Source organism: Paenibacillus sp. OSY-SE, assembly GCF_000283315.1.
Classification (GTDB): Bacteria; Bacillota; Bacilli; order Paenibacillales; family Paenibacillaceae; genus Paenibacillus_B; species Paenibacillus_B profundus.
Map to the genome: position 1 here is coordinate 57,672 of NZ_ALKF01000205.1, position 57,671 is coordinate 115,342.

Here is a 57,671-nt window from a genome sequence, read left to right on the forward strand (position 1 = left end):
TCGATCGCCAAGGCATCCTTCAATTGACAGAGGATCATACGCTCGTGAATGAGCTGGTGAAGAACGGTCAGATTGAACCGGAGGAAGCGATGCGGCATCCACGCCGGAATGTGCTCATCCGTGCGCTCGGAACAGACGCGCAGGTTGAGGTGGATATGAAGCCGATTACGCTCGGCAGCGGACAGTATCTCCTGCTGTGCAGCGACGGCTTGACCAATATGATGAATTCCGATCAAATATGGAGCGCCGTCATCGATCCTTCTCTTCCGCTCGAAGCGAAAGCAGACCGTTTGCTAGGGCAGTCACTCGATGCTGGCGGAGACGACAATATCACGATCGTTCTGTTGGAGCAGGCCGAGTCCGGCACCATGGAAGAGGGGTGGAACTCGTGATTGGAACTACATTAGCCGGGCGCTATGAAATTATTGCACGTGTTGGCGGAGGCGGAATGGCGCTTGTCTATAAAGCGCTCGACAATTTGCTTAACCGTTATGTTGCGGTCAAAGTGTTGCGTCAGCAATTCGTGCATGATGAGGAATTCATCCGCCGTTTTCGACGGGAAGCCCAATCTGCTGCTTCCTTATCCCATCCGAATGTGGTCAGCATTTATGATGTGGGACAAGAAGAGGATACGCATTTTATCGTCATGGAATATATCGAAGGTCATAACTTAAACGAAATTATTCAGGAACGGGCGCCGCTGCAGACGGAAGAGGCAGTGCGTATTTCCATTCAAATCTGCGATGCGCTGGAGCATGCCCACCAGAACCGAATCATTCACCGTGACATTAAACCCCATAACATTCTTATCGGGAAAAATGGCCGTGTAAAGGTGACGGATTTCGGAATCGCGCGCGCGGTCACCTCCTCGACGATTACACAAACAGGTTCCGTCGTAGGCTCGGTGCACTATTTTTCACCCGAACACGCCAAAGGAGTGTTGACCGGAGAAAAATCCGACTTATATTCTCTTGGCATCGTACTGTATCAAATGCTTACGGGCAAACTTCCGTTTTTAGGGGAAAGCCCGATTAGTGTCGCGCTCAAGCATTTGCAGGAACCGTTTGATGAGCCGCGGCTCGTCAACCCTCATATTCCGCAAAGCGTAGAGAACATTATTTTAAAGTCGATGCGCAAAAATCCAGCAGAGCGTTATCAGTCGGCTGCGGAAATGATGCGAGACTTGGAAACGTGTTTGTCTGCTGAACGGGCACACGAGCAGAAGCTGACATTTGTTTCGCGCGTACCCTTTGACGATGAACAGGAAACGAGAGTGATGCCTGCGATTCGCCCGATGGAGAAAAGCGCACCCAAGGAGTATGACACCTATGCCGCTTCTTCCAACTCTGGTGCGGCAGGTTCGCCGGCCCCTTCGCCTGCTGTGGCAGAAGCGAAGACGCGCAAGTCTTGGGTAAAGCCAGCCATTTGGGCTGGGGTGACGCTGCTCTTTCTCGCAATTATGGTCGGTGTCGTATTTTATGTGAAGAGCCTGCTTGTCGTTAAAGATGTGAGCATGCCGAATCTCATTAATTTGACGGAGCAAGCGGCGAAAGACAAGTTGAAGGAATATAAACTCGAAGTGGAGGATCCTATCGTTTACGAGCATAAAGAAGGATTCGAAAAAGGGATCGTCTTTGACCAAAGCAAGTCGGAAGGCACCAGGGTCAAAGAAGGATCGACCATACGTCTGTATGTCAGTGAGGGGACACCCCTTGTCTCGCTGCAGGATTATGCGGGCAAGCCGTTCGAGACGGCGGTGCAGCAGTTGGTCGAGCTCGGGTTCGAGAGTACGCGTATAACGAAGGATGAAGTATATCACGATGATGCTGAACCGGGTGTCGTCGTCGGAATGTCGCCGCAGCCGAATTCTCAGGTCGATCCGAAGACAGCTTCGATTAAGTTTACCGTCAGCAAAGGAAAAGAATCGTTCGGTATGCCAAGTTTGGTTGGCTTGACGAAAGATGAGGCGGTAGCGAAGATTGAAGCGAACGAATTGAAGCTGGCGAAAGACGGCATTGTCGAAGAGCCGAGTTACGAGCCGCAAGGGCAAGTATTTATGCAAAAGCCATTCGAACCGAACGATCCCGTGTCTAAAGGGTCGGAAGTGAGAATTTATGTAAGCTCCGGTTTCCCTCCGGAAGCGCTGAATTATACTTTACCTCTCCCGGTAGCTCCGAAGGAAGAAGGAAAGAACAGTACGATACGAATTGTGTATACTGATGCGCGTGGAGAGAACATGGAATGGGGCACTGAGAAGATTAAATCCTCCCAAGTACTCAACGTAGAGCTTGTGCTAGCACCAAATAAAGATGGGGTCGTCCTTGTTTACCGTGACGGCACATTCCTTGATACGTATCCGATATCCTACATCGATGCGAAGCAGGGTAATGTACCGATACCTGAGATTGACGACCCCTTGGCCAGGCGAGTTGAAGGTGAGGGGGAAGGGCAAGAACAAGGACAAGAACAAGGACAAGAATCCGTGGAAGGACAGACACAATCGTCAGAACCCGGACAATGAAGATGATGAAAATGAATAATCGGATTGGGGTAGATAAGACCTTGGAGGATATTGCATGCCAAAAGGCTTGATCGTAAAGGCGCTGAGCGGTTACTATTACATTCAACCGGAAGAAGGATCTATCGAACAGACGATCCAATGCCGTGCCCGAGGAATATTTAAGAAGAAAGGCGTGTCCCCACTCGTTGGGGACCGCGTTATCTTCACTATGACAGAGAACGGGGAAGGGACGGTAGACGAAATCGAACCGCGTGTAACGGAGTTGATTCGTCCACCGATCTCCAATGTGGGGCTTGCCGCACTCGTGTTCTCTGTGGTAGAGCCGGTCTTGAACCGTCAACTGCTGGATAAGTTTCTCGTACATATTGAACATGCCGGTTTAGATGCCGTTATCGTGCTGACGAAATGGGATATTATCGAGACGCTTCCGCCAGCGGAAGCTGCTGCGGTCGGCAAGGATATGGAGCATATCATAGAAGTGTATGCCCGTATCGGCTATGATGTCATACCGACAAGCGCCGCAGGCGGTTACGGCTATGAACGGTTAGCGGACAAGCTGACTGAAGACATTAGCGTCTTCGCGGGTCAATCCGGCGTAGGGAAGTCTTCCTTATTGAATGCCATGATTCCGGGCATCCAGCTCGAAACGAATCAAATCAGCCAGCGTTTGGGGCGCGGAAAGCACACGACGCGTCATGTCGAACTGCTGCAGTTGCCCCACGGCGGTTATATCGCTGATACGCCGGGATTCAGCCAGCTTGATTTTCTCGAACTTGGCGTGGAGCAGTTGGGAACGTGCTTCCGTGAATTTCATTCCTATGCGGAAAACTGCAAATTCCGTGGCTGCACCCATATTCATGAGCCTAGCTGCCAGGTGAAGGAAGCGGTAGCGAATGGTCAGATTGACAAGACACGCTACGAGCATTACGTACTATTTTTTGAAGAAATGAAAGACAAAAAACGGAGGTACTAGCATGAAACAGATTGAGAACGTTCAGATCGCCCCCTCCATTTTATCAGCCGATTTTGCCAAGCTGGGTGAAGAAGTCCGCGATGTGGAGCAAGGCGGTGCTGATTGGATTCATGTTGATGCTATGGACGGCCGCTTCGTGCCGAATTTGACGCTCGGGCCCATCATTGTGGAAGCGATCCGCCCGCATACGAAGCTGCCGCTCGACGTTCATCTCATGATTGTGGAACCGGAAAAATACGTGCCTGCCTTCGCCAAGGCGGGTGCAGATTTCATTACGGTGCATGCGGAGGTATGCCCCCATTTGCATCGGGTTGTACACCAGATTAAAGAAAGCGGTGCCAAGGCGGGAGTTGCTTTAAATCCGGCAACGTCTTTGTCTTGCATCGAAGAAATTCTCGATGACGTGGATCTCATCCTGATTATGACGGTCAATCCTGGCTTTGGGGGACAGCGCTTCATCGAATCGATGACGGATAAAATCAGCCGCTTGCGTGAGCAACTGAACGCGCGGGGACGCCGCGATGTGTTTATTGAAGTGGACGGAGGCATTACGGCGGATACCGCTCCGCTTGCCGTGAAGGCGGGGGCTAACGTGCTCGTGGCCGGCAGTGCGGTATATGGCGCACATGATCGCGCTGCTGCGATTCAAGCGATACGACGAGCAGCTGCGGTAAAATAGAGATCCTCATTGAACGATAGGCAGGGCCGGACGGAAAAGGGGAGATGAACGATGTGGAGAACGAGACTGATGCTCGTGCTGTACAGTTTTGTGTGCGGATCATTGGTAGGCATGTATGCGTTTTTGAAGCTGCCGCTTAACTTGGTTTGCTCGTTAGGCGCTTTGTTTTTAGGTATTCGTTTCTTCAAACGCTATGAAACGAAAGGAATGCGTATCGGTTTTATCTTGCTGGCGATTTTGTTTTACTTCGTCTTTGTCTTTGTGATGTCCATGGCCATTTACATGCAGCAAATGCCTGCGCCTGCTGCATAAACTAAAGATGGAAACGGGCTTGTTCGCTTTGCATAGATGATACGGCTGCGGCATATGATGGTTACATGAGCACAGATCTCTCATGTAGCCTTTTTTATTTCTATGGTTCACAAAAAAGGGCCGGCTATTGATTCCGGGCGGGGTAGGATGAGAACGACGAGGAGGGTGGAAGATGAAGTTTTATACATTTAAGCTGCCGAAATTTTTAGGAGGTTTCGTCAAGGCGATATTAAATACGTTTCAAAAAAACTGACACTCCCGGCGGCCATTCTGCTGAATCCGTAATCATCCATCCTAACGATATAGCACCCGAGCGGGAGCGGGACATAGCTTAGCAGAAGAAATGCTTATGACGGGTTCCGGTCGCGAGTAGAAACGGCCCGGCCGTCCTTGTTGAAAGGACGGACCGTTTCTGCAAGATGAATCAGCGCAAGCATCTTGTCATTTTCAGCGCCTGCTTCTGCAAGAAGCTTGCTGAAGTGATAAGACAACTCCTCATCAGAGCAGCAACTGTACTTTCTCCCACGATCAAAAAAGCACCTGATACCGTTCAGGTGCTCTTTCTATATAATCCATGGGATTAGACGCGAGTCACTTTACCTGCTTTCAATGCGCGCGTGCTCACGTAGACGCGTTTTGGTTTACCATCAACCAAAATGCGAACTTTTTGCACGTTTACACCCCAAGAGCGGCGGTTTTTGTTGTTCGCGTGCGATACGTGGTTACCTGAGCCACGTTTCTTCCCCGTTACAAAACATTTGCGAGCCATGCCTAACACCTCCTTATCCCAAAGCAACACTACTGCATACAATTAAATACTTAAATATGATATCATATTCTAAAATCCCCCGTCAACTGAATCAAAAACTTTGTTTATTTATGTTTTCTATTATAGTACAATATTGATTAGTCCATAATACTCAAAAAAAAGGAGTGGAACGAACCATGACCATCCAATTGGATACCGATTTCGGAAAAGTGAGTATTTCCGAAGAAGTCATAGCGGTCATCGCCGGATCTGCGGCAATGGAATGTTATGGACTTGTGGGCATGGCTTCGCGCAAGCAATTAAAGGACGGCATTGCCGAACTGCTTGGACGTGAAAATTTGTCGCGTGGTGTCGAAGTACGCCAGGAACAGGATGCGCTACATATAGATTTATATATTATCCTTAGTTACGGGACGAAGATCTCCGAAGTGGCGCACAACATTCAAGTGAAGGTGAAATACGTGCTGAATGAAGTAGTCGGTCTCACCGTGAACGAAGTGAACATCTTTGTGCAGGACGTGCGTGTATCAAGCTAGGAAGGGGAATATTCGTTGAACAAGCGTTCTTTAAATGGAACACAATTTTCCAATATCGTGCTGGGCGGTGCTGATTCGCTCCATCGCCATGCTGAATACGTCAATTCGTTGAATGTTTTTCCGGTACCGGATGGGGACACGGGAACGAACATGAACTTGACGATGACCGCTGGCATTACGGAAATGAAAGCAAAAATATCAACGTCTATCGCCAAAACGGCGGAGGTGTTGTCTAAAGGGCTGCTTATGGGTGCTCGGGGGAACTCGGGTGTTATTTTGTCCCAATTATTCCGCGGCTTCAGCCGAGGAGTAGCCGGCCATGACGAAGTGAATTCAGTCCAATTCGCGCATGCTATGCAGAGCGGCGTGGATACGGCATATAAGGCGGTCGTCAAGCCTGTCGAGGGCACGATTCTGACCGTCGCGAAAGAAACGGCCAAGCATGCGGTTCATATAGCCCGCCGGACGCCGGACCTGGTCGGTTTCATGCGTGAAGTGGTAGCTAAAGCGAATGAAACGCTAAGCAAGACACAAGATATGCTGCCCGTATTGAAGCAAGTCGGGGTGGTTGATTCGGGTGGACAAGGCTTAGTATACATTTACGAAGGCTTCTTAAGCGTGCTTGAATCGGAAGACGGCGTATTTGACGAGACGGCGGCTCCTGCTCCGGTAACCGTTCAGGTGAAGAAGCCGGCTGCGGTCGCGCCTGCGCATGAAGCTCCAATTTCTGCACAGGCCAAGCTGCATACGGAAGATATCGAGTTTTTATATGATATGGAATTTTTTATTGACCGTTCTCGCAACGGTTCCAACGCTAAGCCATTTAATGAAGATTTTTTCAGGAAAGCGCTTGCGAAAAATGGAGACTCCATTATCGTCATTCCGGATGACGACATTGTTAAAGTTCACGTCCATTCCCGCAAGCCGGGTGAAGTGCTGGACCTGGCGCTCGGATACGGGGAACTGATACAAATTTGTATATTAAATATGCGCGAGCAGCATCGGGAAATCATTCAAGGCGAGCACGGGGAAGTGTCTGCTATGCCAGAGGTATTTGCTGACATTCCTGCGCCTGAAGTTTCCGCGGAGACGCTGCTTGTCGATCCACCGGCCGATGAGCTTGCGCCTTACGGTTTTATTGCTGTAGCGATGGGTCAAGGCATTGGTGATATTTTTAAAAGTCTGGGCGTGGACGTCGTCTTGTCAGGTGGACAGACGATGAATCCGAGTACGCAAGATTTCATCGATGCGATAGAGACGATTTCGGCACAGCATATTTATATTTTGCCGAACAATTCCAATATTGTGATGGCAGCGAAGCAAGCGGCCGAGATTGTGGAGCGTGATGTAACGGTCATTCCAAGCAAGACGATTCCGCAAGGCATAGCCGCGGCTTTTGCGTTCCAGGAAGATGAGGGCTTGGAAGTAAACACGACGGCAATGGAGGCTGCCATCAGCCATATTATCTCTGGACAAGTGACATATGCCGTTCGGGATACGACGCTTGACGGCTTGGACATTAAAGCTGGTCATTATATGGGCATTGCGAACGGCAAAATCATAACGACGACCGAATCCGTAAACGATACGCTGCAGCAGCTGATGACGAAGATGCTGGCTGACGGAGGAGAAGTTGTTACATTGCTTACCGGGGAAGAAGCGCGTGAAGAAGATACGGAAGCATTGATCGCGTGGCTGAATGAGCAATACCCGGATGCCGAAGTGGAAGTGCATCAAGGGGGACAACCGATTTATTCCTATATTATTTCCGTCGAATAAGGACAATGTGAAGGGGGGATTTTCTGTATGGCCCATATCCGTATTGTAACGGACAGCACCGCGGATATTCCGCATGAAGTGCGAGCACGTTACGGAATTGAAATGGTTCCTCTCAAAGTGCATTTCGGTCATGAAATGTATAAGGATGCAGTAACTATCAATGCGGAAGAGTTCTATGAGAAGTTGGCGAAAGCGAAGCAATTGCCGACAACGTCCCAACCTTCGCCAGTTGAGTTCATGGATGTGTTCAAACGGTTGAATGACGAACAGCCGGACACTCAAATTATTTCGATTCACTTGTCAGCTGCCTTAAGTGGAACGTACCAGTCCGCTGTACTCGCCAAAAATATGATGGAGGAAGCAGCGGATATTACGATTGTTGATTCCAAATCTGCCTCCTACGGCTTCGGGCTCATTGCCGTCGAAGCGGCGCGCATGGCTGAAGCCGGTCATTCCAAAGAAGAAATATTGGCGATGATTGAACGTTATCAGCAGGAGCGCAAACTTTATTTTCTGGTGGATACGCTAGAATACTTGCAAAAGGGCGGACGCATCGGGAAAGCCGCCGCTCTGTTCGGTACACTGCTCAACATTAAACCGATACTATCTGTGGATAGTGAAGGCGAAGTATGCGCGTTGGACAAGGTGCGCGGCCATAGAAAGGCCTTGGGGCGCGTGCTGGAATTTCTTCGGCGCGACTTCGCGGGGAAGCCGGTGCACGCAGTCATCGGATATACGAGCGATAAATCAGCAACAGACGAATTGAAGGAAGCGGTTCGGACTGCGTTCGACTTACGTTCCTTAGAGTATGCGATCATTGGATCCGTCATCGGAACGCATGTAGGAACCGGCGTCGGCGCTGTCTTCATGTGGCCTGCAGATGAAGGGCACGCTTGAGGAAAGTGAACGGAATGTCATCATGATTCATCTTCAACAATGTCCGGTAACGATGATTAAAGGCGTGAGCGCTTCGAAAGAACAAGAGCTTCACGCCTTTGGCATCTTTACTGTTGCTGATTTGCTCGATTATTTCCCGTTTCGGTATGAAGATTTTCGTCTTCGCCATTTGAGCGAAGTGAAGGATGGAGACAAGGTTACCGTTGAAGGACGTATTATGAGCGTCCCTGTCCTGCAGCGATTTGGCCGCAAATCACGCCTGACGTGCAAGGTGATGATCGATGAATGGCTTGTCACTGCAACTTGGTTCAACCGTCATTATTTGCGTGAGGAGCTTACGCAAGGACGTGATATCGTATTAACCGGCAAGTGGGACGGGCGCCGCATGCAGCTTACCGTATCGGCATCGGAATTCCCGGACCGTGGCGGCGGGCGCAAGGATACGCTGCAGCCGGTGTATTCTGTGGGCGGCAAGATTACACAGACATGGATGCGCAAGACGATTGCACAGGCACTGCAGCAGTTCGGGGAGGCGGTTCCGGAGCTGCTGCCGGCCGAGCTCATGCGGCGCTATCGGTTAATGCCGCGTAAGCAGGCCGTACGGGCGATGCATGTGCCGCACGATGTCGAGGAGGGCAAGCAGGCCCGCAGACGAATGGTATACGAGGAACTGCTCTTATTCCAATTGAAGCTGCACGCCTTTCGGGCGGTAACACGCGAGCGTGCAGACGGTGTGCCGCACGAAGTCGACAATGCGACCGTCCGGCAGTTTGTGCGCAGTTTGCCGTTTGAACTGACCGAAGGCCAGAAGCAGGCGGTTACTGATATATTGCATGATATGCGCTCGCCATCCTGCATGAATCGCTTGCTGCAGGGCGATGTAGGCTCCGGCAAGACGGTCGTGGCGGCCGTCGCTCTGTACGCCGCGGTTCGGGCGGGATACCAAGGTGCGCTGATGGTACCGACCGAAATCTTGGCAGAGCAGCATCTTCGTTCGCTGAAGAAGCTGTTCGAGCCGCATGACATCGAAGTAGGACTGCTCACGGGCAGCCTGACCGAACGCAAGCGGCGGGATGTGCTTGGCGCGCTGCAGATGGGGATGACTAACATCCTTGTCGGCACCCAAGCGCTGATTCAGGACGACGTGCATTATCGCAAGCTCGGACTCGTCGTTACCGACGAGCAGCATCGCTTCGGCGTGAATCAGCGCAGCATTTTGCGGCGCAAAGGACTGAATCCCGATGTGCTGACGATGACAGCTACGCCGATTCCGAGGACGCTCGCGATTACGGCGTTCGGCGATATGGATGTGTCCTCCATTCGTGAGCGGCCGGCTGGGCGGAAAGCGATTAAGACGTATTGGGTAAAGCACGATATGCTCGATCGGGTGCTTGGCTTCATACGTCGTGAAGTATCCGCAGGCCGCCAGGCTTATATCATCTGTCCGCTCATCGAAGAGTCGGACAAGCTGGACGTGCAAAATGCGATCGATGTGCATGTGCAGATGCAGCAAGCTCTTCCCGACCTTCGCGTCGGCCTGCTTCACGGACGCATGTCCACGGCAGAGAAGGATGAAGCGATGCGTTCGTTCAGCTCCGCTGAGACGCATGTGCTCGTATCGACGACCGTCATCGAGGTTGGCGTCGATGTGCCGAACTCTACGCTCATGATCGTCATGGACGCAGAGCGCTTCGGTCTGTCGCAGCTGCATCAGCTGCGCGGGCGCGTCGGACGCGGCGGCCATCAATCGTATTGTATTCTGATTGCCGATCCAAAATCGGAAGTGGGGCAAGAGCGGATGCGAATCATGACGGAGACCGACGACGGCTTTGAGCTGTCGCAGCGCGATTTGGAACTGCGTGGACCGGGTGATTTCTTCGGTACGAAGCAGAGCGGACTGCCTGAATTTAAGCTGGCGGACATGACGAATGATTTCGCTGTGCTGGAGCAAGCGCGAGATGATGCGGCGGCGTTTATCCGCTCGGAAGCGTTCTGGACTTCGCCTGAGTATGGGCCGCTGCGTGATGTGCTGCAGCAAGAGCAGCTGTTTCAGGGAGAACTTCTGGATTAATCCCGTTTCCGGCAAATCTAAAAACGGGCGGATAGTAGACAAGCGGGCGGGCATATATTGGAACTAATGCAGCTTGTGTCCCAAGGACAAGGGCAGCTTATGTTCCGGAGGTGTTACACCGCATGAGTTATGTGAAATACGGCATTAGTCCGCAGTTAGTTGAGCGAATAAAGCAAAAGCTAAAAAATCCGGCAGCAAAAGAGCGCGTTAAGCTTATTTTGGATGGAGTCACGAAGGCGGACTTGCAAAATCGCCCAGCAGTGCGCAGCCTGCTGCGTAAAATCACACAGGCATTGAACGAATCGTTGAATACACAGCAGGAAGAGCAGATCATTCAGTTCGTTATCGCGCAGAAGATTGACCCGAACAACACGTTTCATCTCCTGAAGCTGTGGGGGATGTTCCGGTAAATGCAATTATCGTGAAGGAAAGCTCGGTTCTACAATGAACCGGGCTTTTTGACCTTTTCTATGGCCCTGTAGTTTCTTTCCCCTTCCTGAAGAAGAGTATGTCCGTTCGCTCCTTTGCCACACTCTCCCCACCGTTCAGAACAGCAGCAACCCATTCCCCTGCAAACGAGTTCCCTCATCGCATTAAAAAACGAATCGAAAATATAATTTTTTGTTCATAGCCAGAGAACATGATGCGGTGCTTCCGTCTATGGTGCTTAGCTCTATTCTCCCATACAGTCAGAAAGGGTAATGTCGAGGATAAGCCTCATGCCGTTTAAGTATGGATATTATGCTATAGAGCGTCGGTTCATGCTCTGGCAGTTAAGCGGACAGCATCTAAAGTCATGATCGGACGTACCGCTCCCTGATGAAAGGGGAGAATGAAGCAAGGGCAGGATGAAGTGATCCCCTTTAGTCTGAATGAGCCATTGCACGAACGGAACATTTCGTTATTGATGAAGAGTGGATGCTTTGCTATTCGATAGATGTTACGCCTTTAGGCGAAAAAGTAACTTTTATCCAAAATGAGGTAAAGGGGACGTTCATATGGCGGAGCAGCCGTATCCTCATTCGCGCACAGGCCAACGAATGATTCCCGCTGCCGGTCATGTTGACATAAAAGGTCCCATTGGTGGTGGAGGAATAATGAAGTGATTTAGGAAATAAGCAGGTGGGGGTATCCGACTTAGAGCTGTTGAATCCAAGTCATTGGGATGAGACTGTGTAGGGGATGACTCGCTTCAAAGAAGAATGCCAGTTCTCCCAGCGGATACCCTCTCCCCGTATTTGTTTCGTGTTTAATCTTAATAGGCTGTTACAGCGTCTGGATGCAGGTTGGGTCATCTACTCGCGTATTGCCTACCTTCGCATCCACCGGGTAAGCTTCCATTTCTGCCGCAGAATAAGGGCGGAGGACGGATTGAAGCTGTCCCGTGTCGGTGATGCGGCGGTCAAGCCAGAACGACAGCTGCTCCTCCGGAACGATGACGGGCATCCGATCATGGATGGAGGCCATCAGTTCATTCGGCTCCGTCGTAATGATGGTGCACGTGCTTACCTTTTCCCCTTCGGCGTTCAGCCACGTATCATATAATCCTGCCATGCTGAACAGCTTTCCGTCCTTGCGGACGATGCGCATCGGCTGCTTCGTGCCGTCCGCGTGGCGCTTCCACTCATAGAAGCCGTCTGCCGGAATGATGCAGCGCTTGCGTTCGAACGGCAGACGGAATGCCGGCTTCTCTTGCAGCGTCTCCGCCCGTGCGTTGATGGTGCGCCATGCTATTTTATCGTCCTTGGCCCAAGCGGGAACCAAGCCCCACTTCAGCGGGCCGAGCCGCAGCTTCGTTCCGTCATGAATAAGGGCCAGCACTGCTTGGCTTGGGGCAATATTGTAGCGTGGTGTATGAAAAGGGATGGCCGCTCTCGAATCGATTGAATAATAAGCCATAAGCTGTTCCACTGTAACTGTTAACGTAAATCTTCCACACATGACAGCTGCGCATCCTTTCTTCTTGTGCCGGGATCGTATTGAATAGGATTATGATGCCGGATAGGCTCCTCTCCATATTATCACAATCCGATGTTGGTAGTGGAATACAAAGGCTGCATAGTCTGCCCAAGGGGGGGATATATGCGGGCACCCTCATATGTAATATATCCCGGTTGAAACGGGAATATATGTTCGGTATTCTGTATATATATAAGAACAGACGTTCTTTGCAGGGGTGATGTTGTGGTGCGGGATGTAATACAGGATGTAATGTGGGACGTAAGAGCAACTATATGAGCAAACCATCCGAACGGATTATTATGCTGGCAGACTGTCAATCTTTTTATGCAAGTGTTGAAAAAGCAGCTCACCCTGAATACAAGAACAAACCGCTCGTCGTAGCGGGAGATCCTGCGCGGCGGTCAGGAATCGTCCTTGCCGCATGTCCGCTTGCGAAGCAGCACGGAATTACGACGGCAGAACGCCTTGGCGAAGCTGTGGGCAAATGTCCGGAGCTCGTTGTCGTTCGGCCCCATATGGAGGAATACATTCGGGTATCGCTACACATTACCGAAATATTGCAGTCGTATACTGAATTGGTCGAACCGTACAGCATTGACGAGCAGCATCTGGACGTGACAGGCAGCCTGTCGTTATTTGGTGATCCAGAAACGATTGCAAAGCGCATTCAACAACAGGTTCAAATGGAAACCGGCGTGTACACAAGAATTGGCATCAGCTGCAACAAGGTCATCAGCAAGATGGCGTGCGATAACTTTGCGAAGAAGAACGCCAACGGAATCTTCACCCTTTCGCGGCAAAAACTTCCTGACGTGCTGTGGCCGCTTCCTGTGCATCAAATGTTCATGATCGGTTCAAGGATGACCGGCCATTTGCACCGGATGGGCATCCGCACGATCGGAGATTTGGCGCAAACGCCGTTATCCAAGCTGAGGCAGCGGTGGGGGATTAACGGCGAGGTCATCTGGCGGATTGCCAACGGCATCGATTCGTCGCCCGTCACGCCGGGCACGCACGATCGGCAGAAGGGAATCGGCCATCAGATGACACTCCCGCGGGACTATGTCATGCAGGAAGAGATCGAGATCGTCATCCTGGAGCTGTGCGAGCTGGTCTGCCAGCGCTGCCGGACGAAGGGATATATGGGGCAGGTCGTGAACGTTGGCTGTCAAGGAGCGGACTTCGACCGCCCGACCGGATTTTCCCGGCAAATGAAAATCGAAGATCCCACGAACATTACGGACGAGGTGTATCGTGCGGCATGTATGCTGTTCCGTCGGCACTGGAACGGACTCCCGGTGCGCAAGATCGGTGTGTCGCTGACAGGCTTGACCAGCAGCGAAGAATACCAACTGACTCTGTTCGACGACCGTGAACGAAAGATGGCATTGGAACGCACGACAGATTGGATTAAACAAAAATATGGCGATACGGCGATAATGCGAGCGACTTCTTTGAAGGAGGCTGGCCAAGCGAAAGACCGTTCCCGAAAAATTGGAGGGCACTACAAATGAGTAAAAAGCTGAAAGCTAATGGTTTATTTGAATCTTCGCGGATGATGCTTCCCGAGCATAAGGAGGCATACGTCCGTCATCAGCAGAGCTTGGAGCGAAAGCGGCGGCCTGTGTTAGATGCGCAGGAAGTAGAGCAAATCGCTCGTGCCATTGCCGAATCCATATGGAATGGTACATCGATTAGGTTGACGGTATACAGTGAATGGGAAGACCGGGAGCTTATCGGTAAAGTAGTCCAGTTCGATAAACAACAAGAACAGATTAAATTGCAGGGGACTGTAGAGTGGGAATGGATTAAGTTCTGCGACATTGTAGGCGCCAGCTTCGCTCTATAGTCTATAAGAGGTTGTTCAAAAAGCCGGCTCCCGAACGAAGGAGTCGGCTTTTTAGTGCCAGCATGCACGATGACACAATGACACGATGATTCGGGATTGGGTATTGTAATCCATCGTTCGCCAGCTTCGAGTGCGGAATAGCATGAATTAGCAGCAGAGCATGCGACAATGGCGAATACAGGCGGCTTCTGCGGGCATGTCACGGATGTGTGAGCGCAACTGCCACAAAGCCCAATTACGTGGCAGACACGTGTAAATACTTTTGCATTAAGCTCCTCACCTCTGCTCGAATCAGCCCACGAAGCATATAGAACGAGTGATGGTACCCACGGCAGACGTACTGGACGCGCACGCCATGCTCCTGACGCTCCTCCTCGTATACTTTGATGCCGCGCTGACGGAACTGCCGCCGGAGACGGAACAGGTCGGTTGAGGCGTCGTCTTGTGCCTGACGCAGCCGCTGAACGTAAATGTCAGCCAACTTCAACCCTGAAGCGGCAAGACGTTTAATATCACGCTCCAGCACATCGAGAATGAGCGTCTGGATGACGTATTGCTTAACAATGAAGGCATCTTCCCCATCGTGTGGAGGAGAGCCATTCGCAGCGGAAAGAGAACCCATTCCTATCTCTTCCTCCTTCATTTTTATTTGGCCAAGGGTAAATAACAAATCCAAAAATACGAACTTGTGTTCTTATTATATTTATAATACCGAACAAATATTCGTATTTCAATAGGCGTTCGTGGTCAAAAGACGTAAAAATGATTACAATAGAGACAAAAGTCTCGTCAATACTCCGTCATTCGCAGAGATGTTGGCAGCAGGAAAGGAGAGGTAGGAATGCACATTACGCTGCACCGCGGGGAGATATTGTTTCGCCAAGGAGATCCAGGCACTTACTTATATCGCATCGCGAGCGGCCTGTTCAAGGTTACGCGTCTGCATGAAAACGGCAATATCGTGCTGTTTAACATTTTGTATCCGGGGGAGATTGTGCCTCACCATTCGCTTATTTCGCCCAAGGATTGCCACGGCACGTCCATTGCTATGGTGACAAGCGAGGTGGAGCGTATTCCGGCAGAGGAATGGTATGAGGAGCTTCGTCTCTATCCGGACAAAGCGCTGAGTATCGCTAAGCTGCTCCAAGAGAAGCTCAGATTCATGCAGCAGCGCATCGATCATTTGACAATCGGTGCGCCGGGGGAACGACTGCAGCTCTTGAAGAAGTGGCTTGACAGTTATACGAAAGAGGCGCCGTTAACGGAACTGCTGACGCAAGAAGAGATTGGTCAGCTTATCGGTGTGCGCCGCGAGACCGTCAACCGGTTAATTCGGCAAGGCGGTTCATAACAGAAGAAGACAAAGACGAGGCCAAGGTAACCGGATGTGCACAAGCATGCCGCACCTTGGCTTTTTTGTGAAACGGATAGAACGTACCGCTAGAACGAGCGCCTCGTCTGGAAAATCCGCTAGGGAGTTATTCTTATTCTCTTGCTCATCTTATCATGGGACATTCTTCTCTCTTCATATGTGTATTAAAGACGGATGTATAGTGCAGTGATACGAAGGAGGTAATAAAGCGTCATGGGGAACGAGTTTGAAGCGCAAAGTCTGCCTGAAGAAGGGGTGCCACCCGAGTTCAGGGCAGGTTGCCATCCGGCAGGCAGATCACAGGAACGGATACATGTGCCGTACCGAAGCCCGTGCGATCCTTGTCCGCCGCTGCCATTTAAAACGTATGTCGTACCGCCGAACCAATTCATTGTTTTCCAGCCGCCGAATTGGCCCCAGTATCCGCCTGAACAAGCTCTGCGCTGCGGGACGCTCTGGCCGGCGCTACACAGCCCATATCGGCCTAGAAGGGGACGGGAGGGAGAGGCAACATGAACGCGCATCCTTTTCATACCGAGGAGTATAGGCAAGCGTTGGAGCAGCTGCAGGTCGTTGATTTTGTGCTGTTGGAGTTGAATTTGTACTTGGATACGCATCCTTGGGATGTGCAGGCCATTCAGCAATTTAATCATTATACGCATGAGCGGATGAAGATAGCCAATCAATTTCAGGAAAAATACGGCCCGCTGCAAAACTATGGGCATGCGTATTCAGGCTGTCCTTGGTCGTGGATAGAGACGCCGTGGCCGTGGCAGGTGTGACATTGTGACGGGAACGTTAGACTGCGAAGACGCCATGGATAATCGATGAATGTTAAACAGCAATGGATAAAATGGAGAACATCCAAAGGAGGGGACGCTTGATTGTGGGTGTATGAGAAGAAATTACAATATCCCGTCAGGGTTAGCAAATGCGACCCGCGTATGGCAAAGCTCTTGCTGGAACAGTACGGCGGCGCGGACGGCGAACTGGCCGCAGCGCTTCGTTACTTGAATCAGCGTTACTCGATACCGGATAAAGTGATCGGCCTGTTGACCGATATCGGGACAGAGGAATTCGCCCACTTGGAAATGATTGCCACCATGGTCTATAAACTGACCAAAGACGCAACCCCGCAGCAGTTGGATGCGGCCGGTCTGGGACCTCATTATGTGGCGCACGATAGTGCGCTGTTCTATAGCAACGCCGCGGGCGTGCCTTGGACCGCCGCCTACATTCAAGCGAAAGGGGACCCGATTGCTGACTTGTACGAGGATATTGCCGCAGAGGAGAAGGCGCGCGCCACGTACCAGTGGCTCATCGATATGACGGATGACGTTGACTTGCAGGACGGGTTGAAATTTTTGCGGGAGCGGGAAATCGTGCATTCACTGCGGTTCCGGGAAGCTGTCGAAATTTTGAAGGAGGAGAGGGAAGTGAGAAAGGTATTTTAGAAATGCTAGAGTGAGAGCCGGCGTGTTAAGGGCGCCGGCTTTTGGGCTGTAGAGAGAAATATATATCCATATAAATAATGTTACATATAACGTAATTTTGAATAAAATGTGTTAATCATAGGAATGGCAAGAAGGGTTGTGAAAAAACTGTTAAAAATTCCAACACATATTGACAACAATATACACCTATGGGAATATTGTTAGAGTAACTTACAGGAAATACGAATAATGACTAATCGAAGAAAATTGTATTATGTTTCATGATTTTACATAATATCTCTATCAAAAAAGAAGAGGTGGATATCGTTTTGGGTGTCAAGGAATTGGAGTTGGTCATTCCACCGATTGTCGGATATCAATATGTTGCCTATCCTCTTTGTACGGCGCTCACCCGCAAAGAGGCGCTGCCGTGGTTTTACAGCAATTTCATTCACCTTTATTGCCATCACGACCTTGACGAAGAACGCACTTCAGGCTCTGTGCCGTTCAGTTTTTATGGAGAAGATTTCATTCGCTGTCCGTGGCTGATTACGCAAAAATTGGAGCGGGAAATCGTGCTCGACTCACCACCAGGAATTGTCGAATTTCTGGTAAATGGTATCAATTCAGGCTATACGATCTCTCTCAATGTCGATGAGTACTATATCCCTCACAGACGAGTCTATCGTCAAACTCATTATGCTCATGATATTTTGGTGTACGGTTACGATGCTGCGAAGCGGACGTTCCTCGTTCTCGGCTATGATGAGGAGATGCAGTTCCGGAAGACGCTCGTGCCGTTTCATGAATTGGAGCAGGGATTTCGCCATCTTGAATGGACGGACAACTATCAAGAGCAAATCTATTTGTACAAATTCAATAAAGCAGGGAGCTACCGGCTGGATGCGGCGTTCATCAAACAATCGATGGAAGAGTACATTGCCGCCTGCAATGTTTCCTTGCGCAACCGTGGGACGACTGACCCGTTGGAGGCAGCATTCGGCGTAGAAGTCTATTCTGCGCTCATCCGCAACATACCCGTGCTTGTGCGGAAACGTGATATAAGGCCTATCCATATTTTGTGGGAGCATAAGAAAACGATGGGGCTTCGAATCAATTATTTATGCGAGCAGGGGCTTCTTCCGCCAGCTTTTGCAGGATGCTTCCAACCGATAGAGGAACAGGCTTTTGCCTTGCGGCATTTGCTGATGAAGTTCGCCATGACCGGGGACGATGCCATTCTGGAGCAAGGAATTAACGAAGTGACTTGCATAATGGAAAGCGAAAAACGGATATTGGGAACGGTGGCGGAAGCGCTGGAACACCAGCATGTTCCTCAACATTCGTAACTTAACCCGATTGGAGGTCATTTCTCTGGACGACGCGCGCAAGCTGTATCCGTTAACACATCCGCAAAAGCGCATTTGGTACGTGGAGAACATCTATCCAGGCACGAGCCTCCATAACATTGGAGGACTAATCAAAATTTACGGTCCCGTCGATTTTCAGCTGTTGGAGGAAGCGATAAACCAGTTTATCCGGCAAAACGATGCCATCCGCATACGGCTCGTTGAACAAGACGGCACGGTGCAGCAGACAGTGACAGAGTATCGAAGGAGGACGTTCCCGTTCATCGATTTTACGACTACACCTTCGGATGCTGATGTCGATGCTTGGGTGAGTGCGGAGTTTGCCAATCCCCTGCCGCTGGACGGGGAATTGCTTTACGATTTTGCACTGGTCAAAATTAACGAGTCGGAGAGCGCATATTTAACGAAAGCCCACCATATTATCTCTGACGGATGGTCTTTTCAACTGATGACGACGCAAATCAACCAAATTTATACGCAGCTGATGCAAGGTGAGGAAGTTCAGCAGGAAGCACGGCCCACCTATTTAGACTACATCGGACATGAGCATAAGTATTTGTCGTCTTCCCGTCATGTGAAAAATAAACACTACTGGCAAAAAAAATTCGAGCACGTCCATGACGTTGCCCTGCATACTACGGCAAGCGGCACGTCAGGCAAACGCAAGAAGTTCCTGATAAGCTCGCACACCTCAGAAGCCATTCGCGATTTCGCACATGTGCATCACATTTCGTTGAACACCTTTTTCGTAGCAACGATGCTCCTTTACCTCCACAAAGCAAACCAACAAGACCGCATCATGATAGGCACACCCGTATTAAACCGTACCGGAGTCAAAGAAAAAAACACATTCGGGATGTTTACCAGCACGATGCCATTTCTCGCTGACATCCAATACGAGATGTCCTTCTCCACGTTCATACATAACGTCAACCATGAACTCATCCAATGTTATTTCCATCAGAAATATCCTTACAACTTGCTCGTGCAGGACCTCCAACTTCAGAAGAGGGGGTTGGATCAATTATTTCAAGTGTGCGTGAACTATTACAATACTACATTTGACCGGAGCTTCGGCCCCGGATGGAAAATGCAGCAAATCGAAGTTCATAACGGCAACCAGCTGTATCCATTGCAGGTCATTGTCACTGAATGGTCATCAAATGGCGGGCTGGAGTTGTACTTCGATTACAAAACAGGCGACTATACGGACATACAAATCGATGAAATATACTGCCGCCTGCTCCATTTAATAGATCAAATTATAAGTTACCCCGATGCCCGAATTGGTGATTTACAGCTGCTGCTGCCGGGTGAACGTGCAGATCTTCTGTACGCGTGCAACATGACGGAACATACGTATCCTGCGCAAAAAACGATATTGCAGCTGTTCGAAGAACAAGTCGAACGGACGCCGGACCGCGTGGCCGCTTCATGCAATGGGCAATCGCTTACGTATCGCGGGCTGAACGATCGAGCAAATCAGCTAGCCCGCACGCTGCTGAAGAGCGGGATCCGCCCGCATACGCCGGCAGCCATCATGGGACGGCACTCTCTGGAAATCGTAGTCGGGATATGGGCGGTAATCAAGGCCGGAGGCGCGTATCTTCCCATCGACCCCGATTATCCCAAGGATCGGATCGAATATATTTTACGGGATAGCGGAGCTTCGCTTCTGCTGACGCACGGCAAGGAATGGGAGCAGCTGTCTTATGAAGGTGCGGTTATCGCGCTCGATGACGAACGTCTATACGAAAATGACAAGAGCAACCTGCCGGCAATGAGCACGGCGGACGATCTGGTCTATATCATTTACACTTCGGGTTCCACAGGCAATCCGAAGGGGACGATGATCGAACATCGAGGACTGGTGAACTATATTTGGTGGGCGAACAAAACGTATATTCACGCGCACGACGATGTGTTTGCGCTCTATTCCTCGATTGCATTTGACTTGACGGTGACATCTATCTTTACGCCGTTAATTAGCGGCAACCGCATTGAAATCTATGAGGACGATGGGAACGAATTCATTGTTCACCGCATTTTACACGACAACAAGGCTACGGTCATCAAGCTGACGCCGGCGCATCTTGCGCTCATCAAAGACATCGATCTACACGCTTCTAGCGTCCGGACATTCATCGTGGGCGGAGAGGATTTGAAGTGTGCGCTTGCTCATCACATTCACGAGCGGTGTGGTGGCGGCATTGATATCTACAACGAATACGGCCCGACCGAAACCGTGGTTGGATGCATGATTTACCGGTACGACCCGGCGCGGGACAAGGGGACGTCAGTGCCGATAGGACAGCCGATCGATAACGTGCAAATTTATTTGCTGGACCAGAGATTGGAGCCGGTTCCGAATGGGACGATTGGCGAAATATACATTTCTGGGGACGGCGTGGCCCGGGGCTACTTGCACAGACCGGAGCTGACGCAGGAACGCTTTTTGGACAACCCGTTCCTGCCGGGCAAGAGCATGTACCGGACCGGTGACTTGGCCATGCGTCACGATAAAGGCGACATCGGATATCTGGGCAGAATCGATCACCAAGTCAAAATCAAAGGGTACCGCATTGAGATGGGGGAAATCGAACATCAACTGCTTGCGATGGAACCGATTGAAGAAGCGGTCGTCATTGATCAGACCGGGGATGACGGGCAGCAGCATCTTGTCGCCTACTTCGTTGCCGCGGGGGAACTTGCTTCTCTGGAACTGAGGATGAGGCTGGCGGAGGCGCTGCCTTCGTATATGATTCCAGCGTATTTTGTCCGTCTGGATCAACTGCCGTTGACGCCGAACGGAAAAGTGGATCGCCGGCTTCTGCCTGCTCCGGAACGAGCGCTCGAACAGATCGATATAGGGGAGCCCCATCTCATCGCAGCATTTTTGACGGACATTTTCAAGGAAGTGCTGCAGGTAGAGGAAATGAATCCCCATGACAATTTCTATCGTATGGGCGGCGACTCGATCAAGGCGATTCAGATTGCGTCCAAAGTAAATGCCGCAGGCTACAGGCTGAAGGTTCAACACATTTTGAGTTATCCGGTTATCTATGAACTGGCGGCGCTGATTGAAATGAACGTGTCTGTTCCGGTTGAGCAGGGTCTGTGCGAAGGGACGATCAAGCCGCTGCCGATTACGTCCTGGTTTTTCGGAAGAGAATGGAACAATCCGCATTACTATGTCCAATCCGTCCTGCTTCGCTTAACGCAGAAGGTGACGACCGAGCAGCTGCAGGCGGCGCTATATGCATTAATACAGCATCATGATGCATTGAGGCTGCAGTATGACGAAAGGGCCGGCTGTCTCGCATACCGGCAAGTCGAGCGGGAAGACGTGGAGCTTGCCAGCTGCGACCTTGCCCATCATTCGGCGGAGGAGCGGACGGCAGCGTTGAAGAACCGCGCCGAGTCGTTCAAAGCGAGTATGCGTCTTGGCCACGGATTGCTAATTAAATCGCTTTTACTTGATAAAGGAGTACAGGGACAGAGTCTCCTGCTGACGGCGCATCATTTGGTCGTGGACGGCGTGTCTTGGAGAATTATGCTGGAAGACCTTGATCGGCTGCTGCAAGCGGTAATGACCGGGGCAAGCTTGCCTCTGCCGGCCAAAACGAATTCCGTCCAAGCCTGGGCGGAGGCCATCGAAGCATACAGCCACGAGCGAGCGCGCGAGCACCTCGAATATTGGCAGTCTGTCGTGGAAGAAGCGGAAGACAGCTTGAACGCCGATTTCCCTTCAGCTGACGACCGGCATGCCGTATGCGGCACGCTTGTCAGGGAACTGCCCGTGGAAGAGACGCGGAAGTTGTTGGGAGATGCCAACGCTGCGTTCCACACACAGACGAGCGATTTGCTGGTCACCGCGCTAGCAATGGCAGTAATCAGCTTCACAGGCAAGGAGAAGGTCACGTTCGAGCTGGAGGGGCACGGGCGCGAGGAGCTGTTCGAGAACATCGACGTATCCAGAACGGTCGGGTGGTTCACTTCGATGTATCCGGTCAACCTCCGTCTGTCTGGCACAGAGCCTGCCGACATCATAAAGAGCATAAAGGAGCAGCTCCGATCCATTCCGAACAAAGGGGTTGACTACGGCATATTAGCATACGGTTCCGGCCGCGTTGCAAAGACCGATCAGGGCTTGCTCCGCTTCAACTACATGGGAGAGATCGACAATCATCTGCACAGCCCGGTGCTGCAAATTGCTTCGGAAGATACGGGAAGCGACACGTGTTCGAGCAACCGGCTGTCTTGCTTGGCCGATGTCGTAGCGATGGTCATCGATAAGACGCTCCAAGTCCGCATGACATACAGCACAGCCAAATTCAGCCGGGACACGATGGAAGCGCTGATGCGCGCCTTTATGCAGCGGTTGAACGAGATAATTCAGTTCTGCGCGGACAGGGAACAGTCCGACTTTACGCCATCCGATTTTGAGACGGTGAAGCTGGAGCAAGAAGAGTTGGACGTTCTCTTCAACTAAATAAAGGGGCGAAGAAACGTGGTAAAGAAGCTTGCTTTCTATGTGCTTATGGCGGCGCTGCTCTGCAGCCCGATATCGGCCGCAGCCCAAGAGGACGCCCATTCTGGGAAAGAGCATTCGAATGTTGACGCAGCCGCCATCGAGCGGTTTGTGCAGGCACAGCTCGAGAATGCGCAAAGTCCCGGCGCCGCGGTCGTCATCGTGAGCGGGAATCGGGTGGTGTATGCCAAGGGCTTCGGGGTGGCCGACCGGGAAGCTGGAATTCCGGCAACAAGCTCTACCTTGTTTGAATTGGGCTCGACCTCCAAGGCATTTACCGGCCTGGCTTTATTGCAGCTGGAGCAGCAGGGCGCGCTGCGTCTGGACGACCCGGTAACTCGCTACATTCCGTGGTTGCAGCTGACCTACAAAGGACAAGCGGCAAACGTGACACTCGCCCACTTGCTGCATCATACGAGCGGTGTGCCGTTCGCTTCGCTCGCTTCCATTCCGATCGATTCAGGAGAGCAGGCGCTGGAGCAGACGGTGAGAGCACTGTCAGGAGCGGAGCTGGATGACCGTCCGGGAGGCAGATATCATTATGCCACGATCAATTACGACGTTTTGGGGCTGGTCATTCAGCAAGTGTCTGGCATGTCCTATGAAGCTTATATGTCCCAGATGCTGCAGCGTCTTGGGATGAATGACACCGTACCAGCGGCACAGTTGACCGATCGGCAGCGGCTGGCCAAAGGATACAAGTTCGCGTTCGGTTCACCGCGCTTGTTCGAGGCTCCAGCTTACAGGGGCAACACACCTGCTGGCTACATACTCTCCAATGCAGACGATATCGGGCGGTGGCTGCTGCTTCAGCTTGGAACGGACCGCATGTCCGAAGGCGATCGAGCCATGATCGAGCGTTCTCATAGGCCTGATACGGCAGTGGTGCCGGACGCGAACCAGAACTACTATGCCGCGGGATGGTTTGTTTCGGTTGATGGGGAGGAATGGTCGCACCAAGGATCCAATCCGAATTTTTCGTCCTATTTCATCGTGAGGCCGCAGGAGCGGCTTGGCGTAGGAGTGCTCGCCAATATCAATTCCGCTTATACGTTTCACATTGGGAAAGGTTTGATGCGCTTATTGCGGGAACAAGAGCCGCCGCCCGTTGAAGCGGATTACTATCCGCAGTTAGATCGGATTGCCATGGTTGCGCTTATTGTCATATTCGTCATCACGATCGTGCTGGCGAGTGCAGCGATTCGCATCCCGAGTCAACTGCGTCATCAGCGGCGCGCTTTCGTCCCGCCGAAAGGAAGGCGGATCATCGGCCTCGGGGCCGCGCTCTTGCTTGCCGGAGCTTACTTCTGGGGCATTGGGGGGCTGCTTGGTAAAGCCTTTGCAGGACTGCCGCTAGATGTAGTCGCGGTATGGTCGCCTGTCACCGTCATTTGGCTCGTATATGCACTCTACATTATCGGCGGAATCGCCTTTCTTTTCTTTATTGCAGTCTGGCTGTTTCCTGCGGGGAAGCGCAGGTCTGAACCGCTCCCGCCCATTGCTATTGAGGAGGTGAAGTGAATGAAATGCAAGCTGTTCTGCCTGCCCTATGCCGGCGGCTCCGCTACAATCTACACGCGGTGGAAGCGTCATCTGCACGACGATATTGAATTGCAGCCCATTGAACTGGCCGGACGGGGGAGAAGGCTGTCGGAGCCCCATTACGGCAGCATGGATGAGATGATTGAGGATTTATGCCGCTGCCTGGACAAACATTTAGACGGGTCCGATTTCGCCTTTTTCGGTCATAGCATGGGAGCGCTCGTCGCCTATGAGCTGGCGCATGCCGTCAAGCGGAGCATGGCGCGGGAGCCAGTCCATCTCTTCGTGTCAGGAACGTATCCTCCTCATGCTCAGAAGACCAATGTGCTTCATACTCTGTCCGATGCCAGGCTGCAGCAGGAAATTATGCGGTTAGGAGGAACCGAGGAAGAGGTCTTTGAGCGGGAAGAACTGTTGCGGTTGTTTTTACCGGTGCTGCGCAGAGATTTGCAGTTGGTGGAGACATACCGCTTCGAGGACAAGCCGGACCTGATTCACTGCGATATTTCCGTGCTGAACGGCAAAGAAGATACCGCCACCGAAGGATTCGACCTTTCGGAGTGGTCCAGATATGGCAGCCGAGCCTGTCATACCTACGAATTTGCGGGCGGTCACTTTTTCATCAATGAACATACCGTTCAGGTGGTTTCGCTCATCAATGCTGCGTTGCGCAGTCCCGTACTGCAGATGTCCACAAAAAAGGAGCTGTGAACAATGATACAAACCGTTGGAGTAGTCGGAGCAGGTGTAATGGGAAGCGACGTCGCCTTGGATCTCGCTTGCTACGGATACGAGGTGGTGCTGAAGGATATTAGCGAAGACGCCGTACGGCGAGCCAAGGATAAGATTCAAACGGATTTCCGGCTGCTGAAAATGGTCAAGCCGCGGGCGAAGCAGCTTACCGTAGAGGACGTTCTCGCGCGGATTACATTTACCACTGCCTACGATGATTTCGGGCGCGTGCAGTTCGTCGTCGAGAACATTACAGAGGAATGGGAGCGGAAGAAAGCAGTGTACACGGAGCTGGCCGAGGCATGCGGCTTACATACGTACTACGCTGTAAATACGAGCTGCATTTCCATTACGAAGGTGGGCGCATTGATGCCCAGACCAGACAACGTTATCGGCATGCATTTCATGAACCCGGTCCCGATGAAGGAGCTCGTCGAAGTTATCCGGGGAGAGCATACGTCGGACGAGACCGTTGCTTGTGGGGTGCAGTTTTTGAAATCGTTCGATAAGGTCCCGGTGGTTGTCAACGATTTTCCCGGCTTCGTTACGAACCGTGTCCTCATGCTGACGATCAACGAATGCGTCTGGGCCATTCAGGATCGGGTAGCCGAGCCGCAGGATGTCGATAAAATTTTCCGTCTCGGCTTCGGTCATAAGATGGGACCGCTTGCTACCTGCGATTTGATTGGCTTGGATACAATCCTCAATTCGCTGCTCGTATTGTATGACAGCTATAAGGATCCGAAGTTTCGGCCTTGCCCGCTGCTTGTGAAGATGGTAGATGCCGGATATTTGGGCAAAAAATCGGGAAAAGGATTTTTTGAGTACAGCTTGTAGGGAGGGAAAAGCGATGGACAAGGCTACGGAAAAGGCAAAGGAAATTAAATGCATTGTATGGGATCTGGACCATACGATGTGGGATGGTATTTTGTTGGAGTCAGGCGAGGTTATGCTGAAGCCGCATATGCGAGACATTCTCGCGGAGCTGGACTCGCGCGGCATCCTGCATTCGATCGCGAGCAGAAATGATGCGGAGCACGCGATGGGCAAATTGCGTGAACTCGGCATCGCCTCGTATTTTCTATATCCCGAAATCAACTGGGGTGCCAAATCGATGTCAATCGAGAAAATATGCGGCAACTTGAACATCGGCATGGACACGATTCTGTTCATCGACGACCAGCCCTTCGAACGTGATGAGGTGCAAAGCGTACATCCCGAGGTGGCTTGCATGGATGCTGCGGCATACGAAACGCTGCTTGCGCATCCGCGTCTAAATCCCCGGTTCATTACGGAAGACTCGACGCGGCGTCGTGCCATGTATATGGAGGACATGCAGCGCAAGCAGGAAGAAGAATCGTTTGCAGGACCTCAAGAAGCGTTTCTGAGCTCACTCGGCATGCGCTTTGTCATAAGCGAGGCGAGGGAGGAGGACTTAAAACGGGCGGAGGAGCTGACCGTCCGCACCAATCAGTTGAATGCGACAGGCTATACGTACAGCTACGAGGAGCTGGATAAGATTAGACAGTCTCCGGACTATATGCTGCTGGTGTGCGAGTTGACGGATAAATACGGCTCATACGGCAAGATCGGACTTGCGCTGCTCGAATTGAAGGAAAGCTATTGGCATTTGAAATTGCTGCTGATGTCTTGCAGGGTGATGTCCCGCGGTGTGGGCACCGTCATGCTCACCTATATTATGCAGCAGGCGAAAAGCGAAGGAAAAGCACTGCGAGCCGACTTCAAACAGACGGATCGCAACAGGATGATGTACGTTACCTACCGTTTCGCTAACTTTGTGGAAGTTGCCAACGACGGCCAGGGGAATATTTTGTTTGAAAACGATCTGAATCAAATTCAACCGTTCCCGCCTTATATCGAGGTGAAGGTGACGGTTGCAGGGAGAAAGGGGTAAACGCGATGGAAAACAAGCAAAAAATTCGCGATTTTATTGAAAGCAATCTGGTTGTATTCGAGGATGAGGCGGTGTTCTCCGACGACGATCATATTTTTCAAATGGGCTTCGTCAATTCCTTGTTCGCGATGAAGCTGCTCGGCTATATCGAGCAAGAGTTCGGGATTACGGTCGGGAACGAAGATTTGGATATCGCCAATTTCAGCACGCTCAATAACATCGTAAGGCTAATCGAAAAGCATAAGCAGGAGGTGTAAGCGATGAGTGTTCACACATGCGCTTCATCTGCCCGAATTTTGGAGGAAGCCAAGCAGTTTGCAGCCGAGGAGATTCGGCCGCTCGCGGCAGAGATCGATGTCAAGGGCGAGCTTCCGCGCAGCTTGATCGATAATATGGCGCAACGGGGGTATTTGGCGGCCAGCTGGCCGGAGGAATACGGCGGCTTGGGGCTGGATCCGGTGGCATACGGATTATTTACGGAGCAGATCGGAAAAGCATGCAGCAACACGAGGGCACTGCTTACGGTGCAAACCTCGCTGCTGGGGGAGACCATGCTGAGGTTCGGCACTGATGCACAGAAGCGGATCTGGTTGCCACAGATGGCACGGGCGGAGAAGCTGGGGGCGTTTGCCCTGTCCGAGCCGAATGTGGGCTCGGATGCGAAAAATGTGCAAACCACGTACCGGAAAGAGGGCGACCGGTACATATTGAACGGCAGCAAGAAGTGGATATCGTTTGCCGCAATCGCTGATTTTTTCGTCGTTATCGCCTCCGATACGAATGGACAGATAACGTCATTCATCGTCGAGCGGGAACGCGAGGGCGTGCACACGATCCCGATGACAGGCATGCTCGGCAACCGCGCGGTTCATATCGCCGAAATTCGCCTCGATGAAGTGGAGGTTCCAGTAGAGAACGTGCTCGGCAACGTGGGGGGTGGCTTCACTTATATTGTGTCCACAGCGCTGGATCACGGCCGTTACAGCATCGCATGGGCGGGAGTGGCGATTGCGGCCGAAGCGCTGGAGGCGATGGTCACGTATGCTCGGTCTCGATCCCAATTCGGCGAGAAGCTGCACCATTTCCAATTGGTCAAAGGAATGATTGGGGATGCGGTCACCAAGGTGCATGCCGCCCGTTCGCTTTGTCTCGCCGCGGGGGAAATGCGCAGAAGCGGAGCGGCCGATGCGATTCACGAAACGGCGATCGCCAAGTATTTCACATCGAAAGTTGCGGTGGAAGTGACCAACGATACCGTGCAAATCCACGGAGGCAACGGCTGCCGCAACGAATATCCAGCGGAGCGGCTGTTCCGTGAAGCGAAGGTGCTTGAAATCATTGAAGGCACCAGTCAAATTCAGCAGCAGGTCATTTCCCAATACGGACTGCGCAAGTATGCGGTGAAAAAGCAGGAGGCAATCCGAACAAGAAAGGATGCGTGACGATGTGAAGGAACCGCAAAAATTGGACAAAAGCAACGTTGAAGATATTTTGGCTTTGACCCCGATGCAGGCAGGAATGCTGCTCCAATATTTGAAAGATCCGGACACTACGCAATATGTGGAGTTGATCGAGCTAGAAATAAGCGGGGAAATCGACAAACCGTGGTTTGAACAAGCGTGGGCATACGTCGTGCAGGCCAACGAGGTGCTGCGGGTATTGTTCCGGTGGGAAGAGGTGAACCGGCCCGTTCAAATTGTGCTGAAGCAGCATCGTCCCATCATTCGTTATGAGAATTACGCCAATTTGGATGAGGAGACCCGGACGCGCCTGATCGCAGCGCGAGTCGCAGCCGACAAACAAGAGAAATTCAAGCTGGACCAAGTGCCGTTCCGGCTAACGCTGTGCAAGCAGACAGAGCGGAAGCATACGCTGCTGATGAGCTTTCACCATATTTTATTTGATGGCTGGAGCACCGGCATCCTGTTGAAGGAGTGGCTGAGCGCCTACCGCATGCTGGCAAAGGGGCAGAAGCCGAATTTGCCGCCAAAGCCGCGATTCAAGCAGTTCGTCTCGTTGTTGCAGCAGCAGGACAAGAAAAAGCAGGAGAGCTATTGGAGCCGGTATTTGCAGGAGGTACAGAACAAGCCCATTCCGGTATCGAGAAGCGGAGGAAGCTTAGAAAAAGCGGTTATGGCCGTGCACACGGAAAAAAGGAACGAGACATTTACTGCGGAGCTGCGTCGGTTTGTCCGCTCAGAACAAGTGACGCAAGCGGCGCTTTTTTATACCGCTTGGGGCCTTTTGCTGCAGCATTATACCAATAGTGACGACGTATTGTTCGGTACCACTGTGTCGGGGCGCGACACGAGCATCCCTGGAATGGAGCTTATGGTCGGCTTGTTTATCAATACGCTGCCGCTCCGCATGAAGGCTGGGCCCGAGGACGGCCTGTCCGATCTCTTAGCAGAAGTGAACCGCTCCATTCAAGCGAGCGAAGAACATGCAGGCACTTCCTTGACGGATATTAAAGCACATGGGCGGCTGCGGGCGGAAGGCAGTCCGTTCGATTCGCTCGTGGTGGTGGAGAACTATCCGTTGGATGAGGCCGTTACAAGCACCGACGGACCGCTTGCGATTGATTCCCATCATACCGAGGAAGAAACCGAATTTGATTTGACAGTCCGCATTACTGTGACCGATGAACTTGAAATGACCTTCGCTTATAACAAACAGGCGCATCGCGTCGATATGGTGGAGAAGCTGGCTCTTCATTACCTATATATCATTGAACAAATCATCCAAGCCTCCACCCAAGTTACGGCTTACCGCGAAATGAGGCTAAAGGATATCGGCATTCTTACCGGAGAAGAGCGGCAGCAAATTCGGCATTTCAATCTGACAACCGTAAATTATCCGAGCGAGAAGACCATTCACGAGTTGTTCGAGGAACAGGCGCGGTTATCGCCTGAGGGCACAGCCGTCATGGATGAACGGCGATCTTATACATACCGTGAGCTTAACGAACAGGCCAACCGGATTGCCCGCGCGCTGCGGACGGATGGGATGGAACGCGGCCAAGTTGTTGGATTGATGGCGCATCGGTCCACAGAAATGATTGCCGGTATACTCGGCATTCTTAAAGCGGGAGGCGCCTACTTGCCGCTTGACCCTGCTCATCCTGCCGAACGGATCGCCTACATGCTGGAGGATGGGCAGGTGCGCACGGTTCTGGCCTCTCCCGGTCTTGAGGCGCTCGCACCGGAGCATGTGGAAGTGCAGGTGCTTGATGAAGCGCTTCTCCATTATGGCGCGGCAGATGACATGACACCAGTGAACGGGCCGGAGCATCCGGCATACGTCATGTACACCTCCGGCTCGACCGGCACTCCGAAGGGCGTGATGGTGGGCCATCGCAATGTCGTGCGGCTGGTCCGGAATACGAACTACGTGCAGGTGGAACCGGGAGATTGCATGCTTCAGGCAGGGGCCATCGGCTTCGATGCCCTGACGTTCGAGGTGTTCGGCGCGTTGTTGAACGGGGCAAGCTTGCATATTGCGGATAAGCATACATTGCTTGACAGCGGCAGGCTGGATGCCTTTTTGCGCACGCGCGTCATAACGGTGGCGCTGCTGACTCCGGCATTGTTCAACCAGTTGGCGCAGCAGAGGCCGGAGATGTTTGCCTGTGTGCGGCACCTCATCGTCGGCGGCGATGTATTGTCACCGAAGCACATTCAAGCGGTTCAACAAGCTTGTCCTAACCTCACGATTTGGAACGCATACGGCCCTACGGAGAACACGGTCATCTCGACCTGCTTCCGCATCGACCACGAATACGACGAACATATTCCGATTGGTCCTCCGATCAGCAATTCCACAGCCTATATCGTTGATCGCTACGATAACCTGCTGCCAATAGGAGTTCCCGGTGAGTTGATCGTGGGCGGGGACGGGGTAGCGCTCGGCTACTTGAATCAGCCTGAGCTGACAGCGGAGAAATTCGTGCCGGATATGTTTCGCGCTAGAGGCGTCATGTACCGGACGGGGGATATGGCGCGTTGGCAGGAGGACGGCAGCATTGAATATTTGGGGCGGATTGATCAACAGGTGAAAATTCGCGGGCATCGCATTGAAATCGGCGAAATCGAGACGATGCTTCTGCAGCATAACTTGATTCAAGAAGCGGCGGTAACGGCACAGAAGCGGGGCGTTCAGACCGAATTGTGCGCGTATGTGGCCGCTTCCGAGGAGGTGCCGGTGTCCGAGCTGCGGGCGCATCTGGCCGCGAAATTGCCGGACTACATGATTCCGTCATATTTTGTCCAGCTGGACAAAATTCCGCTTACACCGAATGGCAAGCTGGATCGGAAGGCGCTGCCCGCGCCTGCGGAGCATGCCCGCCATGCTCATGATGCGGTGATGCCAAGGACACAGCTGGAGCAGTTGATCGCGGAAGCATGGAAAGCTGTGCTCGAATTGGATCGCATCGGCATCCACGATAAATATTTCGAAGTAGGCGGCAATTCGATCAACCTCATTCAACTGCAGAGCAAGCTGCAAAGACAACTGGGGCGTGAAGTGCCTATCGTCACGCTGTTCCAATACCCAACCGTGCATGATCTGGCTGCGCATTTGGCGGGCGAAGCGGACGGGACAGGAGCCCGGTCCAACGAAGGGGCATCAGCGAACAATGAGGCCCAACCGCATTCCAAGGTTACAGACGGACGCGCCAAGCTAGGAAATGAAGGCAGCCGCGACATCGCGGTCATAGGGATGGCCGGCAGATTTCCAGGCGCGCGGAACATCGGCGAGTTTTGGAGAAATCTGCAGCAGGGCAAGGAGTCGATCTCGTTCTTTACGGATGACGAGTTGGCTGCGTACGGCTTTGACCGCAGCCTCATGAAGCGGCCAGAGTTCGTCAAAGCGAAGGGCGTGCTGGATGAGATGGACAACTTCGATCCGGCTTTCTTTGGCTATACTCCCGATCAGGCAGCGATCATGGATCCGCAAGTTCGGCTGCTGCATGAATGCGCTTGGCATGCCTTGGAGGATGCAGGCTGTGATCCGGAACGGCATGGCGGCTCTATAGGCCTATTTGCCGGGGTTACGAACAACTTTCATTGGCTGTCGCAGCTATCTGATCGATTGCACGGAAACTTGTCGGACATGTTTGAGGTGGATTCGCTAAATGATGCATACACGATCAGCACTCGCATTTCCCACAAGCTGAATTTGAAAGGGCCGGCGATCAGTCTGCAAACGGCTTGTTCCACCTCGCTTGTGGCTACCCATTTAGCATGTCAGTCCATCCTCAACGGCGATTGCGACCTGGCTCTTGCTGGCGGTGCGTCCATCGTGCTGCCGCACAAATCGGGTTATCTCTATCAGGAAGGCATGGTCAAGTCGCCAGACGGACATTGCCGCACCTTCGACGCCAAGGCGAAAGGAACAATAGGCGGGGACGGCGTTGGCTTCGTCGCGCTCAAATCGTTGGATGCCGCCATCGCAGACGGAGATCGGATTTATGCGGTCATCAAAGGCTCGGCCATTAATAATGACGGCAACCGCAAGGTCGGCTATACAGCGCCGAGCGTCCAAGGACAGGCGGACGTCATTACGCGAGCGCTGGAAGCCGCGCAAATGCCGGCGGAAAGCATCTCATACGTGGAGGCGCACGGCTCGGGAACGACGCTCGGCGATCCGATCGAAATCGAAGCGTTGACGAAGGCATTTGATTCGAGTGCGTCCGCCTTCTGCCGCATCGGCTCTGTAAAAACGAACATCGGTCATCTGGATGCCGCTGCCGGAGTTGCGGGACTAATCAAGACGGCAATGGCGCTCCACTATAAGCAGCTTCCGCCTAGCCTACATTTTGAAACGCCGAATCCAAACATTGATTTTGCGAACAGCCCATTCGTCGTCAATACCGGATTAACCGAATGGCGGAATGACGCGTTTCCGCTGCGGGCCGGGGTCAGTTCCTTCGGTATCGGTGGCACGAACGCGCACGTCATTATGGAGGAGGCTCCTGCGCGCGAGGAAACAGGGGAGGAACGGACCGGCCAACTGCTGGTGCTGTCTGCTCAGACGCCAACTGCTCTCGATGCGGCGACGGCCAATCTGGGCGCATATCTTCAGGAGCATCCCGGCGTCAGTCTCGCGGACATTGCGTATACGCTGCAGATCGGCCGCCGGCATTTCCGTTATCGGCGCATGCTGACATGTGGCACGGCAGAGGAAGCGATTGAGGCATTGACGCCAACAGCAGACAGGGAGAGCTTCGATGAACGGAAAGTAGTATCCTTCGCCCCGGAGGAAGGACGCAAATCGGTGGTGTTCATGTTCTCTGGACAAGGCTCGCAATACGTCAACATGGGAGCGGGCTTGTACCGGGACGAGCCTATATTCCGCACGGAGATGGACCGCTGCTTCCGTCTGTATCGCGACATAGCCGGTCGTGATATGAAGGAAATGCTGTACCCGTCAGGAGATGTGGATGCCGCTGCTCTCCATCTGAATCAGACGAGGCATATCCAACCGGCGATGTTCATGTTTGAATATGCCCTCGCGCGTCTTTTCATGGCGTGGGGAGTGAGGCCGGATGCCATGATTGGCTACAGCTTCGGCGAGTATGCAGCCGCCTGCCTAGCGGGCGTCATTTCCTTGGAAGATGCGATGCGGCTCATTATACTGCGCGGAGATCTTATGCAGCAGGTACCAGCGGGGGCCATGCTCAGCGTGCCTTTGTCTGAACAGGACATTAAGCCGCTCCTTAGCGGCACCTTGTCGCTGGCCGTCGTGAACGGACCGTCATGCATTGTTTCTGGCTCACATGTAGATATCGATGCGTTCGAGCAGAAAATGAAGGCGGACAAGTACTTGTGCATGAGATTGCCAGTGGCGACGGCAGGGCATTCCTCCATGCTGCACGCGGTGACAGAACCGTTCGCCGCCGCCGTGCGCCAAGTCCGGCTGCAGCCGCCGGCCATTCCGTATATCTCCACGACGACGGGAGCATGGATAACGGCGGAAGAAGCGACTGACCCGGATTACTGGATCCGGCATATGACGGACACCGTCCGTTTCGCCGATGGCATTGTGCGGCTTGTACAGGAACCGCACACGCTGTTCATTGAGATTGGTCCCGGTCAAGATCTAACCTTGCTCGTGCGCCGTCACCTCGACAGCGACCGTGGACAGCAGGCCCTCAACCTCGTCCGTTCCGCGCAGCGCGACGTATCGGACAGCGTCTTTTTGGCGAATCGGATCGGCAGGCTGTGGATGTATGGTCAAGCCATTGATTGGAAAATGTTCCACGGGGAAACGCGTGCCATTGTCTCCTTGCCTGCCTATCCGTTCGAAAGGCAGCGCTATTGGCTTGAACCTTCCGGAGCCGCGATGCTGCCGGCAGGCACGGGCGCAAGCAAGGGCAAGGGGCGGCAAGCAAGCGGCAGACTGGGCAAGCAGCCCGACATGTCCGACTGGTTCTATGTGCCGACATGGAAAAAAGCGATGATGCCCGCTTCTGCCGAAAGCTTGAAGGCGGACAATCCGGGAAATTGGCTTGTATTTGCCGACGATGGCGGATTTGCCGCGGACATTGCTAAGCTTCTGGTTGAGCAGGAGGGGCGAGTCATTACAGTAAGTGCTGGCGAACAATTTACGAAAGAAGACGAATCTCGGCGGTACACGATGAATCCGCGGATCGAACAGCACTACACGAAGCTGTTCGCGGACCTTCAAGCGCAAGGGCTGCTGCCAGACCGGATGCTGCACGCCTGGGGCGTATCCGCTCCATCATGCTCGAATGGCAGCGCGTCGTGGGTACGAGCGACACAGGAGCTTGGGTTCTACAGCTTGCTGTACACGGCAAAGGCGTTGAAGCAACAGGGAGCTGGGGAAGAAGTACGCATGTGGGTATTGACGGATAACATGCATGCCATCGCTGGCGAGTCTGTCCTATATCCGGAGAAGGCGACCGTGCTCGGCCCATGCCGGGTTATTCCGCAGGAGCTGCCTCACATTCAGTGTCGCAGCATCGATATCGTATTGCCGGCAGCCGAGAGCTGGCAGCGGGAGAGGCTGATCCGCCGCCTGCTGGCCGAATTCGGCGCTGCCGAGTTTGAATTAGCTGTAGCCTATCGCGATAACGCGCGGTGGGTGCTGGAATATGAGCCGGTTAAGGTGGACGAGCCCGAGGTCATTGCGCCAGGGCTGCGTCAAAGCGGAGTCTATTTGATTACGGGCGGATTAGGCTACATCGGTCAGGTGTTAAGCGGCTATCTAGCCCAGAGTGTCCAGGCGAAGCTAGTGCTCACCAGCCGCTCCCCATTCCCGTCCCGCGATCAATGGGAGTCATGGCTTGTTGCCCATGGCGAAGAAGATGCCGTTAGCGTCCAAATCGGCAAGCTGCGCCAGATTGAAGCCCATGGGGCGGAAGTGCTCGTGCTATCCGCAGACGCTGCCGATCAAGGGCAAATGGAGGCTGTGATTCGGCAGGCCGAGGCGGCGTTCGGTCCGTTGAACGGAGTGATTCACGCTGCTGGCATGACAGGAGATGCGGCGTTCCGGATGCTGGAGGAGACGGACGAAACGCTGTGCGAGCAGCATTTTCAAGCGAAATTGTACGGCCTGATCGTCTTGGAGCAGGTGTTGGCAGGCAAGGAGCTTGATTTCTGCCTGCTGACGTCGTCGCTGTCTCCGATGCTCGGCGGATTGGGATTTTCAGCGTATGCGGCAGCGAACCATTTCCTGGACGCTTATGTGCACGACCACAATCGCCGCCAGCGCGTGCCGTGGACAAGCGTCAACTGGGACGGTTGGCAGCTGGAGGCGGAGCAGAAAATTCACGGTCAAGCTGGAGCTTCGATATCCGATCTGCTCATTGCGCCCGCCGAGGGAGTTGAACTGCTGCGGCGCTTGTTGTCTGTAAGGGAAGTGAACCAGATCGTCGTATCGACCGGCGATTTGCACGAACGGATTGCCAAGTGGGTGAAACGGGAAGATACGCATGAAGAGCAAGCGGCTTACCGCCAAGGAGCTGGCGGCTTCTACTCCCGTCCCGCGCTGTCCGGCGAATATATAGCCCCTCGCACGGAGACGGAGCGCAGGCTGTGCGGGATGTGGGAACAGTTTTTCCGCATCGAGCGGATTGGCGTGCAGGATGACTTTTTCGAGCTGGGCGGCGACTCGCTCAAAGCGATTACGGTCGTGTCCGCAATTCATAAAGAACTGCGGGTCGAGATTGGCTTGCCTGCCTTTTTCAATATGCCGAATATTCAGCAGCTGTCCGATTATATCGATGCGGCGGAACAGAGCGCCTATCACGAAATCGAACAGGCGGAAGCGCGTGAATATTACGAGCTGTCCTCCGCGCAGAAGCGCCTCTATTTGATTCAGCAGATGGTGCAGGGACATACGGGATATAACGAAATCGTCGCAGGTGTATTGGAAGGGCTTCTGGACCGGGAACGCCTGGAAGCGACGCTGCGGCAGTTGGTGGAGCGGCATGAAAGCTTGCGTACGTCGTTTGAATTGGTAAATGGCAAACCGATGCAAAAAATCAACGACACCATCACGTTTCAGATCGAATACGAGGATTTTGGCGCCGGCGGATTGCCGCTTGGCGGCGAAGCGGAGACGGATGCGCGGATTGGTGCGGCGGTGGCGCAGTTCGTGCGGCCATTTGATTTGAGCCAAGCGCCGTTGATGCGCGCCGGACTCATCAGGCTCGAAGAAGAGCGGCACGTTTTGATGGTGGATCTGCATCATATCGTATCCGATGGTTTGTCGCAGGACATTTTCGTTAACGACTTCATGGCGCTGTACGCTGGACGGGAATTGCCCGAACTCACGCTGCAGTACAAAGATTTTTCCGAATGGCAGAACCGGATGATGGACACGGACGCGATGAAACAGCAGGGGACGTTCTGGCTGAATCAGCTGAAAGAAGCTCCGCCGCTGTCCTTGCGCACGGACTATCCTCGCACCGAGGTGAGAAGCTTTGCTGGCAGTCTCGTTCCATTCGAGCTGGATGCGGAACGGACGCAGGCCTTGAAATCGCTTTGCCTGCGTGAAGACGTCACACTGTTCATGGCTCTGCTCGCCGTCTTTAACTTGCTGATGGCCAAAGTATGCGCACAGGACGACATTGTGGTCGGCACGCCGATTGTAGGCCGCAAACAGCAGTCATTGCAGCTTATTATCGGCAAGTTCGTCAATATGCTTCCGCTGCGCAACCGGCTGCAGGAAGAGATGAGCTTCATGGAGCTGCTGCAAGCGGTGCGGACGACGACGCTGGATGCGTTTGCGCATCAGGATTATCAGTTCGAAGAGATGGTGCAGCAGGCTGGGAAGGACCGCGATTTGGCGCGCAATCCGATTTTCGACATCGTGTTTGCGCTGCAAAACATGCAAAATCCGGAGATGAGCATTCCAGGGTTGACGTTGAAGCCGTTCCCCTTCGTCCATGATGCCTCCCACTTTGATTTGTCGCTAATCGCGGAAGAGGATGGAGAACGGCTGTCGTTCAAATTCGAATACAGCACCTGCCTATTTCAACGGGAAACGATCGAGCGTTTTGCCGCTTACATGCAGGATATCGTGTCTGACGTGCTGGCCAATCCGGACAAGCAGCTGAAGGATATCGCGATCGCGCACCATTTGGCAGAGCCTGAGCCCGTATTCCTTGCTGGAGCCCGGGGGGAATTTGGACTATGAGCGGATTCGACGGAAGAAAGGGAGGAATGGCAGTGGGGTCGGAAAACAGATTGGATCGGCTGGCGGTGGCGGCTTCCCAAAAAGGCAAGGAGCGGGAATATTGGCTGGCCGCTTTGTCCGGCGAATATGAAAAAAGCGGCTTTCCCTATGATTATGCGCGCGGAACCGGGATGTCGGCGGAAGAAGCCGCATTTGTCCTTCCGCAAGACCTGGCAGCCCGATTGCTGCAAGTATGCGCAGAATCGGATTCGAAGCTTCATGTTGTGTTATCAGCTGCGCTCGTTGCCTTGCTGGGCAAAATGACGAATCGCAGCGATATCGTAGTGGGAACTCCAATCTACAAGCAGCGGGAGGAAGCAGAGTTCATCAATACCGTGCTTCCGCTGCGGGCCGGCGTGGATGGCTCGATCTCGTTCAGGCAATGCCTGCTTCAGATGCAGGACACGATTGTGGCGGCTGTGGAGCATCAGAGCTATCCGATGGAAATGGCGGCGGAGCAGCTGGCGCTTCCGACGGACGATCCGATCGCCCATCCGTTGTTCGAAACGGCATTGCTGCTTGAAAACATTCACGATGAACGGTATTTCAGGAATGTGAAGTGGACGACATTGTTCACGTTCCGCAGGACGAAGGACGGGATTGACGGTGTCGTCAAATATAACGCGCAGCTCTACCGCAGCGACACGATTGCAAGCCTCGTCTCCCGTTACACGCTTCTTCTGCGGGAGGCGCTGGCGAATCCGGATCAGCCGCTGCACAGCGTCCATGTTCTGCTTCCGGGGGAGAAAGAAAGGCTTCTCGGCACGCTGGCTGGATGCTCGGCCGATTATCCGCAGCATCAAGCCGTGCAGCAATTGTTCGAGGAACAGGCAGCGCGCACGCCGGATGCGTCGGCCGTCGTCAGTGCGGGCGTTCAGCTAACGTATCGTGAGCTGAACGAGAAGGCGAATCAGTTGGCACGTAAGCTGCAGTTACAAGGGGTAGGGACGGGCGCAATCGTAGGATTGCTGCTTGGCCCTTCTGCCGACATGATGCTCGGCATGATCGCTACCCTCAAGGCCGGCGGGGCATTTCTGCCGATAGACCCGGATTACCCGGACGAACGCATTGCGTTCATGCTGGAGGACAGCTGTGCGCGCGTGGTGCTGACACAGCGGCCTTTTGCCGACAGAGCGGCTGACCGCGATGTGCTGTGCCTTGATGACGTCGATCTATTCACCGAAGAAACAGGGAATGTAACGCTAGCCAGCCGTCCGGATGATCTGGCCTACGTCATCTATACGTCAGGCTCTACCGGACGGCCGAAAGGCGTCATGATCGAACACCGCTCACTCATCAATCTGGCCTTTTGGCACAATCGCGCTTTCAACGTAACGGAATCCGATCGCAGCATCAAGTATGCTGGATTCGGCTTCGACGCATCGGTGTGGGAAGTGTTCCCTTATCTGCTTGCGGGAGCATCCATCCATATCGTTCCTCCGGATATCCGGCTGGATGTGAATAAGCTAAAAGCTTTTTTTGCAGAGCGCGGCATCACGATCGCCTTCTTGCCCACGATGATGTGCGAGCAGTTCATGGATTTGCCGAATCTGGAGCATATGCCATTGCGGATACTGCTGACGGGCGGAGACCGCTTGAAACGATACAAGCCGGGAAGCTATCGGTTGTTCAACAATTACGGGCCAACCGAGAATACGGTAGTGACCACGTTCGCCGAAATCGATACGGCAGCGGGCGGCATCCCGATTGGCAGGCCGATCGACAACACCAAAGTGTATGTGCTGGACCAGCATCTTCAGTTGCTGCCGCTGGGCGTGCCCGGCGAAATATGCCTAGCGGGTGTCGGGCTGGCCCGCGGTTATCTCGGCAGACCGGAGCTGACGGCGGACAAGTTCGTGCCTCATCCGTTTGTTCCCGGAGAGCGTCTGTACCGGACGGGCGATCTAGGCCGCTGGCTCCCGGACGGCACACTGGAGTATTGGAACCGTCAGGATGACCAGGTGAAGGTGCGCGGATACCGCATCGAGCCCGGGGAAATCGAAATGCTGCTGCGCCAGCACGAGGCCGTCCGCGAAGCGGTCGTCCACGTCCGCGAGGATGAGAACGGACAGAACATGCTGTGCGCTTACTATACTGGCCCGGCCGGATTGTCTGCGGCCGCGCTGCGGGATCATCTGGCCGCGCGGCTGCCGGCCTATATGATTCCGGCTTATTTTGTTCGCTTAGAGCAGTTGCCTGCAACGGCTAATGGAAAATTGGACACGAAAGCCTTGCCCAATCCGAAAGAGCACGTTCATACCGGAAAGGAATACGTTGCGCCGCGCGGCGATATCGAGAACACGCTGGTCCGAATCTGGGCCGAAGTATTGGGCATCGGCGAAGACAGAGTCGGGGTGCTGGATACGTTCTTTGATCTGGGAGGGAACTCCTTTCAGCTCGTGCAGGTTGTCAACAAGCTGAAGGAAACGTTTGACCGCGATATCCCTGTGCCCGTCATGTTTCAATATACGACGGTTACGGCGCTCGGAGATTATTTGCAACGGCTGGAGAGTGGCGAAGTCCAGGTGTCCCAAGATATGGCTGACACCGAGGAAATGGATGCGGGATTCGACACGATGGAGCAGACGCTGCTCATTCTGGAGGGGGCGTACGATGACTAAGGGCCAACAAACGCAAGCAGCGACCGGTCTGGAAATCGCCGTCATCGGTATGGCGGGCCGATTTCCCGGAGCGCGAAATGTGGAGGAATATTGGGGTAATCTGAAAAACGGGGTGGAGTCGGTTCGCTTCTTTACCGATGGAGAGCTCGAGGCGGCGGGGGTCGATCCTGAAATGATTCGGCACCCTCGATATGTAAAAGCGAAGGCGGTTGTGCCGGATGCAGAATGGTTTGACTCCGACTTTTTCGATTATTCGCCGCGCGAGGCGGAGGTCATCGACCCGCAGCTGCGAATGTTCCACGAGTGCGCCTGGGAGGCGCTGGAGCACGCCGGCTACGATACCGAGCAGACGAATGGCGCCGTCGGGCTGTTTGCTGGCGCATCCGCCAGTATTTACTGGCAATTGGTGGCCATGCTTTCGCGCAGCGAGAGCACGGCTGAGCAATTCGCCGCACTGGCTTTGTCGGACAAAGATTTTTTGAGCACGCGAATTGCCCACAAGCTGAATTTGAAAGGTCCGAGTGTCAACGTCGACTCCGCTTGCTCTACCTCGCTGCTGGCCATCCATCTGGCTTGCAGGGCGCTCTTGATGGGCGAATGCAGAATGGCTTTGGCTGGCGGAGTTACCGTAACGGTTCCCCATACGGAAGGCTACCTGTATGAAGAGGGGATGGTCAGCTCGCCAGACGGGCATTGCCGGGCTTTTGACGCCAGAGCGAAGGGGACCGTCGGCGGGGAAGGCGCGGGAGTCGTCGTGCTTAAGCCTTTGAAGCAGGCTGTGGCCGACGGCGATCATATTTACGCGGTCATTAAAGGCTCGGCGGCGAACAATGACGGCACGCGCAAGATTGGATATTCCGCTCCGAGCATCGAGGGTCAGGCAGAGGTCATCCGGGCGGCGCAGCGGATGAGCCGGGTCACGCCTGAGAGCATCAGCTATGTTGAGGCGCACGGTACGGGCACCACGCTGGGCGATCCAGTTGAAATCGAGGCGTTGAAGCTGGCTTTTCAGACCGAGAAAACAGGGTTTTGCCGTATCGGATCCGTCAAGACGAACATCGGTCATTTGAACAGCGCGGCTGGTATCGCGGCGTTCATCAAGACCGTGCTGTCGCTGGAGCACAAGCAGCTTCCGCCAAGCTTGCATTACGATACGCCCAATCCCAAAATCGATTTCGCCAACAGCCCGTTCGTCGTCAACACGGAGTTGACGGAGTGGACGAATGAGCATCATCCGCTGCGGGCCGGCGTCAGCTCGTTCGGTATCGGCGGAACCAATGTGCATGTCGTGCTGGAGGAAGCGCCGCCGCAAGCGGACGGAGACGAAGGAAGAGCACCGAAGCTGCTTCTGTTGTCGGCCAAGACGGAATCCGGACTGGAGCAGGCTACGGTCCGCATGCGCGAGCATTTGCGGACGCATCCCGACATGCCGTTATCCGATGCGGCTTACACGCTGCACATCGGCCGCAGGGCGTTCCGGCATCGCCGCATGCTTGTCTGTTCCTCTGCGGAGGAAGCGCAGGAGCTGCTGGCAACCATGCCGCCGGAGCGGGTTCACAGCCGCATCTGCGACAACGATCAGGCTCGACTCGTGTTCATGTTTCCGGGGCAAGGCGCGCAGTATGTCAACATGGGGCTGGACCTATACAACAGGGAGCCGGACTTCCGCAAGGCGGCGGACCGGTGCTTTGACATCGTCCGTCCGCTGCTCGGAGCCGATTTGAAGGAAATTCTGTACCCCGCCGGGGATGACGCCGTCAGTGACTGCGGCGAGCGGATCAAGCAGACGGACGTGACACAGCCCGTCATGTTCATCTTCTCGTATGCGATGGCGCAGCTGCTGATGAAATGGGGGCTGAAACCGAGTGCCATGATCGGCCACAGCGCGGGCGAATACGTGGCTGCGTGCCTGGCGGGAGTGATGTCGCTGGAAGAAGCGCTGGAACTGGTCGTTCTGCGGGGGAGACTGATGCACAGCGTACCGCCAGGAGCGATGCTCAGCGTGCCGCTGTCGGAGCAAGAGCTGGAACCGTTCTTGGATGACGACTTGTCGCTGGCTGCGGTTAACGGTGCGGCGCTGTGCGTCGTGTCGGGGCCGTATGACGCGATTGACAGACTGGAACGGCAGTTGGCGGAGAAGGGGCAGGCCAGCACGAAGCTGCACACGTCCCATGCCTTTCATTCGGCGATGATGGAACCGATTTTGCAGCCATTTCGCGAGAAGGTCAGCGGGGTGACGCTGCGCAAACCGGTCATCCCTTATATTTCGAATGTAAGCGGAAACTGGATTACGGAGGGAGAAGCTGCCGCTGCTGACTACTGGGTCCGGCATTTGCGCGGCACCGTCCGCTTTGCCGACGGCCTCCGCGAACTGCTGCGGGACGACAAAGCCGTGTTTGTGGAGGTGGGGCCGGGCAACGCATTAAGCGCGTTCGTGCGCCGTCATCCCGACAAAACTGGACGCCACGCGGTCGTCAATCTCGTCCGGCATCCAAAGGAGCAAGCGCGCGACGACGATTATTTGCTGCAGCAGGTGGGACGCCTGTGGCTGGAAGGAGCGCGGCCGGATTGGAAAGCGTTCCATGCCTACGAGCGGCGCAAGCGGACGGCTTTGCCGACGTATCCGTTTGAACGCCGCCGTTACTGGGTCGATCCGCCATTCGAGACGGATGTTCTGAAGCAGGGACTTGTGCGCAAGCAGACGCACGCCCCGAAGCTGAACGATAGCGTCGGACTAGACAAAAAGGAAACCGTGCAGGAGTGGATGTACACCCCCGTCTGGGAGAGATCACTGTTACGCGAAGAGCTGGTTGTCGGCCGAACCGCAAGCCGCTGGCTCGTCTTCATCGCAGAGCACGGTATTGGGGCGCTGTTGGTTTCCCGGCTGAAGCAAGCCGGTCACTCCGTCATCACCATCTATCCATCCGATGCGTTCACGCAGCTGGACGGGGAGTCGTACCAGATAGCCCCTGGGGAACCTGAGCATTATGCTCGACTGCTGCGGGAGTTGACGGATGCGGGCACACGGCCTGACCGGATTGTACACGCTTGGCTGGCGGCGGAGGCAGGCGAAACGGGTGTATGGAGTTCTTCCTACAGCGCGAGGGTGCTTGAAAGAGGCTTCTACAGCCTCATTGCGCTGGCACAGGCCATCGGAGCAAGCGGCATGGAAGAAGAACTGCACATTTCGGTTATTACGTCTAACATGCAAGAGGTGACTGGGGACGAGCGGCTGCAGCCGGAACAAGCGGCAGTGCTTGGCGCGTGCCTCGTCATTCCGCAAGAGTATGCCAACGTGCGCTGCCGCAGCATCGATATTGCATCTGTACATGAAGATAATGAACCGAAGCAGCGGGGGCAACAAGCGCTCACCGAAAGATTGTATTCGGAAATAACCGCCTCTTCCGCTGACATGATGGTCGCGTACCGCGGCACGTACCGCTGGGTGCAAAAATACGTCCCGGTTCCGGCAGCCGCTGTCAGCGCATCCGACAGCGGCCTGCGGGAGCAAGGCGTTTACCTTATAACAGGGGGACTAGGCGGTATTGGCTTAGCGCTGGCTGAACATTTGGCCAAGACTGTGCAGGCGAAGCTGATCCTGATCGGCCGCTCGGGGTTGCCTGGCGGAGCGGACTGGCGGCGCCGTGCTGCTGAACATCCGACAGACGAAGCGTTGACGGCCAAGCTGATGAAGCTGGAGGAGCTTGAACGGCATGGAGCGGAGGTGCTGATCTGCAACGCAGACGTATGCGATGTTCCGCGGATGGAGCAGATCGTAGCCCAAGCTGTCGCCCGTTTTGGAGCGATTCATGGCGTCATTCATGCGGCCGGAACGGCAGACGGAGCGTTAATCCAACGGCGCACACGGGAGATTGATGAACGCGCTCTGGCAGCCAAGGTGACCGGTACGCGGGTGCTGGGGCGGGTGTTGGAAGGAATGAGGCTTGATTTCGTCCTGCTGTGCTCCTCTCTGGTCAGCGTTCTGGGCGCAGTGGGGCAGGCAGGGTACTGCGCAGCCAATGCCTATCTCGACGCTTACGCCCACTACAAACGAGCGCAAGACGGCACACATGTTGTCTCAATCGATTGGGACGGCTGGCAGGTCGTAGGGATGGCCGCAGCGGCGGAGCAAGAGATCGCGACGGCGTCCGCGCAAGCGGGAGTACGCGCACAAGGTCCAGACAAGCTGACACGGCTGCTGCCGGAAGAGGGAGTCGCGGTATTCCGGCAAGCGCTTGGTTTCCATTTGCCGCAGGTGACGGTATCGACGGTCGATTTGCCGCTGCGGATGCAAGCCGCCCGTGCATCATCGCTGCAAACGCTGATAGAGGGGGAGCAGAGCGGCGCTGGACCGAAAGCGATCCGCCCCGATGTCAGCACGGCGTATGTGCCGCCGGAAGACGAGCTGGAACAGACGATGGCCGAGCTGTGGCGGGACTATCTCGGCATCGATCAAGTAGGCGCACACGATAACTTCTTCGAGCTTGGGGCCACTTCGCTCGATATGATTCAAATGAACACGAAGCTGCAGCGTGCATTGCAGTATGAAGTGTCCGTCGTTGACATGTTCAGCCATCCGACGGTTCATGCGTTGGCTGAATCGCTTAGACGCGCAAGAGCGGGGGAACCAGTCTCTGAAGAGACGGCGGACCGCTCCGGACAGATACACGAGGGGAAACATAGGTTGAAGCAGCGGCTGCAGAAGCGTGATAGAACGTGAAGGGGGTGGCAAGATGAGTGAATCAAACGGGATGTACGAAGGAACCGGCTTAGAAATTGCCGTTATCGGCATGGCAGGACGATTTCCTGGAGCGAAAAACGTGGGGGAGTTCTGGGAAAACTTGCGCGATGGCGTGGAATCGGTCACGTTTTTTACGGATGAAGAACTGAAAGAGGCAGGGATCGACCCCGAAGCGCTTCGGCATCCTCAGTATGTAAAGGCAAAGGCGATGCTGGAGGACGTGGAATCGTTCGATGCGCCGTTTTTTGACTACACGCCGCGGGAGGCGGAGCTTGTCGATCCGCAGTTTCGTCTGTTTCACGAATGTTCGTGGGAGGCGTTGGAGAATGCGGGGTACACTCCTGAATCCGAAGATAAATTAATCGGGGTTTACGCGGGAGCTTCCCCCAACACGTATTGGGTTGCAAGCCAGTTTATAGGCGCTTCCCATGCAAGCGATCATTTTCAAATTTTACAATTGAACAATCCGTCGTTTACGACGAGAATTTCATACAAATTGAATTTAAAAGGTCCGAGCGTGAGCGTGCAAACGGCCTGCTCCACCTCGCTTGTGTCCATCCATCTCGCTTGTCAGGGGCTGCTGGGCGGAGAATGCGATCTTGCTCTGGCTGGTGGCGTCTCGATCAATTTGCCGCGCAAAACCGGCTACCTGTACCAGGAAGGGATGATTCAATCGCCCGACGGTCATTGCCGGCCTTTTGACGAAGGGGCAAACGGGACCTTGTTCGGCGACGGCATCGGGATCGTCGTTCTCAAGCGGCTGACCGATGCCATTACGGATGGCGACACCATACACGCGGTCATTAAGGGCTCGGCGATCAACAATGACGGCAGCCGGAAAGTCGGGTATACGGCACCGAGCACGAACGGTCAAATCGAGGTCATCCGCGCCGCCCATCAAATGGCGGAGGTGCACCCGGAGAGCATCGGCTATATCGAAGCGCACGGTACAGGGACGGCACTCGGCGATCCGATCGAAGTGGAGGCGCTGCAGCTTGCTTTTGCCACTGAGAAAACGGGCTTTTGCAAAATAGGATCGCTCAAGTCCAACATTGGCCATCTGGACGCTGCCGCCGGGGTCGCGGGCTTTATAAAAGCCGTGCTGGCACTGCAGCATAAGCAGATCCCGCCAAGCCTTCACTTTCATCGCCCGAATCCAAAAATCGATTTTGCAAGCTCGCCCTTTTCCGTTAATACGGAGCTGACCCGTTGGGAAAGAGAGGGTGGTCCGCTTCGGGCTGGAGTCAGCTCATTCGGCATCGGGGGCACGAACGCCCACGTCGTATTGGAGGAAGCGCCGCCTATGACGGCGGTATCGGCCGGGCGGGACTTGAAGCTGCTTGTACTGTCGGCCGAGACGGAGGACGGATTGGAGCGTGCGACCCGCAATCTCGCCGACTTTCTGCGGACTCGTCCTGAGGTCGATCTGGCCGATGCGGCGTACACGCTGCAGACGGGGCGTAAGCGATTCCGGTTCCGGAGAACGCTTGTCTGCTCCGATGCCCGTGAAGCTCTTGCACGATTGACATCTCCTGCAGACGCTAAAGTGCATACAGGCGAGTCGGAACGCGATCAGGCCCGGGTTATCTTCCTGTTCCCTGGACAAGGTTCGCAATATGTGAACATGGGGCTGGATTTGTACCGGAAGGAGCCGCTGTTCCGCGCAGAATTGGACCGTTGCTGCGATATCATCGTCTCGTTGGGCGGTGTCGACCCTAGAGAGGTGCTGAATCAAGCGAACGGCAGCGCGGCAAGCCCGCCAGTAGCGGATCGGATCAACCAGACGGAAGCGGCTCAGCCTGCTTTGTTCGCGTTCGAATATGCGCTCGCCAAGCTGCTGATGTCGTGGGGCATTCAGCCGCGCGCGATGATTGGGCACAGCATAGGGGAATATACAGCCGCGTGTTTATCAGGCGTGCTCTCGTTGGCGGATGCGCTGGAGCTGGTCACCCTGCGCGGCAAGCTCATGCAGGAACTGCCGACCGGAGAGATGCTGAGCGTCTCGCTGTCCGAAGCAAGCTTGAGCGCGCTGCTTCCCGCGGAATTATCGCTGGCGGCGGTCAACGGACCGGAACTGTGCGTCGTATCGGGGCCGCATGCAGCGATCGCCTCCTTCGAAGCGAAGCTGACAGAGCGGCAGGTGGCGCACCGGAAGCTGCATACGTCGCATGCGTTCCACTCGGCGATGATGGAGCCGATATTGGCAATCTATGCGGACAAAGTCAAGCGGGTTGCGCTGTCCGCCCCATCCATCCCGTACGTATCCAATGTGACGGGAACGTGGATGACGGCGGAGGATGCCGCCGATCCCGCTTACTGGACGCGGCATTTACGGGATACGGTGCGATTTGCCGCCGGAGCGGCGGAGCTGCTCAAGGAGAAGCAGGCGGTCTTTATCGAAGTAGGGCCTGGCAATGTGTTGAGCAGCTTTATCCGCAAGCAGCAGGCTATTACGCGAGAGCATGAGGTACATCATCTCGTCCGCCATCCGCAGGAGCAAGCCGCGGATGACGCTTATCTGCTGGAGAAGCTCGGCAAAGTGTGGATAGCTGGCGTGAGGATCGATTGGGCGGGCTACTATACGGAAGAATGCCGTCGCCGGATTGCGTTGCCGACATATCCGTTCGAACGCCGGCGATATTCCGTGGAAGGCACGCCGCTGACATTGGGCGGCATGCGCCGGGAATCAGCTCTGCGGAAAGGCTCCCGCACGGAAGCGGGGGCGGCGGAGAACGATGGCGGCCAGCGGGACATGGGAACTGTCCGCATGGTGCCGGCGTCCGCTATCGAGCATACGATTGCGGACATTGTGCAGAGCCATTTTGGGTTTACGCAGCTCGGCATGAACGACAACTTTTTTGAAATCGGGGCTGGTTCGCTCGATATTTCCCAATTGGCGGATAAGATGGCAGAGGAGCTGCGCAAGGACATTCCCGTGGTCACCCTGTATTCCTATCCGACTGTGCGTGCGCTGGCGGCGTTTCTGCGGGAAGAAGGGGCGGGAACGGCGACGGAGGCGACAGAGGAAAAGGACGAAGCGCGTCTGCGTGCCATTGAAGAGGGATTGGCACGGGCCGAGCAGATGAGAACGAGGGCTGGTCAGGAACGGGAGCAACGGGAACGTGTATCTGACGAGGAGAACGGACTGGAGATTGCCGTCGTCGGCATGGCCGCCAGATTCCCTGGTGCGGACAGCCTCGAGCAGTTCTGGCACAATTTGCGGGATGGCGTCGAGTCGATATCGTTCTTCTCAGACGAGGAACTGCTGCAGGAAGGCGTTGATCCTCAGCTCGTCTCCCATCCTTCTTATGTCAAAGCAAAAGGTGTTCTGAACGGGTTCGACCAGTTCGATGCCGCATTTTTCGGCTATTCGCCGCGGGAAGCGCAGCTTATGGACCCGCAGTTGCGGCTGTTTCACGAATGCGCGTGGGAAGCGCTCGAATCTGCCGGGTACAATCCGGACGCCTATCCGGGGCTGATCGGGGTATATGCGGGCGCGACTCCCAATCTGGAGTGGGTCTCCCGCTTTGCCGCCGAATTGGGCGGGACGGAACGATTCAGCGCCATGCTGCTTAACGACCGTGAATTTTTCAGCACGCAGCTGTCGTATAAGCTCAATCTACGCGGTCCGAGCATTTCCATGCAGACGGCTTGCTCTACTTCTTTGGTCAACATCGTATTGGCTTCGCAGGGGCTGCTGGCGGGCGCATGCGATATTGCATTGGCAGGCGGCGCCACCGTCAGCGTTCCCCACAAGAGCGGCTACCTGTACGAAGACGGCATGATTCAGTCGCCGGACGGACACTGCCGCGCCTTCGATGAACAGGCGGCAGGGACTGTGTTCGGCGACGGCGTCGGCGTCGTCATCTTGAAGCGGCTGCGCGACGCCATCGCGGATGGAGACGTGGTACATGCCGTCATCAAGGGCTTCGGGCTGAACAATGACGGAATGCGCAAGGTGGGCTTCACCGCTCCGAGCACGAAGGGACAGGCCGAAGTCATCCGTGCAGCCCATCTGATGGCAGGAGTGGAGCCGGAGAGCATTACTTATGTCGAAGCACACGGAACGGGCACCAACATGGGGGACCCGATCGAGATCGAAGCGTTGAAAGAGGCATTCCGCACCGAGGAAAAAGGATTTTGCCGCATCGGATCCGTCAAGTCCAACGTCGGGCATCTCAACAGCGCGGCCGGTGCAGCCGGCTTCATCAAGACGGTGCTCGCGTTGAAAGCGAAGCAAATTCCCCCGAGCCTGCATTTTGAACGGGAAAATCCAAATATCGATTTCGTCAACAGCCCGTTCGTCGTCAACACCGAACTGACACCTTGGGAGAGCGGCCGCTATCCGTTGCGATCTGGGGTTAGCTCATTCGGCATCGGGGGCACCAATGCGCACGTCATTCTGGAGGAGGCCCCTATCGCGGAAGCCTCTGGCGAGGGCCGAGGTGACAAATTGCTGCTGCTGTCCGCTAGAACGGACACAGCCTTGGCTCAGGCAAAAGAGCGCTTGGCCGCGTTTTTGTCGCAGCATCCGGATGTCAATCTGGCAGATGTTGCGTACACGCTGCAAGCGGGCAGGAAGGCCTTCGAATGGAGAGCTGCATTCGTATGCAGGGACGCGCAGGAAGCCGCCGCCATTCTGACATCGTCCGAGCCGGACAAGATAGCCGTGGCCGAGACGGGAACGCAATCCCGTTCAGTCGTGTTCATGTTCCCGGGGCAAGGCTCCCAGTACGTCAACATGGGACGCGAGCTGTATCGCGATGAGCCGGTGTTCCGGGACGAGGTTGACCGCTGCCTCGAACTCGTTCAACCGCATATGACGGTTGACCTGAAGGCGGTGCTGTTCCCGAACGAGCTGGACCAAGCCGTTCAGGAGGAGCTCCTGTTGCGGACGGATATTGCGCAGCCTGTGCTGTTTATGGTCGAATATGCGCTCGCCAAGCTGCTCATGCGCTGGGGCGTCCGCCCGGAAGCGATGATGGGGCACAGCATCGGCGAGTATGTCGCAGCCTGTCTGTCTGGCGTATTTCCGCTGGAAGAGGCGCTGCAGCTCGTCGCGCTTCGCGGGCGGCTCATGCAAGCGCTGCCTGCCGGCTCGATGCTCAGCGTCGCGCTGCCCGAGTCGGAGCTTCGCCCTCTGCTGCCGGATCGGCTTGCGCTGGCGGCCGTCAACAGCTCGGCATTGTGTGTCGTCGCGGGCGAGTCCGAGGAGATTGACGCCTTTGCCCGTCTATTGGACGACAAAGGCTATGCGAGCCGACGGCTGCATACGTCCCATGCGTTCCATTCGCACATGATGGATCCGATATTGGAGGCATTCGCGGACAAAGTGCGCTCGATTCGGCTGAATGAGCCGGCGATGCCTTTCATTTCCAATGTGACAGGAACGTGGATTACGCCGGAAGAGGCAACGGATGCGGAATACTGGGTCAGACATTTGCGGTCGACCGTGCGCTTTGCGGACGGGCTTGACGAGCTGTTGAGCAATCCGCGCGCCGTGTTCATCGAGGCCGGGCCAGGCAATGCGCTTAGCACGTTCGTGCGCAAGCATCTCGCCGCCTCGCGAGAGCGGGCAGTCGTTAATTTGCTTCGGCATCCCCAGGAAGCAGTGCCGGATTCGGCCCATCTGCTGCACACAATCGGGCGCCTCTGGCTGGCTGGCGTCGACATGGACTGGCAGGGCTTCTATGCGCACGAGCGGCGCAGACGCATCGAGCTGCCCACATATCCGATGGAGCGGCAGCGATATTGGCTGGACGAACAACATCAGCCGCTGGCGGCGGGACGTCCATCTGCGCCGCGTTCCGGCAAAAACCCGAACATGGCGGATTGGTTCTATTATCCTTCGTGGGAACGCTCGCTGCTGCAGGAGCGCCCGGACGATAGGCAGCCGAACGGGCATAGCTGGCTACTATTCGCGGATGGCTGCGGTGTGGCGGACGAGCTGGCCGAACGTGTGCGCCTTGACGGGGATCGTGTCGCAACCGTGAAGGCGGGTGCCGCATTCGCCGCGCACGACGATGGAACGTTTACGCTTTCCCCCGGCTCGGCGAAGCATTACGCGCTGCTGCTGGAGGAGCTGCGGAAGCGGGACTTCACACCGGATCGCGTCGCCCATCTGTGGAGTGTCTCCACTCCTGATGAGGAAGTCGGACCGGCCGGGATGTCATCCGGATCGGAAACGGCTGAACAGCGCCAGCAAGCACTGGGGTATTACAGTTTGATATATCTGGCTCAAGCGCTGCGCAAGCAGAAGGAGGCCGCCGATGTCCGCATCGCCGTCGTGTCGACGGATATGCAGGAGGTAACAGGGCTGGAGCGGCTGTCTCCAGGCAAAATGACGCTGCTCGGTCCGTGCATGGTCATCCAACAGGAGTACAGCGGAATTACGTGCGTGAGCATCGACATCGATGTGCCGGAAGGAGCAAGCCATCAGCGGCGCATTGCCACTCAAATCATGGCAGAATTGTCGGTTCCGGCCTCGGATCGTCTCATCGCCTACCGCGGCCATTACCGCTGGGTGCAGAACTACAAGCCTATCGCCCTGCGCCAGGCAGAAACTCCGGCCGCACCATTCCGGGAGAAGGGTGTATACCTAATCACCGGAGGTCTCGGCGGAATTGGGATGCTGACGGCCGAATATTTGTCGCAGCATTTCCGGGCGCGGCTCATCCTCACCGGCCGTTCCGGCTTTCCGGCCCGGGACGAGTATGAGCATTGGATTGCCGAACACGGCGAGGAACATCCGGTCGTACGCAAAATCAGGCGCGTGCAGCAGCTGGAAGGGCTAGGCGCCGAGGTGACATACATGCAGGCCGATCTGTCCGACGAAGAACAGATGGGCCGCGTCTTCAAGTTCATTGACACCGCATACGGTTGTTTGCACGGGGTCGTGCAAGCGGCGGGGCTTCCTGGCGGCGACTCCTTCCGCGCGATAGAAAATATCGGCGGGGAGCAAGCCGACGAGCAGTTCCGGGCCAAAGTCCAAGGCTTGCAGATATTGGCAAGGCTGCTTGCCGACAGAGAGGCGGATGTGTGCATCCTGTTCTCATCCATCGCCAGTGTGTTGGGGGGACTCGGCTTCAGCGCCTATTCGGCTGCGAACCTATTCATGGATGCTTTTGCACGCAGACAGAATCGGGAAGGCGTGACGAAGTGGCTGTGCGTCAATTGGGATGCATGGGAGTTCTGGGAGGAGCACCAGTCAACGATCGGGGAATCGCTCGTCGAACTGGCAATATTGCCTGCCGAAGCGCCGGAGCTGTTTCAATACGTCTTCAACCCATGCGACAGCAACCAGATCATCGTGTCCACGGGAGGCCTCCAGGTGCGGATAGATCAATGGATTAGGCACGCAGGCAAGAAGAAGGAAGAGCCGGTTGGGGACGGCAGCTCATTCGTCAGGCCGAACCTGACCAACCCTTATGTCGCGCCGCGCAACCAAGTGGAGAAGGCAATTTCCGACGTTTGGAAACAATTTTTCCGCATCGATCAAGTGGGCATTCACGATAATTTCTTTGACTTGGGGGCGAGTTCGCTTGACATGATTCAAGTGACTGGCAAATTGAACGAAGCGTTGGACGAAAGCATCGCTGTCGTCGATATGTTCACCTATCCCACCATTCATGCGCTCGCTCAGCGTCTTAACCGGAATGGGCAGGACGAGGCAGAGGAAGCAGAAATGGAGCATCAGCTGATCGACTCCGTGGCGAAAGGCAAGAAGCGGCAGCAGCAGCAAAAAGAAAAAAGACGCAAAGGAGAGGTCTTGCAATGAGCGTATCGAACGGAAGGGAATATACCGGATCGGAAATCGCCGTCATCGGCATGTCGGGAAGGTTCCCGGGCGCCAAAAACTTGCGGGAATATTGGGATAACCTCCGCACCGGCAAGGAGAGCATTTCCTTTTTCAGCGATGAGGAGCTGTTGGAAGCAGGCATCGATGCAGAAGTGGTGCGTCATCCGAACTATGTGAAAGCAAAAGGGATGCTGGATGACATCGAATACTTCGATCCCGAGTTTTTTGACTATACCCCGCGCGAAGCAGAGGTCATGGATCCGCAATTTCGCCTTCTTCACGAATGCTCCTGGGAAGCGCTCGAACAAGCGGGGTACGACCCAAAGGCGTATAAAGGAGCCATCGGGCTATACACCGGCGCAGCCTTCAATTCCCACTGGTTCATGCGGGCGTTCAAGGGATTGGGGACGGCGGAGGAATCCGCCACGCTGGAGACGGCCATGCTGAACCTGCGCGATTATATGGCAACGCTCGTGTCGTACAAACTGAACTTGAAGGGACCGAGCTTTACGGTTCAAACGGCTTGTTCAACGTCGCTCGTCGCCGTGCACCTAGCTTGCCAAGGATTGCTGAGCGGGGAGTGCAGCATGGCGCTTGCCGGAGGCGTGTCGATCCAACTGCCGAAGAAAACGGGCTATTTTTATCAAGAGGGCATGATTAACTCGCCTGACGGACATTGCCGCGCCTTCGACGAACAGGCGGCCGGCACCGTCTTCGGAGACGGGGCGGGCATCGTCGTCTTGAAACCGCTCGAGGATGCGCTCGCGGATGGAGACCACATATACGCCGTCATCAAAGGCTCGGCGATTAATAATGACGGCAACCGGAAAGTAGGCTATACCGCACCGAGCACGTCGGGACAAGTTTCCGTCATTCGTGCCGCCCATCACGTATCGGAAGTGGAGCCGGAAAGCATCAGCTACATCGAAGCGCACGGCACGGGGACGACGCTGGGTGATCCAATCGAGATTGAAGCGTTGAAAACCGCATTTCAAACGGAGAAGAAGCGGTATTGCGGCATCGGAACGGCAAAATCCAACATCGGGCATTTGAATAACGCCGCCGGGGTAGCCGGATTCATCAAGACCGTGCTGGCGCTTGCCCATAAACAATTGCCGCCGACGCTTCATTTCGAACGTCCGAATCCGAAGATCGATTTCGAGAACAGCCCGTTCTATGTCAACGACCAATTGAGCGACTGGAAAAACGACCATTACCCGCTGCGGGCTGGCGTAAGCTCATTCGGCATCGGCGGCACGAATGCACACGTCGTCTTGGAGGAGGCGCCGCCAGCCGCCGCTTCCTCCCCGGGCAGAACGGCGCAGTTGATCGCCTTGTCCGCCAAGACGGAAGCTTCGCTCCACCGATTGACCGAGCGGATGGCCCGGCATTTGCAGGAGCATCCGGACGTGTCCTTGGCCGATATGGCGTATACGCTGCAAGTGGGGCGCGCGTCGTTCCTGCATCGCCGCACGCTTGTCTGCAGCAGCGCAGAGGAAGCTGCCGGACAGCTGGCGCAGCCCGATTCAACCGATGTCCAGAGCGGGATTGCCGTTGCCGATGACAAGCCGGTTGTATTCATGTTCTCCGGCCAAGGCTCGCAATACGTCGAGATGGGAAGGGAGCTATATGAGCGGGAACCGGTCTTTCGCGACGAAGCGAACCGCTGCTTCGAACAGATGCCGGGCGAGATCGGTCAGGAGGTGAAGCGGGTTCTATATCCGTCTGCCGAAGAGCCGGAAGCTGCCGGCGCTCTCATCAACCGGACGGACATCGCGCAGCCGATCATATTTACGGTCGAGTACGCGCTTGCCAAGCTGATGATGAAGTGGGGACTGAACCCGCAGGCAATGATCGGGCATAGCATTGGCGAATATGTCGCCGCGTGTATCGCCGGCGTCTTCTCGTTGGAAGATGCCATCCGGCTGGTCACGCTCCGCGGCCAATTGATGCAGAGCCTGCCGGGCGGCGACATGCTGAGTGTCCCGCTAACTGAGGAGGAGCTGCTGCCGCTGCTGTCCGGCGACCTGTCGCTGGCCGCGGCAAACGCTCCTGCCATGGCCGTCGTGTCGGGTTCGCATGATGCGGTTGAGGCACTGGCTGCCTCGCTGGAGGAGAGAGGACTCAACTGCCGGCGTCTTCATACATCCCACGCGTTCCATTCTGCGATGATGGAGCCGATGCTGGAGGAATATGAGCGTGAGGTGGGCAAGCTTGTGCTGAATCCGCCGCACACACCGATTATTTCAAATGTTACGGGGACGTGGATCCGGGACGAGGAAGCGGTAAGCCCGGCTTACTGGGTGCGGCATCTGCGCAGTACGGTACGGTTCGCGGACGGATTAACGACGCTGTTCGCCGAGTTGGATGCTGCGTTTGTCGAGATTGGCGGAGGCAATGCGCTGACCACATTTGCAAGATGTCATACGGAGGCAAAGGGGGATCGCGTCTTCGTGAACCTAATGCGGCATCCGCAGCAGAGCATGTCGGACGTGACGCATCTGCTCCAGCAAGTCGGACGGTTGTGGAATGCCGGCGTGAATTTCGACTGGACCCGCTTCTACGGGGAGGAGAAAAGGAATCGCATTCCTTTGCCAACGTATTCGTTTGATCGCAGACGCTTCTGGATCGATGAAGAGGGAATCCGCATCGTGCACTCAACTTCACCGACGGAGAGCGCCGGGCAATCCGACAGCACGGAGCGGCATGCGCGACGGGAGATGTCGAGCGGGTTTACCGCTCCGCGGAATCCGCTGGAAGAGACGTTGGCAGCCATATGGCGGAATCTGTTCGGCATCGAGGAAATCGGGATTCACGATGATTTCTTTGAATTGGGCGGCCATTCCTTGAAGGCGACCAGCCTCATCACCAAGATACATAAGGAGCTCGATGTGGAGCTGGTATTGTCGGATATTTTCAGCATGCCGACGATTAGCGCGCTTGCTCAGCATATTGGACAAATGGAGAAAAACGAATATTTGGCAATCGCGGCGGCGGAACAGAAACCGAACTACCAGCTCTCATCGGCTCAGAAGCGAACATTCCTTATCCATCAGCAAATCGGCCAGGTGACCACCTACAACATGCCGATGGCCTTGTTGGTGCACGGAAATGCTGACGCGGATCGGTTTGAGGACACTTTTATCAAATTGATTCACCGTCATGAAAATATGCGCACTTCGTTCCACATGGTGGACGGAGAGCCGGTGCAGCAGATCCACGAAAGCTTCAAGTTTGCCGTCGAGCGCCTCGAAGCAGACGAGGAGGACATGAAGAAGATAGTGAGACGGTTCATTAAGCCTTTCGATTTGGGCCAAGCCCCGCTTATCCGCGCCGCCTTCGTCAAGCTCGCGCCAGAAAAGCATGTGCTGCTCATGGATATGCATAATATCGTGTCGGACGGCGCGTCGATGAACGTGTTCATTAAGGAGTTCAGCGACCTGTATGCAGGCAAAGATCTGCCGTCATTGCGGATTCAGTATAAAGATTATGCGGAATGGCAGCACCGTCTGCTAGGCGGGGATGTTATTCGGAAGCAAGAGGAATATTGGATGAGCCAGTTCCGGCAAAACATTCCGGTGCTGAATATGCCAACCGACTTCGAGCGGCCCGAATTCCAATCGTTCGTCGGCAGAGCGCACAAGCTCAACCTGTCCAAGGAAACGGCAGATCGGATGAACGCCTTGGCCAAATCGCAAAATGTCACGATTAACGTGCTGCTGTTTCACCTGTACACGATCGTGCTGCACAAATATACCGGCCAACACGATGTGACGGTCGGGTCGCTGGTCGCAGGCAGGCGTCATGCCGACGTGGAACACCTGATCGGCATGTTCACCAACTTCCTGCCGATCCGGGTCAGCTTCGAGGAGCGTCGCACCATTCTCGATCAGCTGCGCACTCTGAACGACACGATGATGAACGCCTATGAAAATCAAGATTTCCCGTTTGACCGGATGGTGGAGAAGCTGTCCGCGAAATTGCCGCGCGGCCGCAATCCGCTGTTCGACACGATGATGATTTTCCACAACGAGTTTGACGGTGATACGGTGCTGAACGCCGAAGGGCTCACCTTTGAGAACTATGACATTACGAAAGGGATCTCCAAGCTCGACTTCAAGCTCGATATAGGCTATGCGGATAACGGAGGGCTGCTCTGCGTAATGCAATATAACACCGCCTTGTTCGTCGAAGAGACGATGGCGGGGCTGATGCGGCATTTTACCGAGCTGATTGACTTGGTGCTGGCCAACCCAGAGCAGGAGCTGGGGGAATTGAACTTGTTCACCGAAGCAGAACAGCGCGAACTGGCCGCGAAGAGACGCAATCTCGCACCGGAACGTACCTTTACCGTGACGGCCGCCTCTACCTTTACGGCGGAGCCGATTCGCCCCTATGTCAACTGGTGGGGGGAGCAATTCGGAACGCGCATCGACATCCGTTTTGCGCCGTATCACCAAGTGTTTCAGGAGCTCTTGAACCCGGGCAGCTCTCTCTCGTCCGATGGCGACGCCGGACTGTTGCTCGTCCGCTTCGAGGATTGGCTGCGGGATGATCGTTCGCCGGA

33 protein-coding genes (2 of these 33 cut by a window edge) are annotated in these 57,671 nt (G+C 54.7%); 30 read left to right on the top strand and 3 right to left on the bottom strand.

The genetic code is table 11. The features are described 5' to 3' along the window. The 6 genes from A372_RS0131170 to spoVM all read left to right on the top strand — a co-directional run. Window positions 1-392: the 3' portion of a Stp1/IreP family PP2C-type Ser/Thr phosphatase gene (locus A372_RS0131170; protein WP_019424870.1), read on the top strand. Its footprint begins 382 nt before the window's first position; the window shows 392 of its 774 coding nt (coding positions 383-774); the start codon falls outside the window, past its left edge; it ends in the stop codon at window positions 390-392. Next, complete coding sequence (gene pknB, locus A372_RS0131175; protein ID WP_019424871.1) at window positions 389-2,521, top strand: Stk1 family PASTA domain-containing Ser/Thr kinase; 2,133 nt, start codon at window positions 389-391, stop codon at window positions 2,519-2,521. The genes A372_RS0131170 and pknB overlap by 4 nt, the downstream gene beginning before the upstream one ends. Window positions 2,522-2,576: 55 nt before the next feature. After that, window positions 2,577-3,494 carry a ribosome small subunit-dependent GTPase A gene (rsgA, locus tag A372_RS0131180; RefSeq protein WP_019424872.1) on the top strand — a complete coding sequence of 306 codons (918 nt, stop codon included), beginning with the start codon at window positions 2,577-2,579 and terminating at the stop codon, window positions 3,492-3,494. A 1-nt stretch (window position 3,495) separates the two neighbouring features. Further along, complete coding sequence (gene rpe, locus A372_RS0131185; RefSeq protein ID WP_019424873.1) at window positions 3,496-4,173, top strand: ribulose-phosphate 3-epimerase; 678 nt, start codon at window positions 3,496-3,498, stop codon at window positions 4,171-4,173. 51 nt (window positions 4,174-4,224) lie between these two features. Beyond that, on the top strand, window positions 4,225-4,485 hold the full coding sequence (locus A372_RS0131190) for a hypothetical protein (RefSeq protein ID WP_019424874.1): 261 nt from the start codon (window positions 4,225-4,227) through the stop codon (window positions 4,483-4,485). Window positions 4,486-4,657: 172 nt separating this feature from the next. Next, window positions 4,658-4,738 (top strand): stage V sporulation protein SpoVM, encoded by an 81-nt coding sequence (gene spoVM / locus A372_RS35125; protein WP_019424875.1) that lies wholly within the window; start codon window positions 4,658-4,660, stop codon window positions 4,736-4,738. A gap of 327 nt (window positions 4,739-5,065) precedes the next feature. On the opposite strand, the gene rpmB is transcribed toward spoVM, so the two are convergent. Beyond that, window positions 5,066-5,254, bottom strand: coding sequence for a 50S ribosomal protein L28 (gene rpmB / locus A372_RS0131205; RefSeq protein WP_019424877.1), 189 nt, complete (start codon window positions 5,252-5,254; stop codon window positions 5,066-5,068). A gap of 176 nt (window positions 5,255-5,430) precedes the next feature. On the opposite strand from rpmB, the gene A372_RS0131210 reads away from it, so the two are divergent. The 5 genes from A372_RS0131210 to A372_RS0131230 all read left to right on the top strand — a co-directional run bounded on the left by A372_RS0131210 (window position 5,431) and on the right by A372_RS0131230 (window position 10,947). Further along, window positions 5,431-5,790, top strand: coding sequence for an Asp23/Gls24 family envelope stress response protein (locus A372_RS0131210; protein WP_019424878.1), 360 nt, complete (start codon window positions 5,431-5,433; stop codon window positions 5,788-5,790). A 15-nt stretch (window positions 5,791-5,805) separates the two neighbouring features. Continuing rightward, window positions 5,806-7,569 carry a DAK2 domain-containing protein gene (locus A372_RS0131215; RefSeq protein WP_019424879.1) on the top strand — a complete coding sequence of 588 codons (1,764 nt, stop codon included), beginning with the start codon at window positions 5,806-5,808 and terminating at the stop codon, window positions 7,567-7,569. Between the two features lie 27 nt (window positions 7,570-7,596). Continuing rightward, the gene (locus A372_RS0131220) at window positions 7,597-8,466 is read left to right on the top strand and encodes a DegV family protein (protein WP_019424880.1); all 870 of its coding nucleotides are present in this window, start codon (window positions 7,597-7,599) and stop codon (window positions 8,464-8,466) included. A gap of 22 nt (window positions 8,467-8,488) precedes the next feature. Next, window positions 8,489-10,537 carry an ATP-dependent DNA helicase RecG gene (gene recG, locus A372_RS0131225; protein WP_083858991.1) on the top strand — a complete coding sequence of 683 codons (2,049 nt, stop codon included), beginning with the start codon at window positions 8,489-8,491 and terminating at the stop codon, window positions 10,535-10,537. A 122-nt stretch (window positions 10,538-10,659) separates the two neighbouring features. After that, a complete protein-coding gene (locus tag A372_RS0131230) occupies window positions 10,660-10,947 on the top strand; it encodes a stage VI sporulation protein F (RefSeq protein ID WP_019424882.1) in 288 nt (95 codons plus the stop codon). Between the two features lie 856 nt (window positions 10,948-11,803). Here the strand turns inward: A372_RS0131230 and A372_RS0131240 are convergent. Next, window positions 11,804-12,478, bottom strand: coding sequence for an SOS response-associated peptidase (locus tag A372_RS0131240; protein WP_019424883.1), 675 nt, complete (start codon window positions 12,476-12,478; stop codon window positions 11,804-11,806). Between the two features lie 293 nt (window positions 12,479-12,771). Between A372_RS0131240 and A372_RS0131245 the strand changes: the two genes are divergently transcribed. Next, window positions 12,772-14,013, top strand: coding sequence for a DNA polymerase IV (locus A372_RS0131245; protein WP_019424884.1), 1,242 nt, complete (start codon window positions 12,772-12,774; stop codon window positions 14,011-14,013). Then, the gene (locus A372_RS0131250) at window positions 14,010-14,348 is read left to right on the top strand and encodes a YolD-like family protein (protein WP_019424885.1); all 339 of its coding nucleotides are present in this window, start codon (window positions 14,010-14,012) and stop codon (window positions 14,346-14,348) included. The genes A372_RS0131245 and A372_RS0131250 overlap by 4 nt, the downstream gene beginning before the upstream one ends. A gap of 235 nt (window positions 14,349-14,583) precedes the next feature. Here the strand turns inward: A372_RS0131250 and A372_RS0131255 are convergent, their stop codons facing one another. After that, window positions 14,584-14,970, bottom strand: coding sequence for a hypothetical protein (locus A372_RS0131255; protein ID WP_019424886.1), 387 nt, complete (start codon window positions 14,968-14,970; stop codon window positions 14,584-14,586). A gap of 219 nt (window positions 14,971-15,189) precedes the next feature. Here A372_RS0131255 and A372_RS0131260 point away from each other — a divergent pair, with 219 nt between their 5' ends. From A372_RS0131260 to A372_RS0131340, 17 genes are all read left to right on the top strand, one after another. Continuing rightward, on the top strand, window positions 15,190-15,699 hold the full coding sequence (locus A372_RS0131260; protein WP_019424887.1) for a Crp/Fnr family transcriptional regulator: 510 nt from the start codon (window positions 15,190-15,192) through the stop codon (window positions 15,697-15,699). Window positions 15,700-15,933: 234 nt separating this feature from the next. Beyond that, on the top strand, window positions 15,934-16,236 hold the full coding sequence (locus A372_RS35130; RefSeq protein WP_019424888.1) for a spore coat associated protein CotJA: 303 nt from the start codon (window positions 15,934-15,936) through the stop codon (window positions 16,234-16,236). Beyond that, on the top strand, window positions 16,233-16,502 hold the full coding sequence (locus A372_RS0131270; RefSeq protein WP_019424889.1) for a spore coat protein CotJB: 270 nt from the start codon (window positions 16,233-16,235) through the stop codon (window positions 16,500-16,502). Before A372_RS35130 ends, A372_RS0131270 begins: the two co-directional genes overlap by 4 nt. Before the next feature lie 102 nt (window positions 16,503-16,604). Next, window positions 16,605-17,174, top strand: coding sequence for a manganese catalase family protein (locus A372_RS0131275; protein WP_019424890.1), 570 nt, complete (start codon window positions 16,605-16,607; stop codon window positions 17,172-17,174). A gap of 308 nt (window positions 17,175-17,482) precedes the next feature. Further along, on the top strand, window positions 17,483-18,502 hold the full coding sequence (locus A372_RS0131280; protein WP_019424891.1) for a hypothetical protein: 1,020 nt from the start codon (window positions 17,483-17,485) through the stop codon (window positions 18,500-18,502). Further along, on the top strand, window positions 18,483-23,015 hold the full coding sequence (locus tag A372_RS0131285) for a non-ribosomal peptide synthetase (RefSeq protein ID WP_019424892.1): 4,533 nt from the start codon (window positions 18,483-18,485) through the stop codon (window positions 23,013-23,015). Before A372_RS0131280 ends, A372_RS0131285 begins: the two co-directional genes overlap by 20 nt. A gap of 18 nt (window positions 23,016-23,033) precedes the next feature. Next, window positions 23,034-24,575 carry a serine hydrolase domain-containing protein gene (locus A372_RS0131290; protein WP_019424893.1) on the top strand — a complete coding sequence of 514 codons (1,542 nt, stop codon included), beginning with the start codon at window positions 23,034-23,036 and terminating at the stop codon, window positions 24,573-24,575. After that, window positions 24,576-25,307 carry a thioesterase II family protein gene (locus A372_RS0131295; protein WP_019424894.1) on the top strand — a complete coding sequence of 244 codons (732 nt, stop codon included), beginning with the start codon at window positions 24,576-24,578 and terminating at the stop codon, window positions 25,305-25,307. A 3-nt stretch (window positions 25,308-25,310) separates the two neighbouring features. Then, the gene (locus A372_RS0131300; protein ID WP_019424895.1) at window positions 25,311-26,165 is read left to right on the top strand and encodes a 3-hydroxyacyl-CoA dehydrogenase family protein; all 855 of its coding nucleotides are present in this window, start codon (window positions 25,311-25,313) and stop codon (window positions 26,163-26,165) included. A 13-nt stretch (window positions 26,166-26,178) separates the two neighbouring features. Beyond that, window positions 26,179-27,243 (top strand): HAD-IIIC family phosphatase, encoded by a 1,065-nt coding sequence (locus tag A372_RS0131305; protein ID WP_019424896.1) that lies wholly within the window; start codon window positions 26,179-26,181, stop codon window positions 27,241-27,243. A gap of 5 nt (window positions 27,244-27,248) precedes the next feature. Beyond that, window positions 27,249-27,500, top strand: a complete 252-nt coding sequence (locus A372_RS0131310; protein WP_019424897.1) for an acyl carrier protein — start codon at window positions 27,249-27,251, stop codon at window positions 27,498-27,500. Between the two features lie 3 nt (window positions 27,501-27,503). Continuing rightward, a complete protein-coding gene (locus A372_RS0131315) occupies window positions 27,504-28,685 on the top strand; it encodes an acyl-CoA dehydrogenase family protein (protein WP_019424898.1) in 1,182 nt (393 codons plus the stop codon). A 4-nt stretch (window positions 28,686-28,689) separates the two neighbouring features. Continuing rightward, on the top strand, window positions 28,690-37,905 hold the full coding sequence (locus A372_RS0131320; protein WP_157259896.1) for a non-ribosomal peptide synthetase/type I polyketide synthase: 9,216 nt from the start codon (window positions 28,690-28,692) through the stop codon (window positions 37,903-37,905). Window positions 37,906-37,931: 26 nt separating this feature from the next. Next, complete coding sequence (locus A372_RS0131325; protein WP_237728735.1) at window positions 37,932-40,565, top strand: non-ribosomal peptide synthetase; 2,634 nt, start codon at window positions 37,932-37,934, stop codon at window positions 40,563-40,565. Continuing rightward, a complete protein-coding gene (locus A372_RS0131330) occupies window positions 40,558-45,285 on the top strand; it encodes a type I polyketide synthase (protein ID WP_019424901.1) in 4,728 nt (1,575 codons plus the stop codon). Before A372_RS0131325 ends, A372_RS0131330 begins: the two co-directional genes overlap by 8 nt. Window positions 45,286-45,298: 13 nt before the next feature. Further along, a complete protein-coding gene (locus A372_RS0131335) occupies window positions 45,299-53,083 on the top strand; it encodes a type I polyketide synthase (RefSeq protein ID WP_019424902.1) in 7,785 nt (2,594 codons plus the stop codon). Continuing rightward, window positions 53,080-57,671: the 5' portion of a type I polyketide synthase gene (locus tag A372_RS0131340; protein ID WP_019424903.1), read on the top strand. The gene runs 1,882 nt beyond the window's last position; only the first 4,592 of its 6,474 coding nucleotides appear in the window; the start codon lies at window positions 53,080-53,082; the stop codon falls past the right edge of the window. The genes A372_RS0131335 and A372_RS0131340 overlap by 4 nt, the downstream gene beginning before the upstream one ends.

Coding starts and splice junctions, on each gene's coding strand:
- rsgA (WP_019424872.1), top strand. CDS start 2,577: ATGCCAAAAGGCTTGATCGTAAAGGCGCTGAGCGGTTACTATTACATT.
- rpe (WP_019424873.1), top strand. CDS start 3,496: ATGAAACAGATTGAGAACGTTCAGATCGCCCCCTCCATTTTATCAGCC.
- A372_RS0131190 (WP_019424874.1), top strand. CDS start 4,225: ATGTGGAGAACGAGACTGATGCTCGTGCTGTACAGTTTTGTGTGCGGA.
- spoVM (WP_019424875.1), top strand. CDS start 4,658: ATGAAGTTTTATACATTTAAGCTGCCGAAATTTTTAGGAGGTTTCGTC.
- rpmB (WP_019424877.1), bottom strand. CDS start 5,254: ATGGCTCGCAAATGTTTTGTAACGGGGAAGAAACGTGGCTCAGGTAAC.
- A372_RS0131210 (WP_019424878.1), top strand. CDS start 5,431: ATGACCATCCAATTGGATACCGATTTCGGAAAAGTGAGTATTTCCGAA.
- A372_RS0131220 (WP_019424880.1), top strand. CDS start 7,597: ATGGCCCATATCCGTATTGTAACGGACAGCACCGCGGATATTCCGCAT.
- recG (WP_083858991.1), top strand. CDS start 8,489: ATGATTCATCTTCAACAATGTCCGGTAACGATGATTAAAGGCGTGAGC.
- A372_RS0131230 (WP_019424882.1), top strand. CDS start 10,660: ATGAGTTATGTGAAATACGGCATTAGTCCGCAGTTAGTTGAGCGAATA.
- A372_RS0131240 (WP_019424883.1), bottom strand. CDS start 12,478: ATGTGTGGAAGATTTACGTTAACAGTTACAGTGGAACAGCTTATGGCT.
- A372_RS0131245 (WP_019424884.1), top strand. CDS start 12,772: ATGAGCAAACCATCCGAACGGATTATTATGCTGGCAGACTGTCAATCT.
- A372_RS0131250 (WP_019424885.1), top strand. CDS start 14,010: ATGAGTAAAAAGCTGAAAGCTAATGGTTTATTTGAATCTTCGCGGATG.
- A372_RS0131255 (WP_019424886.1), bottom strand. CDS start 14,970: ATGGGTTCTCTTTCCGCTGCGAATGGCTCTCCTCCACACGATGGGGAA.
- A372_RS0131260 (WP_019424887.1), top strand. CDS start 15,190: ATGCACATTACGCTGCACCGCGGGGAGATATTGTTTCGCCAAGGAGAT.
- A372_RS35130 (WP_019424888.1), top strand. CDS start 15,934: ATGGGGAACGAGTTTGAAGCGCAAAGTCTGCCTGAAGAAGGGGTGCCA.
- A372_RS0131270 (WP_019424889.1), top strand. CDS start 16,233: ATGAACGCGCATCCTTTTCATACCGAGGAGTATAGGCAAGCGTTGGAG.
- A372_RS0131285 (WP_019424892.1), top strand. CDS start 18,483: ATGTTCCTCAACATTCGTAACTTAACCCGATTGGAGGTCATTTCTCTG.
- A372_RS0131295 (WP_019424894.1), top strand. CDS start 24,576: ATGAAATGCAAGCTGTTCTGCCTGCCCTATGCCGGCGGCTCCGCTACA.
- A372_RS0131300 (WP_019424895.1), top strand. CDS start 25,311: ATGATACAAACCGTTGGAGTAGTCGGAGCAGGTGTAATGGGAAGCGAC.
- A372_RS0131305 (WP_019424896.1), top strand. CDS start 26,179: ATGGACAAGGCTACGGAAAAGGCAAAGGAAATTAAATGCATTGTATGG.
- A372_RS0131310 (WP_019424897.1), top strand. CDS start 27,249: ATGGAAAACAAGCAAAAAATTCGCGATTTTATTGAAAGCAATCTGGTT.
- A372_RS0131315 (WP_019424898.1), top strand. CDS start 27,504: ATGAGTGTTCACACATGCGCTTCATCTGCCCGAATTTTGGAGGAAGCC.
- A372_RS0131325 (WP_237728735.1), top strand. CDS start 37,932: ATGGCAGTGGGGTCGGAAAACAGATTGGATCGGCTGGCGGTGGCGGCT.
- A372_RS0131330 (WP_019424901.1), top strand. CDS start 40,558: ATGACTAAGGGCCAACAAACGCAAGCAGCGACCGGTCTGGAAATCGCC.
- A372_RS0131335 (WP_019424902.1), top strand. CDS start 45,299: ATGAGTGAATCAAACGGGATGTACGAAGGAACCGGCTTAGAAATTGCC.